The organism is Streptomyces sp. NPDC127177 (assembly GCF_042672475.1).
In the GTDB taxonomy this organism is placed as follows: Bacteria; Actinomycetota; Actinomycetes; order Streptomycetales; family Streptomycetaceae; genus Streptomyces.
In genome coordinates this window covers 55946-112134 of sequence record NZ_JBHXUW010000021.1, presented here as the reverse complement: position 1 = coordinate 112134, position 56189 = coordinate 55946, and the positions used below count along the sequence as shown (strand labels likewise).

Sequence of the window (56189 nt, the reverse complement as noted above, 5' to 3'; positions counted from 1 at the left end):
CCGCGGACGGCGGGTCGATGACCTCACCGAAGTCGCAGAAGGGCAGCCGGTTCGGGAACGGGCTGGTGTTGTCGGCGTCGAACGCCCCCCAGGCACCGTTGCGGGACTGCATGCCGACGTTCCAGCGCACCCCCCGCTCGATAGCCGCCTCGAGCCTCGCCGGGTCCGGGTGGCGGACCCGGCGCAGCGCGAGGACCACCTCGGCGGTGTCGTCGATATCCGGGTAGTTGTCGTTGTGGAACTCGAACGCCCAGCCACCCGGCGGGAGTTGGGGCCTGCGCACCGACCAGTCGCCGGGCCGGGCGATCTCCTCGTCGAGCATCCAGTCCGCAGCCTTCACGAGGGCCGGGTGGTCGGGGCTGAGCCCGGCGTCGGCGAGCGCGATGGTGGCGAGGCAGGTGTCCCAGACCGGGGACTGGCATGCCTCGATCATGCGGGCACCGTCCTCGCGCCGTACCGCGAACCGGTCCAACGATTCGAGCCCGGCCCGCATCACCGGGTGGTCGAGGTCGTAGCCCAGCAGGTGCAGGGCGATGACGGAGTAGACGGCCGGCGGCTGGATACCGCCCCAGCAGCCGTCGTTCTCCTGGCGCTCGATGATCCAGCGGGCGGCCGCGTTCATGGCGAGCCGGCGCACCCGGCGCGGGGCGATGCGGTGGTAGAGGTGCAGGGCCTTGTCGAGGCGCTGGAAGAGACCGTCCCAACTGGCGGCCGGTGCCGGGCGCCTGGGCGGGTTGGGTTCGTCCGGGTCGGTGTGCAGCTCGTCGAGCGCGAAGGGGGCGGGCCGGACCGGCCGCTTCGCCGATACGACCGTGAGCGGCACGATGGTCTGCCGGGCCCAGCAGCCGAAGTCGTAGATGTTGAGCGGAACCCACTTGGGAAAGAACATGAGTTCGGGCGGGAGTTCCGGGAGGTCGTCCCATTTCCACCAGCCGAAGAGGGCCAGCCAGATCCGGGTGAACACCCGGCTCGCCGCGATTCCGCCCTGTTCCCTGATCCATCCCGCGGCCCGGAGCATGTGCGGGTCCTGTGGCCGGTCGCCGGCCAGCCGCAGTGCAACGTACGCCTCGATGGTGGCGGAGAGGTCTCCCGGGCCACCGTGGAAGGTGGCCCACGTCCCGTCGCCGAGCTGCTCGCCCCGGATGAAGAGGCCGGCCGCGCGGACCGTGTCGGGGTCCTGGATGCCGAGGAACTGACGGAGCAGAAGGTCCTCGGCGTCCATGGTGACGTTGGTGGCGAGGTCGCCCTTCCACCAGCCCTGCTCGTCCTGTCTGCCGAGGAGATGCTCCACCGAGCGTTCCGCGGCCCGCCGCGCGGCGGCCAGTACGTCGTCCGCGGCGATGGTTGATTCGGTTGTCGGTCTACTGGCCGAGGCTGCGCGGGGATCCACAGCCCCGGTGCTTCCGTCGGTCGTCGCTGTCATGGCTTCCCCTTCGTGCAGTTTGGTCCTCTGCTGTGCTGGGGTCTCCGTCGGCCGGCGCCCGTGACGGGCACCGGCCGGCGACTGCGAGTCATATGGAGCAGATGGTGATCATCTCTTTCGTACGACGACGAAGTCAGCGAGCGCCGTGAGCTGCGCCCGCACGGTCTCGGGCATGTCGACACCGTGCAGCGCCTCGATGGCCACCGCATGCTGACGACGCGCCTCCTGAGCGGTCCATTCACGGCCGCCCGCCTCCTCGATGAGCGCCGCACGGGCGGCGAACTCCTCTTCGGAGAAGCTGTCGAAGTCGCTGCTCTTCGCGTCGGCGGCGAGCAGTTCGCCCAGACGCTCCGAGGCCGGTCCGCCGGCGGCGAGCGCGGCGACGACCGGCAGGGACTTCTTGCGCTGGCGCAGATCGCTCCACGTCTGCTTTCCGGTGGATTCCGGGTCGCCCCAGATCCCGAGCAGGTCGTCGACCGCCTGGAAGGCGAGGCCCAGGTGGTAGCCGTACGCCTCCAGGACGTCGGCGGTACGGTCGTCCGCGCCGCCGAGCACCGCGCCGATGGAACAGGCGCAGGCGAGCAGGGCGCCCGTCTTGTTGCCCTCCATCTCCAGGCACTCCTCGACGGTGACCCGCTCGCGGTGCTCGTAGGAGATGTCCTGGGCCTGCCCGTCGATGAGCTTGCGGGTGGCCGAGGTCAGCCGCCGGGCCGCCCGGCCCGCCTCGACCGTGCCGAGCTCCAGCAGGACCTCGTTGGCGAGCGCGAAGAGCGCGTCGCCGACCAGGATCGCCTGGGCCGGTCCGTGCACCTTCCACACCGTGTCGCGGTGGCGGCGCTGCTCGTCGCCGTCCATCAGGTCGTCGTGCAGCAGCGAGAAGTTGTGCACGAGTTCGACGGCCACGGCGCCGGGGACACCGGCCTCGGCGGCGGCACCGGCCGCCTCCGCGGACAGCAGGGCCAGCGCCGGTCGCACGGCCTTGCCGCCGTCGCCGTCGGAGGGCCTGCCCTGGGCATCGATCCAGCCGAAGTGGTAGGCGGCCACGGTGTCCATGGGCGGTGCGAGCCGGTCGACGGCGGCTCGGAGCACCGGCGTGGAAAGGGCCCGTCCGCGCTCCAGAAGCGCGGTGACGTCCGTGGTCTCGGCCACGGTGTCGGAAGCCGGATTCGCCGGGGTCACTGACTCTCCTCTTGTTCCGGTGGTACTGCTCATGCCGCCTCCTGCAGCGGATGTTCGTGGGAGCGGCCGAGTGCCAGGAGTGCGGCGTCCGCTGCGCCGGCACCGCTGCGAACGGCGCCCTCCATCGTGGCGGGCCAGCCGGTGGCGGTCCATGCGCCGGCCAGGAAGAGGCCGGGAGCCCTGGTACGGGTCCCCGGCCTCAGCCTGCCGACTCCGGGCGCGGGCGCGAAGGTCGCCGTCCGCTCACGGGTGACGAAGAAGTCTCTGATCCCGGCGCCGCGGGCGGCCGGGAGAAGCCGCTCGAGCTCGGGCAGGTAGCGCTCGCGCAGCTCGGCGACCGGAAGGTCGATCTCCTCGTCCGCGGCGGACTGGGAGACCGCGAGGTACTGGCCGGGGCCGGTGAGCCCGGAGGCCTCGGTACGGTCGAAGACCCACTGGACGGGCGAGCCGAGCGCGGCGAAGAACGGCTGCTTCAGCACCTTGCGGTCGTAGACCACATGCACGTTGAGGATCGGTGAGGTCCCGATCTCCAGCAGCCGCTCCGGGGCGTCGAGCGCTCCCTGCGGGAGCAGGTCGTGGGTCTCGCGCTGCGGCACGGCCAGCACGACGGTGTCCGCCTCGATGCGCTCGGTGCCGGTGTCGACGCACCAGCGCCCGTCATCGGTACGGGTGAGCGATCCGGCCTTCGTCCGCAGTTCCGTACGGACGCCCGCCGAGTCCAGCGCCTTGCGGCTGAGCGTGTCGTGCACCTCGCCGAGCGGCACGCTCGCCCAGCCGATGTCGGCGGCGCCGCGCTCGGACAGCAGGCCCGTCTTGAAGACCTTCGCCGCGAGGGCGAGCGAGGAGTTCGGTGCGGTGGCGTTGAGCGTGGCCACGCCGACGAGGTCCCAGAGGGCCTCGATGGTGCGCGGCGACTGGCCGTGCCGGGCGAGCCAGCTGCCGAAGTCGATGTCGTCCAGGGCGGGATCGTCCGGGTCGAGCCGGCCCAGGGCCAGCGCGGCGCGCCCCACGCCCGCCCGCTCGGCGAGCGAGAGGTGCGGGTACCCGGCCAGTCCGGCCGCGAGGTGGAACGGAACCGGCAGCCCGTTGCGGCGCAGCCTTCCGAGCCGGGGGCCCGAAGGCCGTCCGACGTCGAGAACGGGCACGTCCAAACGGTTTTGCAGGGGGGACAGGCGGGTGCCGTCGATCCGGTCGAGGAACCAGCGGTAGGCGGTGCAGCAACGCAGATAGACGTGCTGTCCGTTGTCGACCGTCAGCTCGCCGCGCCGGAAGGAGAAGGCCAGGCCGCCGAGCCGGGGCCGGCCTTCGAGCAGGGTCACGTCAACCCCGGCGTCGGCCAGGCGCAGGGCCGACGTGATGCCGGCGAGCCCCCCGCCGATCACCACGGCCCGGGAGGAACGCGGGCTGTCGTCCGTCACGCGTCCCCCTCTCGCCAGGTCTTCCCCGTCAGGGACGCAGCGGTACGGCCGGGGGTTGCCCGGCGTACGGACTGATCATCCATGGTGCTCATGGTGCGTGAGATGTCCGTGAGACGCATTCAGACACGCCCCCTGGCCGTCCGGCGCGAGATGTAGCGGGCGTCCAGACCCGACAGGCCGCGCACCGCCACATATGCCTTCTCGTGCCCCGGAAGGGAGACCCGGCCGCGCAGCACCGCCTCGGGGTCGCGCTCGATCCGGTCGAGGAGCCTGCGGTAGATACCGGCCATCGCCGCCACACACGCACCGCTGCGCCGGTCCAGCATCGGCAGCAGCCGGTAGCCCTCGGCGAACAGCGCGCGGGCGCGCCGGACCTCGAAGTGGACCAGACCCGCGAAGTCCGAGCCGGGCGGCGGGGTGGTGCGGTGGAAGCCCTCGGAACAGCCGAACTTGGCGAGGTCGTCGGCGGGCAGATAGGTGCGCCCGTTGCCCGCGTCCTCGCGGACGTCACGCAGGATGTTGGTCAGCTGGAGCGCGAGGCCGAGCGTGTCGGCGTACTCCGCGGCACGTTCGGCACCGGGCGCGCCCGGCTCCGTACCGAAGACGCCCAGGCTGAGGCGGCCGATCGCGCCGGCGACGCAGCGGCAGTATGTCTTGAGGTCGTCCCAGGTCTCGTAGGTCGCGCCGCGCACATCCATCAGCACACCGTCGATGAGCTCGTCGAGCCCTTCCAGCGGCAGCGGGAACCTGCGGGCGGCGTCGGCGAGCGCGACGGCCACCGGATCGGTGTCGTCCTCGTCGACCGCGCCGTCCCGGACCCGGTCCAGGAGGGCGCGGGTGTTCTCCAGGCGGACGCGCTTGGTCTCCGGCTCCAGCTCGCCGTCACCGATGTCGTCGACACGACGGGAGAAGGCGTACAGCGCCGACATGGCCTGTCGCTTCTCGGCCGGCAGCAGCCTGATGCCGTACGCGAAGTTCCGCGCCTGCTGTCCGGTGACCGCCTCGCAGTAACTGTATGCGGCCTGTACCGGTGCCGACATGTACGTCGTCTGTCCCTCCACGGTCCGGCTCACCCCTCTCTACGCGCTCTTCGCAAGACAACTCCCACCTCGCGCAGCAGGCTGGGCTTGGTGGGTTTGGGCGGTCCGGGCAGTACGTCGAACCCGGCGGCCGCGATCGCGGTGAGGGCGGCACGCCCCCCTCCCACAAATCCGGCGAGAAGCAGCTTGAGCCTGCCGTGGACGCTACCCACCAGGGGGGTGCCTTCATTCAGCAGATCCCCGGCGCGTTCCGCCTCGTACGCGACCAGCGCCCGCACCGATGCGCCCCCGGAAGGGGCAGCCAGATCGGATTCGGCCACATGGAACCTTGCCATGTCGTCGGCGGGCAGGTAGATGCGGTCCCGGCCGAGGTCCTCGGTGACGTCCTGGAGGTGCTCGACGATCTGCAGTGCGGTGCACACGGCGTCGGAGCGGCGGATCCGTTCGGGGCTCGCGGTCCCGGTGAGCTGGAGGACCAGGCGGCCCACGGGGTTGGCGGAGAGCTCGCAGTAGGCGAGGAGTTCCCCGTACGTCCCGTAGCGGCGGATCTTCTGGTCCTGCCGGTTGGCCTCGATGAGGCCGAGGAAGGGTTCGGGGGTGAGCGAGCAGCGCCGCACGGTGGGGCGCAGTGCCTGCAGGAGGGGGTGGCGCGGGGTCTCGCCGGTGGTGGCGTAGATCCGCCGCAGGTCCGTTTCGAGCGCGTCCAGCATCGCGAGCCGGTCCTCTCCCTGTGCGGGGTCGAGACCGAGATGGCGGGCGTCGGCGCCGCCGGGGGCGAGATCGCCGTCGCCGATGTCGTCGACGAGCCGGGCGAATCCGTAGACGGCCATCAGGTCGTCGCGCCAGGCGCGCGGCAGGAAGAACGGAGCCACCGGGAAATTCTCGTCGGCGGCCTTGTCAAGTGTTCCGGGTACGGCGGAATCAAGCCGCGTCCGGTCCGCACGCGTCACTGCGGACCGCCCTGCGCGGGGACGGCGTGAGCACCTCGGAGCTGGAGACAATCCGTCATAGCCGTCACATCTCCCGTTCTACACTGCTGACCCAAAACAACCCATTCCGGACACGCCGCCCGCCGTCCCCAGTGCGGAGGACCCCTAAGGCCCTTCCAGCCAGGCGGTATCGCCCCACTTGCAACGAATCAGCACCGGTACAGCTTACGTTGTACAACGCTCATCGATGCGCCGGGGTGCGGGAGGCGTATCGGGTGCGCGCCGTGCCGTGCCAACTTTCCCCGTGTGCAACTGGATTGACGTCATCCGGCGGGAGGAGATCTTGTCGGGCGGCGTACGACGAGCCGTGGACGTCAGCGTCCCGCCCACGCCCCGGACAAGGGGAACGGCCCCGGCCGGAGTGCTCCGGCAGGGGCCGCCGCTGTACGGAAGTCGGCTGGACGCTACTTGCCGGTCTCCCGCTCGTACGCCTTGAGGACCTCTTCGGTCGGACCGTCCATCAGCAGCTCGCCCTTCTCCAGCCACAGCACCCGGTCACAGGTGTCCCTGATCGACTTGTTGCTGTGGCTGACCAGGAAGACGGTGCCGGCCTCCTTGCGGAGCTCACGGATGCGCGCCTCGGAGCGGATCTGGAACTTCCGGTCACCGGTCGCCAGCGCCTCGTCGATCATGAGGACGTCGTGGTTCTTGGCGGCCGCGATCGAGAACCGGAGCCGGGCGGCCATGCCGGAGGAGTACGTCCGCATCGGAAGGGTGATGAAGTCGCCCTTCTCGTTGATGCCGGAGAAGTCGACGATGTCCTGGTACCGCTCCCGGATCTCCTCCCGGCTCATCCCCATGGCGAGTCCGCCGAGGACCACGTTGCGCTCGCCGGTCAGATCGCTCATCAGGGCCGCGTTCACCCCGAGCAGCGAGGGCTGGCCGTCGGTGTAGACCTTGCCCCGCTCGGTCGGGAGCAGACCGGCGATGGCCCGCAGCAGCGTCGACTTCCCGGAACCGTTGGTCCCGATGAGACCGATCGCCTCGCCCCGGTAGGAAGTGAAGGTCACGCCGCGCACGGCGTGCACCTTGCGGACCCCGCGCTCCTCGCCCTTGCCGCGGCGCAGCATCCGGTTCAGTGCCGCGGTGGCGCTGCCCTTGCCACCGCCGCCGTTGACGCGGTACACGATGTGCACGTCGTCGGCGATCACGGTGGGGACGCGCCCCGCGGTGTTGTCCTCAGCCACGGCCGTACCGTTCCTCTGCCTTCCAGAAGTACACGAAGCCCGCCGCGCCCACCAGGAGCGCCCAGGCGAGACCGATCACCCAGACGTGCGAGGGCAGGTTCTCCGAGCCGTATCCGTCGATCAGCGCGAACCGGACCAGGTCCATGTAGATGGCCGCCGGGTTGTACTGCAGCACGTCGCCGATCCAGGCCGGCTTGTTCGCGAGCATCACCGGGATGGAGAACATGACGCCCGACGCGTACATCCAGGTGCGCATGATGAACGGCATCAGCTGAGCCAGGTCGGGGGTCTTGGAACCGAGCCTCGCCATGATCAGCGCCAGGCCGGTGTTGAAGAAGAACTGCATCACCAGGGCGGGGACCACCAGCAGCCACGACAGCCGCGGATAGCTGCCGAAGGCCACGGTCACCGCGACCAGCACGATCAGCGAGTACAGCAGCTGCTGGAGCTGTTGCAGCGAGAAGGAGATCGGCAGCGAGGCACGGGGGAAGTGCAACGCGCGGACCAGGCCGAGGTTGCCCGAGATGGCCCGGACGCCCGCCATCACGGAGCTCTGGGTGAAGGTGAAGACGAAGACCCCGGTCACCAGGAACGGGATGAAGACGTCCTGGGGAATCCCCCGCTTCGTGCCGAGGATCAGCCCGAAGATGATGAAGTAGACCGCGGCGTTCAGGAGCGGGGTCGCCACCTGCCACAGCTGTCCCAGCTTGGCCTGGCTGTACTGCGCGGTCAGCTTCGCCCGGGAGAACGCCATGATGAAATGGCGTCGCCCGCGGAGCTGGCTCACGTACTCGAGGAGTCCGGGCCGGGCACCGCTGACTGTCAGACCGTATTTCGCGGCCAGCTCGGCCGCGCTCAGGCCGTCGTCGGCTGATGGCGGCTTGCTCAGCGCAACCGCACCATCATGGGTTGTGTCACTCACCAGATGAAACTCTCGTATTCAAAATGCGCAGCCAGTCGCGGGCGCGGCTCAGGGCGGACAGGTCCCGAAAAGAAAAATACGCCTCATGCTCCCAGAGGCGAGCCTCTCAGATGACCGGAGGGCGGCCTAGTCTGGTCAGCCGCCACACCGTACGCCACTTCATCGGACGTCGTGGTCCGCAGGCCGTCGACCAGCCTTCGCGGAAACCGGCGAACCACGCCTTCAGCGCCGGGCCGGACGGCCTGCGCAGGAGGGTCAGCAGCAGCCACACGCCGAGGTACACGGGAACCAGGGGCGCGGGCAGGTTGCGACGGGCCAGCCAGACCCGGTTGCGGGCCACCATGCGGTGGTAGACCGCGTGCCGGGAGGGGGCGGTGGTGGGGTGGTTGAGCACCATGTCCGCGCGGTAGTCGATCAGCCAGCCGGCATCCAGCGCGCGCCAGGCGAGATCGGTCTCCTCGTGCGCGTAGAAGAAGTCGCCCGGCAGCGGCCCGACCTCGGCGATGACCCGGGTGCGTACGGCGTTGGCGCCGCCGAGGAACGTCGTCACCCGCGAGGAGCGCATCGGGTCGGCGGCCCGCAGCCTCGGCACATGGCGGCGCTGGGTCTCGCCGGTGTCCGGGTCGGCGATCCGGAAGCTGATGATGCCGAGCTTGGGATCGGCCTCGAACGCCTGCCGGCACAGCTCGGCGGTGTCGGTGAGCGGGAGCAGTCCGTCGTCGTCCAGGAAGAGCAGCGCGTCCACATCGGCGCCCGAAGGCCCGAAGGCCTCGATGCCGACGTTGCGGCCGCCGGGGATGCCCAGGTTCTCGGGCAGCTCGACGGTGCGCACGCCCGCGGGGACGTCCGGCACGGGAGACCCGTTGCCGACGACGACCACCTCGATCCGGTCGCCCTTCTGCGCGGCGACCGAATCGAGCAGGGCACGCAGCTCGGCCGGACGGTTGCCCATCGTGATGATGACCGCGCCGAGTTTCATGGGGTCGCTCACTTCAGCCTGCTCGATGCCAGGACCGATACGAGGTGAAGGAGGGTCTGCAGCAGGGCGATGCCGGCCAGCACCGCGACCGCGAGGCGGCTGAAGAAGAGGTCGTCCCGGACCGCGTCCAGTACGGCCGCGACCAGGATCACCAGCGATGCCTCGACGCACAGGATCAGCCGGTGGAACTTGAGCGCACCGGCGGCCCGGCGGGCGAACGCCATGCCGGAGGAGCGCGGCTCGGACGCCGCCTCCTTGACCGGAGGCAGCCCGCCCTGGTGACGTGCCACACCGACGAGGTCGGTCTCGGCCTTGATCAGGATGGCGCCCAGGGCCGCGAGTGTGCCCAGGAAGGCCCACAGCCAGTCGATCCGCCCGCTGCCCCACAGGTCGGCGGCGCGCAGGCCGAAACCGACCAGCACGGCGGCGTCGCAGAGGTAGGCACCGACCCGGTCCAGGTAGACCCCGCCCAGCGAGAACTGCTTCTTCCAGCGGGCCAGCTCGCCGTCGACACAGTCGAGCAGCAGATAGAGCTGGACCATGAGCACGCCGAGCAGCGCGCCGGGAATCCCCGGAACGAGCAGGGCCGGAGCGGCGAGCACACCGGCGACGGTCATCAGGTAGGTCAGCTGGTTGGGCGTGACCTTGGTGTTCACCAGGTACCGGTCCACACGCAGCGAGACCTCGCGCATGTAGATCCGGCCCGCCCAGTGTTCGCCGCTGCGCCGGTCCTTGACGCCCGGGGGGTGAACGACCGGGCGAAGTTCAGCTACTGATGGTCTTGGCATAGTCGGCGTACGCGTCCCTGATCTGGTCGGTGGAGAGGCTGAGGTGTTCCAGGACCGTGAAGCGTCCCGGACGGGTCTGCGGGGCGTAGTCGACGGCCCGGACGAATTCGTCGGCGGTGAAGCCGATCTCCTCGGGCGTGACGGGCAGGCCGTGCCGGCGCAGGACCTCGGCGAAGAGACCGGACTCCTCGTGGGCGCCGCGCAGGTGCATGGCGAAGGCGGCGCCGAGGCCGACCTGCTCGCCGTGGCTCGCGGCCCGCTTGGGGAAGAGCAGGTCGAAGGCGTGGCTGATCTCGTGGCAGGCGCCGGACGAGGGGCGGGTGTCGCCGCTGATCGAGATCGCGATGCCGGAGAGCACCAGCGACTCGGCGAGAACCGTGAGGAACTCGTCGTCGGCGACGGTGCCGGGGTGGCGCAGCACGGCTTCGCCGGCGGTCCGGGCCATGGCGGCGGCCAGTCCGTCGATCTGCTCGTTGTTGACCTGGTGCGAGAGCTCCCAGTCGGCGATCGCGGAGATGTTGGAGATGGCGTCGCCGATGCCGGAGCGCACGAAACGGTCCGGGGCCGCCCGGATCACCGAGAGGTCGATGACCATGGCGATCGGCATCGGGACACCGTAGGAGCCGCGTCCGTTGTCGTTGTCCAGGGTCGCGACGGGTGAGCAGAGGCCGTCGTGGGCGAGGTTCGTGGCGACCGAGACCAGCGGCAGGCCGACCCGCGCCGCGGCGTACTTCGCCACGTCGATGATCTTTCCGCCGCCGAGGCCGACCACGGCGTCGTACCGCTTGCCCTTGATGTCGTCGGCCAGCTGGACCGCGGCGTCGATGTTGCCGCCCGCCACGCAGTACCAGTCGGCGCCGGGCAGGGCCGGTGCCAGCGTCTCGCGCAGGGCCTGTCCGGAGCCGCCGCTGATCGCGATGGCGAGCTTGCCGGAGGCGGAGATCCGCTGGTCGGCGAGGAGGCCGGCCAGGTCGTCCATGGCGCCCCGGCTGATGTCGACGAAGACCGGGGAGGGGATGAGACGGGTCAGTACTGGCACGCGATCTCCCTGCCCTTCGCGAGGTCGTCGTGGTTGTCGATCTCGACCCAGGTGACCTCCCCGATGGGGGCCACGTCGACGGTGAAGCCTCGGTTGACGAGCTCCTGGTAGCCGTCCTCGTAGTAGAGGTCGGGGTCGCGCTCGAAGGTCGCCTTCAGTGCGTCTGCGAGCTCCTCGGCGGCCTCGGCCTCGATGAGGGTGACGCCGATGTACTCGCCGGTGGCGGTTGCCGGGTCCATCAGCTTGGTGATCCGCCGGACACCCTTGCCGTCCTCGGTGATGACCTTCATCTCCTCGTCGGCGAGGTTCTTCACCGTGTCGAGGGCGAGGATGATCTTCTGTCCCTTGCCGCGGGCGTCCAGCAGGGTCCGCTCCACGGAGACCGGGTGCACGGTGTCGCCGTTGGCGAGGATCACACCGCGCTTGAGGACCTCACGGGCGCACCACAGGGAGTAGGCGTTGTTCCACTCCTCGGCCTTGTCGTTGTCGACGAGGATGATCTTCAGGCCGTACTTGGCCTCCAGCTCCTCCTTGCGGTCGTAGACGGCTTCCTTGCGGTAGCCGACGACGATCGCGACCTCGGTGAGCCCGATCTCCGCGAAGTTGGCCAGCGTGAGATCGAGGACGGTCTTCTCGCCGTCCACCGGCACGAGGGCCTTGGGAAGCGTGTCGGTGTAGGGGCGCAGGCGCCGTCCTGCGCCGGCTGCCAGTACGAGGCCGATCATGCGGGTTCTCCTTCGTCGTGAACGGCGGGTGCCCCGGAGGACACCCAGAAGCGGATGGACTCCACCAGCACGACCAGCGCGACGGCCACTGCGAGAGCGGTGAGTGCCACGGTGAAGCCGGAGTCACCGGTGAGTACGGCGGCGAGTACGGCCACCACCAGGGTCCGGCCCTCGTGCCCGCCGATCGTGCGCACGAGCCACTGGGGCGGTGCGCCGGTGCCGCCTCGGATGCGGTACACCGTGTCGTAGTGATGGTAGGCGACGGCCGATACGAGGCCGAAGGCCGCGGGAAGCGCTCCGTCGATGTCACTGCGGGCCGCCAGGGCGAGAACCGTGCAGTACTCGGCGGCGCGGAAGACCGGGGGTACGAGCCAGTCGAGGGCGCCCTTGAGGGGGCGGGCGACGGCTACGCCGGAGCAGGCCGCGTAGAAGACCGCGGCGATGATCATCTGCCGGCTGCCGAAGGGCTGCTGCAGGGCGGCGGCGACCAGTGCTCCGGCGCCGACGACCGCTACCGCGGGGGCGGTCCAGGCGCCCGGGATCCGGGGGCCGCGGGCCGCGACGAGCTGGGCGATCGGGCCGGAGTCGGCGAGGTCCGCCAGGGCCTGGGCGGCGCGGTCGGTGCGGCTGGCCTTTCGGGTCAGGGAGCGCAGCAGCCGGCCGGCGGTGGTGTAGCAGGCGGCGAAGGCACAGCCGACGAGGAGCGCGTAGAAGACGATCCGGGGGGTGGTGACCGCGGTCAGTACGGCGATCATCGCCCAGCGCTCACCGATCGGGAGCACGATCATCCGGCGGAGCCAGACGGTCCAGCCGACGCTGTCGAGCTTGTCGGAGAGGGCAGCGGTCGGACTGGAGTTCGCCACCGCGTCGTGGTTCGCCTCGTTGAACGAGAAGTCGATGACGTGACGGCAGGACTGGAGCACCATCGCCCCGAGCGCGAGCGCCCACACGTCGTCGCCGCCGCGGGCGGCGCCGAGGGCCAGGCCGGCGTAGTAGGCGTACTCCTTGGCGCGGTCGAAGGTGGCGTCGAGCCAGGCGCCCATCGTGGAGTACTGCAGCGAGTAGCGGGCGAGCTGCCCGTCGGTGCAGTCCAGGACGAAGGAGAACAGCAGCAGCAGTCCGGCGGCGACGTATCCGCCCCGGGTGCCGGTGGCCGCGCAGCCGGCCGCGATCAGTGCGGTCAGCAGTGACGCGGTGGTGACCTGGTTCGGGGTGAACCCGCGGCGCGCGCACCAGCGGGCGATGTAGCGCGAGTACGGGCTGATGCAGTACGTGGTGAAGAAGCCGTCGCGGGCCTTCACCGCGCTGCGCAGCCTGACCGCCTCGTCGTCGACGGCGGCGACGTCGGAGAGCGCGATGCCGCGTGCGGTCCCGTCCGCCGGTACGGCCGCGACGAGCGAGCCGAGTTCCGGGCGCTGGACCTCGGTGCCCTCGGCCTCCATCGTGGCGGCGAGCCGGCCCGGCACGGTGCGGTCGGCGACCGCGACAGTGCTTTCGGCCGGGCCGGTGGGCACGTTCGCGCCGACCGCCTCGGTGGTGGTGCGCAGCGCGCGGGCCAGTGCCGGACGCGCCTCGGGCTGCGCGGTGAGCGCACCGGGCACGGCGGCGGCGGGGAAACGGGGGTCGGTCAGCCCGAGCCGCAGGGCGTGGACATGGCCGACGAAACGGGGGTCGACGAGCGCGACCCGGCGGTCGGCGGGGACGGCGGACAGCAGCCGTGCGGCCTCGCCGGCATCGGCGGCGGCCTGTACGTCGAAGCCCAGTGAGCGCAGATCGGCCTCGACGGACGATCCGGGCTCAGGAGCACCTATGAGAATGGCGGTCGACAGACGAACTCACTCCTTGGTGCTGACACGGGTCGGCGCGCGACGGCACGGCCCCGATGCGGGCCGGCGGCATGTCGGCAGAGGCTATCGGATGAACGGAAGCGGGAGTTCACCGCCCGTTTATGCTCCGTTCCGGGCGGACCGGGATCATGCGGCGCCGTCCGCGATCATCATCGTCGATGGCCGCCTCGCCTGACAAAACGCGGCGGGAATGACCCTTAGGGTGACCCGCATGACATGGCTGATCACAGGCGGAGCGGGATATATCGGGTCACATGTGGTGCGGGCCATGGAGGGGGCCGGTGAGCGCGTGGTCGTTCTCGACGACCTCTCGACCGGCAACCCGGACCGGCTGCCCGCACAGGTCACGCTGGTCCGGGGCTCGGTGGGCGACCGCGCGCTGGTGGACCGGGTGCTGGCGGAGCACGCGGTGACCGGTGTGGTCCATCTCGCAGCGAAGAAGCAGGTCGGCGAATCCGTCGAGAAGCCGCTTCTGTACTACCGGGAGAACATCGGCGGGCTGACCGTGCTCCTGGAGGCCGTGGTGGCCGCCGGTGTGCGGAGCTTCCTGTTCTCCTCGTCGGCTGCCGTGTACGGCGTACCGGAGGCGGAGCTGATCTCCGAGGAGACCCCCTGCCACCCGATCAACCCGTACGGGGAGACAAAGCTCGCCGGCGAGTGGCTGGTGCGGGCGGCCGGGCAGGCGCACGGACTGTCCACCGGCTGTCTGCGCTACTTCAACGTGGCCGGCGCGGCCGGGCCGGAACTGTCGGACACCGGTGTGTTCAACGTGATTCCGATGTTCTTCGACCGGCTGACCCGCGGCGAGGCCCCGCGGATCTTCGGTGACGACTACGACACCCCTGACGGCACCTGCATCCGTGACTACGTCCACGTGGCCGACCTGGCCGACGCGCACGTGGCCGTCGCCGGGCGGCTGGCCGAGCAGGACGGGCCCGGGGACCTGACCGTGAACATCGGCCGCGGCGAGGGCGTCTCGGTCCGCGAGCTGGCCGCCCTGGTGGCGGAGGTCACCGGCCTCGACCGGAAGCCCGAGTTCGAGGCCCGCAGGGCCGGGGACGCCTCGAAGGCGGTCGCGTCCTGCGACCGGATCACCGGGGAGCTGGGCTGGAGGGCCCGTCGCGGGTCGCGCGAGATGGTCACGTCCGCCTGGCAGGGCTGGCTGCTGCACCACCCCGAGGCAGCCACCGTATGAGCCCCCGGGCCGGTCGGCGCACTGCTCTGACCTGCGGCCATTTCCGCAGGTCAGAGCAGTTGACAACGGTGTTCACTGCCGTGTTGCCCGATACCCCCCGCCCGTAGTTCACTGGCATTGCTCGGGCCGCAATAGCCCGAGTCCGCGAGACGACCGGGAGGCGTCCCCATGGGGGCTGGGCACGATCACGGACATACGCACGGCGGCCCCGCGCCCACCGGCACGGCGGCCGCCGCGTACAAGGGCCGGCTGCGGATCGCGCTGGGCATCACGCTCACCGTGACGGTCATGGAGGTCGTCGGCGGGCTCCTCTCCGGCTCGCTGGCCCTGATCGCCGACGCGGCCCATATGGCGACGGACGCGCTGGGGCTCGGCATGGCCCTGCTGGCGATCCACTTCGCCAACAGGCCGGCCGGGCCGAACCGGACCTTCGGCTACGCCCGCGCCGAGATCCTCGCCGCACTGGCGAACTGTCTGCTGCTGCTCGGGGTCGGCGGCTATCTCCTCTTCGAGGCGGTGGAGCGGTTCGTCAGCCCGGCCGAGACCCGGGGCGGGCTCACGATCGCCTTCGCCCTCGTCGGCCTGGTGGCGAACATGGTGTCGCTGTCGCTGCTGATGCGCGGGCAGAAGGACAGCCTCAACGTGCGGGGTGCCTATCTGGAGGTGCTCGCGGACACGCTCGGTTCGGTGACCGTTCTGGTCTCGGCCGGCATCATCCTGGCCACCGGCTGGCAGGCCGCGGACCCGATCGCCTCGCTGGCCATCGGCCTCATGATCGTTCCCCGTACCGTGAAGCTGCTGAGGGAGACGTTGAACGTCCTGCTGGAGTCCGCGCCCAAGGGCGTCGACATGGGCGAGGTGCGCGATCACATCACTGCCCTGCCCGGGGTGCTGGACGTCCATGACCTCCACGCCTGGACGATCACCTCCGGCATGCCGGTGCTCTCCGCCCATGTGGTGGTGCACCAGGAGCTGCTGGACTCGATCGGCCACGAGAAGCTCCTCCACGAGCTGCAGGGCTGCCTCGGCGACCACTTCGACGTCGAGCACTGCACCTTCCAGCTGGAGCCGAGCGGGCACGCCGAGCACGAGGCGAAGCTCTGCCACTGACGTCCGCCGCCGGCGGGCAGGGCGGAAGGACGGCGGTGTAGGGTTTTCGCAGATACGTACGAACCGCTGCCCGCGTGAGAGCCGTGTCCGAGAGAGGAGTTGGGGTTGATGACCGCCGTGACGGCGCCTGCCCGGCGCAACCTCCGGTCCCGACGCAACTCCAGGGTCACCGGCTAGCACTCCGGCTCCCACCGAGTCGGTACGTCGGCCGGGACCCGCTCACCCAAGGGTTTCCCACGTTGACCGACAACGATCACTCCCGGCACGACGAACCGTCCGTTTCCCCTCAGGACCGCGCACCCGAGCGGCCCCGGCCCGGCGACGGCACCCACTGGACAACCCGCCCCGAAACTGCCGCGGACACCCGTGCGGTGTACGCGGTCAACGCAGCGGCGTTCCCGACGGACGCGGAGGCCGCGCTCGTCGACGCGTTGCGCGGCGACCCGGCCGCCTGGCTGCCCGGACTCTCCTACGTCGCCGAGGCGCCGGACGGATCCGTTGCCGCCCACGCCCTGCTGACCCGCTGCCTGGTCGCAGGCACCCCGGCGCTGGCGCTGGCCCCGGTGGCCACGGCACCGGAGCACCAGCGCCGGGGCGCGGGCCGGGCCGTGGTGCGGGCGCTGCTCGACGCGGCGCGGCTGCGCGGGGAACCGCTGGTCCTGGTGCTCGGCCACCCCGAGTACTACCCGAGGTTCGGCTTCGTGCCCGCGTCACGGTACGGAATCCGGCCGGGCTTCGAGGTGCCCGACGAGGCGATGATGGCACTGGTCCTCGATGACTCCGGGCCGGTTCCGCAGGGCACGATTCAGTACCCGGCGGCGTTCGGGGTCTGATGCGTGTGTCAGGTGCCGCCGCGCCCGCGTGGCGCGGCGGCACCTGACATGCCAGGACCCGAAGTGCGGACAAGCGGCTTTTGTACGGCAGACTTGAGCAGACTCGACGGGACCGGCGCACGGGGCCGGGACCACAGCGAAGGATGGGTATGCCGACCACACCAGCCACCGCGGCGAACAGCTCGTCGAACGGCGCAGCAGAAGAGATCATGCTCGAACTGGTCGACGAGAACGGCAATACCATCGGCACGGCGGAGAAGCTCGCCGCCCATCAGCCACCCGGCCAACTGCACCGGGCCTTCTCGGTGTTCCTCTTCGACGAGCAGGGTCGGCTGCTGTTGCAGCAGCGCGCCCTGGGCAAGTACCACTCCCCCGGTGTCTGGTCCAACACCTGCTGTGGGCACCCGTATCCGGGCGAGGCGCCCTTCGCCGCCGCAGCCCGGAGGACACACGAGGAGCTGGGCGTCTCCCCCTCGCTGCTGGCCGAGGCGGGCACGGTCCGCTACAACCACCCGGACCCGGCCTCGGGGCTGGTGGAGCAGGAGTTCAACCACCTCTTCGTGGGCATGGTGCAGGCGCGGCTGCGGCCGGATCCGCAGGAGGTGGGCGAGACGGCCTTCGTATCGGCCGGCGAGCTGGCCGAACGGCATGCCGCCGCGCCGTTCTCCGCCTGGTTCATGACGGTGCTGGACGCCGCCCGCCCCGCGATCCGTGAGCTGACGGGACCGGCCGCCGGCTGGTAGGAGCAGGCTCGCCGGGCGCGGGCTCGCGGGTCGTGTGCGGAGGGCCTGCGGGCCGTCCGGACGGCTCGCGGGTCAGAGGCCGGTGCTGAGGGGCAACGCCGCCCAGATCACCTTTCCGCCGCCGGCGGTGTGCTCCACGTCGCAGGCGCCGCCCGCCTCGCGGGTGATCTCCCGGACCAGCAGCAGCCCGCGCCCGCCCGTCTGCGCGTAGTCGGTCTCCAGCGCCGTCGGGCGGTACGGGTGGTTGTCCTCGACGGACACCCTGACCCACTCGGCGCCCACGGCCACCTCCACGGCGAGCTCGGGGGAGAGCAGCGCCGCGTGCTTCACGGCGTTGGTGACCAGCTCGGACACGATGAGCAGCAGCCCCTGGGCGATGTCCTCGTCCAGGGGTACGGCCTGGCGCTTCAGCAGATCGCGTACGGCGTGCCGGGCCTGGGGTACGGAGACGTCCGTGGCCGGGGCGGTGAACCGCCAGACCCCTTCGTACGACACGGGCCTGGCGGGGACACTCCCGCGGCTCTCCATAGACCGGTACCCGCTCTCCACTCGATGGTGACTGCACGTCGAGTACAGGGTGCGGGGCGTAGTCGGTGCGGTCCGTACCACTGAGCAGAAGTCGACCTCTATCGACGGAACTTGACCGGATAGCTGTGGGTACGTCAGCTGTGGGACCGCTTTTGCCCGCCTCCTGAAGGCGGATCCTGCTGTCCCCGGCCCTGCCCGCCCTGGTCCGGGCGGTCCGCGGAGGTCATCCGGTCGGAGACCATGGAGACGATCCGGCGGCCTCCCACACCGATGGCGATGAGCCCGAGTCCGTCGAAGAGCAGGGCGAGCGAGAAGAAGCAGCCCAGTACGTAGAGACTGCTGTGCGGCCAGTCGAAGAGGACCAGCAGGCCGAGCAGCAGTCCGAAGGCGCCCTGCAGGAGCGTCCAGCCGAACTGCGGACCGCGCACCACGACGCTGCCGACGAGGCGGAACACCCCGCCGGTCAGGAAGAGCAGCGCGGCGAACATGGTCAGCGCCTCGGCCGTGCCGTGCGGGTGGCGGATGACGACGACACCCGCGGCGATGTTCAGCGCGGCGACCACCACGCCCAGCCAGAAGAAGTTGGTGCCGCGCGACTGGATCGCGTGGAGCAGCCCGACCAGGCCGCCCACCAGCAGCAGCCAGCCGAAGAGGATCATCGAGGTGAGGGTCGCGACGCCGGTGTAGACCAGACCGACCAGACCGGCCACGACGAGCAGTGTGCCCAGCAGGGCGAGGCCGCCGAAACCGCGGCTGAGCTTCCTGCCCTCTTGTTCGGGATCGGCCACCGGTTGCTCCTCGGGGTGCGTTCCTGCTCGCGGCCCCTTCTTGATCATAGGTTCGAACGGTACGGATAGCATCCGGCACATGGACCGTACGGAACCCCGGCTGGAGCACACCGTCGCGGACGGCGTCGCCACCGTCGTCATCAGCAACCCCGCCAAGCGCAACGCCATGACGGCCGCCATGTGGGAGTCGCTGCCCGTGCTGCTGGAGGGGCTGGCCGCCGACGCCTCGGTGCGCGCGCTGGTACTCACAGGCGCCGGGGACACCTTCTGCGCCGGCGCGGACATCTCCTCGCTCCGCGACCCCTCGGGCGCCCCGCAGGGGCTCGCGGTCGCGGCGGAGGAGGCGCTGGCCGCATTCCCGCGGCCGACGCTCGCCTCGGTGCGCGGGTACTGCGTGGGCGGCGGCAGTCAGCTCGCGGCCGCCTGCGATCTGCGCTTCGCCGAGGACGGGGCGTCGTTCGGTGTCACGCCCGCCAAGCTCGGGATCGTCTACGCCGCGTCGTCGACCCGCCGGCTGGTCGCGCTGACGGGCCCGGCGACGGCGAAGCACCTGTTGTTCTCCGGCGAGCTGATCGGTACGGACCGGGCCCTGCGGACCGGGCTGGTCGACGAGGTGCTGCCGGCCGGTGAGCTGGACAAGCGGGTCGACGCCTATGTACGGGTGCTGGTGTCGCGTTCTCAGCTGACCCAGGCGGCCGCGAAGGAGTTCGCCGCGGGACGCGAGGACCGGGACGCCCACTGGGCCGACCAGGCGCGCCGCAGCGGCGACACCGCCGAGGGCGTCGCCGCTTTCTTGGAGCGGCGCGCACCCCGTTTCACCTGGCCGTCCGGGGCGTGAGTGCTCCCCCGCCGCCGCGGGACCGGCCGCTTCGCGGATGACCGCTACCGCAGGACGAACCGGCTCCTGCCGCGCCACTCCTCGACCAGTTCGGCCGGGGCCTTCTCCGGGGACCCGGCGTCGTAGGGCGGCCGGGGGTCGTACTCGGTGAGCAGCTGCACGGCCTGGGCGTGCCGGTCGCCCGCGATCCGGCCCAGCAGGGTGAGGCCCATGTCGATGCCGGCGGAGACGCCCGCGGCGGTGACGTACTTGCCATCGGTGACGACACGTTCGCCGGTCGGCTCGGCGCCGTGGTCCTTCAGGCTCTCCAGCGCCAGCCAGTGCGAGGTGGCCCGCCGTCCCTTCAGGAGTCCGGCGGCGGCGAGCAGCAGTGAGCCGGTGCAGACCGACGTCGTCCAGGTGCTGGTGGCGTCGGCGTCGCGCAGCCAGCCGAGCAGGGTCTCGTTCTCCATCTGGTGGTGCTGCCCCGGGCCGCCGGGAACGATCAGGAGATCGGGCGCCGGGACGTCGCCGAGCGTCCGTTCGGCGACCAGGGAGAGGCTGCCGCTGTCGTTGGTCACGGGGCCCGTCCGCTCGGCGACGAAGACGGTCTCGGCGCCCGGCGCCCGGGACAGGATCTCGTACGGGCCGACGGCGTCGAGCGCGGTGAACCGGTCGAAGAGGACGATGGCGATCCGCATGGGTGGCGCCTGCTTTCGGTCAGTGGGTGAGGGTGACTGCATCGGTGGAACGGGGCAGGCCTGCGGGGCCGCCCGTCCGCCGGTGGGTGAATCGCCTGCGGTATTCGGCGGGCGCCGCGCCCAGGGCCTTGACGAACGCGCGGCGCATCGCCTCGGGAGTGCCGTAGCCGCAGGCCCGCGAGATGCCGGCGACGCCGTCGGTGGTGTCCTCCAGGAGCCGGCGGGCGTGTTCGAGGCGGACCAGCTCCACGTACCGGCCGGGCGTCATGCCGGTCTCCGTCCGGAAGGCGCGGGCGAAGTGACGCGGCGAGAGCCGGGCGCGGGCGGCCAGCGACTCGACGGACAGATCCTCGCCGGGGTGTTCGGTGATCCAGTGCTGGAGCTCGCGCAACGGCTCACGGCGGGCCGTCTGCGCGGTGAGCTGGGCACTGAACTGGGCCTGGTTCCCCGGCCTGCGCAGGAAGACCACCAGATGGCGGGCCACGGAGAGCGCCACGTCCCGGCCGTGGTCCTCCTCCACGAGTGCCAGCGCGAGATCGATGCCCGCGGTGACCCCGGCCGAGGTGGCGAGCCGGCCGTCGCGTACGAAGATCGGTTCCGGGTCGACCTCGACGTCCGGATAGGTGCGGGCCAGGTGGTCACAGACGTACCAGTGGGTGGTCACGCGGTGGCCGTCCAGCTGCCCCGCGGCGGCGAGCAGCAGGGCGCCGGTGCAGACGGAGACGAGCCGTTCGGCGTGCGGGGCGTGCTCCCGCAGCCAGTCGACCAGGGCGGGGTCGGGGGCCCGGGTGCCCTGGCCGCCGGGGACGACGAGCGTATGGGCGGGTGCGGTGTCGGTGAGCGCGTGGTCGGGGACGAGCGTGAGGCCGCTCGACGACCGGACCGGGGCGCCGTCCAGCGAGGCGGTGCGCAGATCGTACGAGACGCCGGGGGACCGGGAGGCGCCGGCGAATACCTCCATGGGGCCGGTGACATCCAGGCTCTGGATGCCGTCGAAGAGGACGACCAATACGGTTCGCTGCTTCATGTCAGCCATCCTGGGCGGCCCTCAGGATGGCCGCAATGACGAGTTCCCCACCCTTCCTGCCATCGAGGGCTGCGATACAGGTCACCGGCGCCCCGGGGTTCCGATCCGTACTGACCAGTCGGTAACGTGCGGGTATGAGTACTCTGCCGCCCCGTGCCGGACGCCGCTGCCACAACGCCGTCAATCCGCTCCACTCCGCGCTCTACTTCTCCCCCGACCTGGGCAAGGAGCTCGGCGCCATCGGGATCGACGATCCCGCAGCCGTGTACTTCGCCTCCCGCGCGGCCGCTCTGGGCGCGGTCGGACCGGGGACGGTCACCGCGACCTTCTACAACTTCAACCACGAGCTCGTGGCCAGGCATGTGCCCGCCGTCTGGGACATCGCCACACCCCGTGAGGTCCTGGCGGCGCGGCTGCGCGCCGCCGACTCGACACTGCGCAGGCTGCTCGGCGAGGAGATCGTCGCCTCCCCCGAGATGGCGGAGGCCGCACAGCTGGCTCTGCGTGCCGCCGAGGCCTGTACGCGACACGCCCGGCCGCTCTACGCCGCCCATGCCGATCTCCCGGTGCCGGAGCAGCCGCACCTGGCGTACTGGCACGCCGCGACCCTGCTGCGGGAACACCGCGGTGACGCCCATCTCGCCGCGCTCATCGCCGCCGGCCTCGACCCGGTGGAGGCCCTGGTCAGCCACACCGCCACCGGCAAGGGCATGGCTCCGCGCTGGGTCCTGGCCACCCGCGGCTGGCGGCGCACCGACTGGGACGACGCGTCGGCGCGACTGCGCGAGCGTGGACTGCTCACCGCTGAGGGCGAGTTGACGGACGAGGGCACCGCGCTGCGGGCCGGTCTGGAGGAGACCACCGACCGGATGGACCTGGCGCCCTACGAACACCTCGGTGGCCCCGGGGTCGCCCGCCTGACCGAGATCGGGCGCCAGTTCCTCGGCACGGCGTTCGCCGCCGGCGCGTTCCCCTCGGAGGCGACCGGCTGACCGTAGGGGGAACGGGCGGCCGGGATGTGGGGTGGTCGGGCGACACGGCGCCCGGCCACCCGGCAGAATGCAGGCGAGCGGCCCGGAGCCCGTCCGAACGACGGACGGCCGGGCCCGACCAGCACAGCCAGTACGAGAAGGCGAGTCGGTAAAACCGTGACGACGTCCATCGAAGGCAGGATCGCCGAGGAGCTCGGCGTACGCGAGCGACAGGTGAAGGCGGCCGTCGAGCTGCTCGACGGCGGATCGACCGTGCCGTTCATCGCGCGCTACCGCAAGGAAGCGACCGAGATGCTCGACGATGCGCAGCTGCGCACGCTCGAGGAGCGGTTGCGGTATCTGCGGGAGCTGGAGGACCGCCGGGCGGCGATCCTCGAATCCGTACGGGAGCAGGGCAAGCTCGACAGCGCGCTGGAGGCGCAGATCCGGGCCGCGGACACGAAGGCGCGCCTCGAGGACATCTATCTGCCGTTCAAGCCGAAGCGCCGGACGAAGGCGCAGATCGCCCGGGAGGCCGGGCTCGAACCACTGGCCTCGGGGCTGCTGGACGACCCGTCGGTCGACCCGCTCGTCGCGGCCTCGGCCTTCGTCGACGCGGACAAGGGCGTGGCGGACACGGCGGCGGCACTCGATGGCGCCCGCGCCATCCTCGCGGAGCGGTTCTCGGAGGACGCCGATCTGACCGGCGAGCTGCGTGAGCGCATGTGGACGCGGGGCCGGCTGGTGGCCAAGGTGCGGGACGGCAAGGAGGAGGCGGGCGCCAAGTTCGCGGACTACTTCGACTTCACCGAGCCGTTCACCGCGCTGCCCTCGCACCGGGTGCTCGCGATGCTCCGGGGCGAGAAGGAGGACGTACTCGACCTCGTCCTGGAGCCGGAGGAGCCGTCCGGGGAGCCGGGCCCCTCGTCGTACGAGAACATGGTCGCCCGGCGCTTCGGGGTGAACGACCGCGGCAGGCCCGGGGACAAGTGGCTGGCCGACACCGTGCGCTGGGCCTGGCGCACCCGGCTCCTGGTCCACCTCGGCATCGACCTGCGGCTGCGGCTGCGCACGGCGGCGGAGGACGAGGCGGTACGCGTCTTCGCGTCGAACCTGCGTGATCTGCTGCTCGCGGCACCGGCCGGGACGCGGGCCACACTGGGGCTGGACCCCGGGTTCCGGACCGGCGTGAAGGTGGCTGTCGTGGACGCGACCGGCAAGGTCGTGGCGACCGATGTCATCCACCCGCACGTGCCTGCCAACAAGTGGGACCAGTCGCTGGCGAAGCTGGAGCAGCTGGCCAAGGCGCACGACGTCGACCTGATCGCGATCGGCAACGGCACGGCGTCCCGCGAGACGGACAAGCTCGCCGGTGAACTGTGCGAGAAGCACCCGGAGTTGAAGCTCACCAAGGTGATGGTGTCGGAGGCCGGCGCCTCCGTGTACTCGGCGTCCGCCTTCGCCTCGCAGGAACTCCCGGACATGGACGTGTCGTTGCGCGGCGCCGTGTCGATCGCGCGCCGCCTCCAGGACCCCCTGGCGGAGCTGGTGAAGATCGACCCGAAGTCGATCGGGGTCGGGCAGTACCAGCACGACCTGTCCGAGGTGAAACTGTCGCGCTCGCTGGACGCGGTCGTCGAGGACTGTGTGAACGGGGTGGGGGTCGACGTCAACACCGCGTCGGCGCCGCTGCTTTCGCGGGTCTCCGGCATCGGCTCGGGCCTCGCGGAGAACATCGTCGCGCACCGCGACACCAATGGCCCCTTCCGTTCCCGCAAGGGGCTGAAGGACGTGGCCAGGCTGGGCCCGAAGGCGTACGAGCAGTGCGCGGGCTTCCTGCGCATCCGGGGTGACGACCCGCTGGACGCCTCCAGCGTGCACCCCGAGGCGTACCCCGTGGTCCGGGCGATGGTGAAGCGGACCGGCGGTGACGTCGCCTCACTGGTCGGCAACACGGGCGTGCTGCGCTCGCTCCGCCCGGACGACTTCGTGGACGAGAAGTTCGGGCTGCCGACCGTGACCGACATCCTCAGGGAGCTGGAGAAGCCGGGGCGCGACCCGCGGCCGGCGTTCAAGACGGCCACCTTCAAGGAGGGCGTCGAGAAGATCGGCGATCTCGCCTCCGGGATGGTGCTGGAGGGCGTCGTGACGAACGTGGCGGCGTTCGGCGCGTTCGTGGACGTCGGGGTGCACCAGGACGGTCTGGTCCATGTGTCGGCGATGTCCAGGACGTTCGTGAAGGATCCCCGGGATGTCGTGAAGCCGGGCGACATCGTGAAGGTGAAGGTCATGGAGGTCGACATTCCGCGGAAGCGGATCTCCTTGACGCTGCGACTGGACGACGAGGCGGGGGCGGGCCCCGGCTCCGGCTCCGCTTCCGGGTCCGGTGCGCCGGGCGGCGAGCGGGGCGGGCGTCCGCCGCGTCAGCGGCAGGGGCAGGGCGGTGCGGCGCCGCGTGGCGGTCAGGGCGGCGGCCAGGGCGGCCAGGGCGGCCAGGGGCGTGAGCGGCGCGGTGGGGGCGGCAACGGCGGCGGTGGCGGTGGCCGCCAGGCTCCGGCCGCGGCGCCGGCGAACGGGGCGATGGCCGACGCGCTCCGGCGGGCCGGGTTGCTGGACTCCAAGCAGGGTGGCAAGAAGCGGTAGTCGTAGTCGAAGCCCGGTCCGGAAGGGGCGGGGTGGGGAGAGCTTCGCCTGCGGCGGGCCGTCTCCCCACCCCGCCCCTTCCCGTAACCGGGGCCCGCTCCCCTCCCCCGCCCCTCGGACGCCGGACGGGCCGAAACGTGCGCCGAGCACCGGCGGGAAAACCGGTGGAACGGCGCCGATGCGCTCCGCTACCGTGCTGCCCGGCCGTGTCGTCTGAGCAAGGGCGTTCCGTTGTACACCGTTTGAGGCTTCCCACCTGCTGATCTGTCGCGCGTCGCGCCTGTGCGCCGCGCTGCTTTTTGCTGCGGACTTCTCACTGGAACCGGTGTACTTCGTGCTCAACGACTGGTTTGTCATGCCCACTTGCCTGCCCCTCGTTCTCAGACGCTGCCACAGCTGCGCGTCCGGGACCTTCCGGGCGAACGGAAAATTCCGTGTCAACGCCAACCACAAGCTCCTCGACGCCTGGCTCCTCGCCCTCTGCACCGCCTGCGGGGACACCACGAAGGTCACGGTCCTGGAGCGCACGCATGTGCGCTCCGTACGGCCCGAGTTGCTGAACCGGATGCACGACAACGACCCCGGCCTGGCAGCCGAGCTGCTCCAGGACCCCGTCGTACGGCGCCGCAATCGCATCGCCCTCGACTGGGACGACGCCTGGCGCCTCGACACCGGCGGATCGGATCACCTGGACCGCGAGGTGATCGACATCTCGGTGCGCTTCGCGGCGCGGATCCCGGTCCGGCCTGCCCGGCTGATCGCCGAGGGCTGCCGTCTTTCGCGGGCCGAGGTCGAGAGGCTGGTCGCGGAGGGGAAACTCGTTTCGGCCGTCCGGCTTGCCGGCAGGCTCTCCGGCGACTTCACCTTCACGCTCAAGCGCTGAGCCCCGCCCGGCCCAGGGGCCTGTCCGGCGAGAGTCGCCGGGCAGGCCCCTGGGCCGGATGGTCGAACAGCCCCCGGCCGCCGAGCTGTTCGCCTCGCCCAAGCACCCGTACGCACAGGCCCTGCTTCCGGCGGCGGTCCGACCGCGGCGGCCCGGCCCGACCACGACGCCGGAGCCCGTCCACCACCCGGTGGGCGGGCTCCGGCATGTGCGGGGACGGCGTCAGCCGACGAGTTCCAGACCGTCGGCGACGACGCGGCCGGCGTGCAGGACCGTGCGGTCGTCGCTGCGGTCCATGACCGCGGACGCAACCGTCTCGCCCTCGACCAGCAGCAGATCGGCGGCGTCACCGACGGCGAGCCCGGGGCGGTCGGACACGGACGACAGGCGCGGCAGCTCGGCGTGGAGGATCGAGGCACCACCGCGGCTCGCGACGGCGACGCAGTGCTCGATCAGCTCGTCGGCCCGGTAGCGGTTGGTGAAGGCGAGCTGCCAGGTGCGGTCCAGCATGTCGCCGTTGCCGTACGGCGACCAGAAGTCACGCTGGCCGTCCTCGCCCAGGCCGACCCGCACACCGGCGGCGGTGAGCTGTGCCATCGGCAGGGCGTTCTGCTGCTGGGCCGGTGCGACGGTCGCCATCGCGATGTCCAGTTCGGCGAACTCCTCGATGAGGCGGCGGGTGGTCGCCTCATCCACGGTGCCGAGTTCGTAGGCGTGCGAGAGGGTCACCTGACCGGCCATGTCCAGGGCGCGCACCCGCTCCAGAATGAGGTCGACGCTGAAGACGCCGAGTGCGCCGGGCTCGTGGAGGTGGATGTCGACCGGCGCCCGATGGCGCTCGGCGAGGTCGAAGACGATGTCGAGGTGGCGAACCGGGTCGCGGTCCAGGGTGCACGGGTCGATGCCGCCGACCACGGCCGCGCCCGCGGACATCGCCTGGTCCATCAGTTCCGGCACGCCCTTCTCCTTGAGCAGACCGGCCTGCGGGAAGGCCATGATCTCGACCTCGCACCGGCCCGCGTGCGCCTCCTTCGCCGCGAGGACTCCCTCCAGCCGCTCGAGACCGCAGTCCGCGTCGATCTGGGCGTAGCTGCGCACATGCGTCGTGCCGCGCTCGATCATGCGGCCCAGGGTGTACGTGGCGCGTTCGGCGACGCTCCACTCGTCCTCGCGCCAGTGCGCGCGGTCGTTCATCGTCATGCCCCAGACACCGGGGGCGCCGGTGTGCGGGCGGAAGGGCAGCCCCATGCGGGTGGAGTCGAGGTGGCAGTGGACGTCGGCGAGCGACGGCAGCGCCAGCCGTCCCCGTCCGGCCACGGTGTCCTCGCCGGCGCGGCTCGGGTCGTGCGGGCCGAGCGCGGCTATCACGCCGTCCTTGATCTCGATGTCGCAGGGCTCGCCGCCCCAGGGACGGACGTTCGTGACGAGCATGTGGTGCCTTTCCTTGTCCGGCCGCGCGGTCGGAAGGTGGCGCGCGGTACGAAGTCGTCGGTCATTCCGGCGGCAGCACCTCGGCGAGGGCCGCCAGGGAGGGGCCGCGGCCCCTCTCGATGTGCGCGTAGGCGAGGGCGTCGGCCAGATCGGGTTTGCCCGCGTGGATCGCATCGCAGATGTCCTGGTGCTCGGTGCACTGGACGCGCGGGTCGCGGCCGCCGGTCAGGGTGAAGAGCCACTGCACCAGGCCGAGGGAGGGCGCCAGGGCGTCCTGGAGCAGCCGGTTCCCGGTCATGGCGACGATCTCCGCGTGCAGGGCGGTGTTCGCGGCGGGAATCCCGTGGGCGTCGCCGCGCCGGGTGGCGTCCTCGGCCGCCTCCATGAGTTCACGCAGCCGTTCGCCACCGCGGCCTCCCGCGCAGGCCTCGGCGGCCCTGCGGGCGGCGAACACCTCGAGGCTCAGCCTGAGGTCGAACAGCTCGGCCACATCGCGCAGCGAGAGGTTGCGCACGGACGCGCCCCGCCGCGGGGAGATCACCACGAGCCCCTCCCCGGTCAGCCTGGTGAGCGCCTCCCGTACCGGGATGCGGGAGAAGCCCAGGGCCTCGGAGAGCTCGCGCTCCCGCAGACGCGCCCCGGGCGGGTACTCACCCGACAGGATGCGGGCGCGGATCGTCCGTTCGGCGTGATCGACGTGGGAGGCACCGGAGTCGGGTGAATCGGTCATCGTTGGGTCTCCTCATAGGACGGGAACGCCGGCGGGAACAGCCCGCCGGCACCTCGGCGGTGCAGGCAGCGCTCGCCGTGGGCCGCGCGCACTGCCTCGAACAGGGCCTGGGCCCGGCGCCGCAGGTCCGCCAGGTCGATGCCCGGTATGCGGCCGTCGACGACCTTCGCGAGGCGCACGCCGGCGTCCATGCCGCGGATCAGGTCCGCGTCTCGCCTCGTTCCAGTTCCTCGTCCACCGGGCCGTCGTACCCGGTGCCGACGTACGTGACCGTGTCGTCCTCGCCCACGATCTCGCCGTCGCGCAGCAGCGTGTGCCCGCCGTCGTGGTGGGCGAGGGCGTGCGTGGCGCGCCGGCGGGTTCGCACGGTGGCCTCCTGCGGCTGCGGTGTACCGGACCGCTCCGGCCGGGCTGCGGTCCTCGCGTCGGAGCACAGCGACAGTAACACTTGGCATACCAAGTGCCTACGTCTTCAGGAGTTATGGGTTCTAAGTCGCAATTATTCCGGTGCCGTATACGCGACGACGGAAGGTTCCGAACTACCTGGCATACCAGCGGGGCGATGGGATGGGCCGAGGAGCCCGCGCCCGGCCCTCCTCAGCTCTCGGTGAGCCTTCCGCCCGCCACCTCGACACGGCGCGTCGTGCGGACCGCCTCCAGCATCCTGCGGTCGTGCGTGACCAGCAGCAGGGTCCCCGTGTACGAGTCGAGCGCCGACTCCAGCTGCTCGATCGCGGGCAGGTCCAGATGGTTGGTGGGCTCGTCCAGGACGAGGAGGTTGACGCCGCGGCCCTGGAGCAGGGCGAGGGCAGCCCTGGTCCGTTCGCCCGGGGAGAGGGTGGTCGCGGGACGCATCACGTGATCGGCGCGCAGGCCGAATTTGGCGAGCAGGGTGCGGACCTCGGCCGGTTCCGTGTCGGGAACGGCGGCGCAGAACGCCTCCAGCAGCAGCTCCGTACCGTGGAACAGCTTCCGGGCCTGGTCCACCTCCCCGACGACCACGCCCGAGCCCAGGCTCGCATGCCCCGAGTCCAGCGGGAGACGGCCCAGCAGGGCGGCGAGCAGGGTCGACTTGCCCGCGCCGTTGGCCCCGGTGACGGCGATCCGGTCCGCCCAGTCGATCTGGAGCGAGGCCGGGCCGAACTCGAAGTCCCCGAGGACGACCCGCGCCTCCCGCAGCGTCGCCACGACCGAGCCGGAGCGCGGCGCGGAGGCGATCTCCATCCGCAGTTCCCACTCCTTGCGCGGCTCCTCCACGACATCGAGGCGCTCGATCATGCGCTGGGTCTGGCGGGCCTTCGCGGCCTGCTTCTCGCTCGACTCGCTCCGGAACTTGCGGGCCATCTTGTCGGAGTCGCCCGCCTTGCGGCGCGCGTTGCGGACGCCCTTGTCCATCCAGGAGCGCTGCATCAAGGCGCGGCCCTCCAGCGCGGAGCGCTTGTCGGAGAACTCCTCGAACTCCTCGCGGGCGTGCCTGCGGGCCCGCTCCCGCTCCTCCAGGTAGGCGGCGTAGCCGCCTCCGTACAGGTTGATCTGCTGCTGCGCGAGGTCGAGTTCGAGCACCTTGGTGACCGTGCGCATCAGGAACTCGCGGTCGTGGCTGATGACGACCGTGCCGGCGCGCAGCCCGGAGACGTACCGCTCCAGCCGTTCCAGGCCGTCCAGGTCGAGGTCGTTGGTGGGTTCGTCGAGCAGGAAGACGTCGTAGCGGGAGAGCAGCAGCGAGGCGAGACCGGCGCGGGCCGCCTGACCGCCGGAGAGGGCGGTCATCGGCAGGTCGAGCCCGACGGTCAGCCCGAGGTCGGCGGCGACCTCCTCGGCCCGTTCGTCCAGGTCGGCGCCGCCGAGTGCGAGCCAGCGCTCCAGCGATTCGGAGTACGCGTCGTCGGCACCCGGTGCCCCGTCGACGAGGGCCTGGGTGGCGGTGTCCATCGTCGCCTGGGCCTCGGCGACACCCGTCCGGCGGGCCAGGAACTCCCGTACGGTCTCTTCGGGCCGCCGCTCCGGCTCCTGCGGCAGGTGGCCGACGGTGGCGGTGGGCGGGGAGAGCCGCAGCTCGCCCTCCTCCGGCTGGTCGAGTCCGGCGAGCAGCCGCAGGAGCGACGATTTTCCGGCGCCGTTGACTCCGACGAGACCGATCACGTCACCGGGAGCGACCACAAGGTCGAGTTCGGCGAAGAGAGTGCGGTCGCCGTGTCCGGCGGCGAGGTCCTTGGCGACGAGGGTGGCAGTCATCAGGAGGTCGATCCTAATCGGCGCCCGGAGCCCCCGGCTCCCCGCGCGGGACGCACCGCCCGCCCTGGCCATCGTGCCCAGGGCGCCGCTCGACTAGGGTCTTCCCCCTGGATCGGGATGCGGGCTGAGACGAGCGGCGGTGCGGTGGTGTCCGAAGTGATCGTGGTGGGCGGTGGGGTCAGCGGCCTCACCACCGCGGTGGTGCTGGCCGGGCGTGGTCACCGGGTGAGGGTCTGGTCCCGGCAGCCGGCGGAGACCACGACGTCGGCGGTGGCGGGCGCCCTGTGGTGGCCGTACCGGATCGAGCCACTGGACCGGGTCGGCGACTGGTCGCTGGCTTCGCTGCGGTGGTACGAGGAACTGGCCGCCCGTCCGCAGGAGACCGGAGTGCGGCTCGTCGACGGTGTGCACCGGGGCGAGCGGCTCGCGGCGCTCGGGGCGTGGGCCGGGGAGCTGGAGAACGCGGTGGAGACCGCCGAGGGTCTGCGGTGCCGGCTGCCGCTGATCGACATGCCGGTCCATCTGGAGTGGCTGGAGGAACGGGTCCGGGCGGCCGGGGGCTCCGTCGAGCGGCGTACGGTCACCTCGTTCGACGAGGCGGCCGCGGAGGCGGCGACGGTCGTCAACTGCACGGGCCTGGGCGCGCGTGAGCTGGTCCCCGACCCCGGGGTGCGGCCGGTGCGCGGTCAGCTGGTCCTGGTGGAGAACCCGGGGATCGAGGAGTGGTTCACCGAGGCGGACCCCGCGTCGAGCGCGACGACGTACTTCTTCCCGCAGCCGGGCCGGCTGGTGCTCGGCGGCACCGCGGCGGCGGACCACTGGAGCACCGTGCCCGATCCCCGCACGGCGCAGGAGATCGTGGCGCGGTGTGCCGGGGTCCGGCCGGAGATCGCCGGCGCGCGGATCATCGGGCACCGGGTGGGGCTGCGGCCGGCCCGGGACGCGGGGGTCCGCATCGAGGCCGAGCCGCTGCCCGGCGGCGGACGCCTCGTGCACAACTACGGGCACGGTGGCGCGGGAGTGACCGTGGCCCTGGGCTGCGCGGAGGCGGCGGCCCGGCTGGTGGGCTGAACCGCCGCGCGGGCGACGCGGGGCGCGGGCGTATCCCAGCGGGCCACGGGCTGTCCGTCCGCCGGGCGGTGCTCACCGGCCGTCGGGGCCCTCCGTCGGCCGCGGGCTCGAACCGCCCGGCTTGTCACGCTCGGTGGTGATCTGGCTGCCGCCGGGGCCGATCCGGATCTCGAAGTCGCCGTCGTACTTGGCATGGCCCTCGATGACCGCCGACTCGACGGCCTCCACCCCGAACTCGCGGCGCACGATGAGCGGGTCCTCGCGCAGGTCCCGCATCAGGGCCACACACATGCCGACCATGACGATCGTGAAGGGCGCCGCCACCAGGATCGTCAGGTTCTGCAGGCCGGCCAGCGCATCGCCCTTGCCGTTGCCGATGAGCAGCATGACCGCCGCCACCGCTCCGGTGACGACGCCCCAGAAGACGACGACCCACTTGGCCGGTTCGAGAATGCCCTTCTGGGAGAGCGTGCCCATGACGATGGACGCGGCGTCCGCGCCGGAGACGAAGAAGATGCCGACCAGGACCATGACGAGCACGCTCATCACCGTGGCGATGGGGTACTGCTGGAGCACCCCGAAGAGCTGGGCCTCCTGGGTGTCCGCACCGTTCAGCTTGCCGGCCTCCTGGAGCTTGATCGCGGTGCCGCCGAATACCGCGAACCAGACCAGGCTGACCGTGCTGGGCACCAGGATGACGCCGCCGATGAACTGACGGATCGTCCGGCCCCGGCTGATCCTGGCGATGAACATCCCGACGAAGGGCGTCCAGGAGATCCACCAGGCCCAGTAGAAGACCGTCCAGCTCCCGAGCCACTCGGCGACCTTGCCCTTGCCGGTGGCCTCGGTGCGTCCGATGAGCTGCGGCAGGTCACCGAGGTAGGCGGCGACCGAGGTGGGCAGCAGGTCGAGCACGATGATGGTGGGCCCCGCGATGAACACGAAGACGGCGAGGATCAGGGCGAGCACCATGTTGATGTTCGACAGCCACTGGATGCCCTTCTCGACGCCGGAGATCGCCGACGCGACGAAGGCCACGGTCAGCACGGCGATGATCAGGACGAGGAGACCGGTACCGGTCTTCTCCTTCCAGTTCAGCTCGTGGAAGCCGCTCCCGATCTGGAGCGCTCCGAGGCCGAGGGACGCGGCCGAGCCGAAGAGGGTGGCGAAGATCGCGAGGATGTCGATGAACCTGCCGAGACCGCCGTGGGCGTGGCGGGGGCCGATGAGCGGTTCGAAGACGGCGCTGATCGTCTGCCGCCTGCGGCGCCGGAAGGTGCTGTACGCGATGGCCAGGCCGACCACCGCGTAGATCGCCCAGGGATGGAGCGTCCAGTGGAACAGGGTGGTGGCCATCGCCGTCTGCATCGCCTCGGCGGCGTCGGCGGGGTGGGTGCCGGGCGGCGGGTCGGTGAAGTGGGCCAGCGGTTCACTGACTCCGTAGAACATCAGACCGATACCCATACCGGCGCTGAACATCATCGCGACCCAGGAGACCGTCCGGAATTCCGGCTCCTCGCCCTCCTGGCCGAGCACGATCCGTCCGTATCGGCTGATGGCGAGCCAGAGGGCGAAGACCACGAAACCGGAGGCGGCCAGCATGAAGGCCCAACCGCCGTTGTGGATGAGCCCCCTGAGCAGGGTGCTGGAGACGTCCTCCAGCGAGTCGGTGGCGGTGGCGCCCCAGACGACGAAGGCGAGGGTGAGGACAGCGGTGACGCCGAACACCACCCGGTCGGTCGTGGGGCGCCGGCCCTGGGTCGGGTCGCCGGGCAGGTCCGCCGTCACCGACAGACCCCCCTTGCCGCCCGTTCTCTGATCGTCCTGCGACACGAATGGCACCTTTCAGGGAAGCGGGTAAATCGCTCTCCGTAGGCAGTACCACACGTGACGTACTTCTTTCGGGATCAACAAGCGGTATCGGCTTGACCGTTTGTGAGGTGATATGTCGCACGGCTGTCCAGCAGGAGCGGGACCAGCTTCCGGGCGGACTGCGCCAGCGGTACGTACACACCGTCACCGTCGGGGCGGGAGACGACCCCGTGCAGGGCGAGTTCGTCCCCGACCCCGGCGAACTGGGCCGCCGTGAGCCGGTAGCCGCAGGGCGGGTGCGTGAGGGTCTCGCCCGGCCCCGCCGTCTCGTTGTCGGCCCCGCCCAGGAGGACCGGGCCCCGGTCGGTGAACCCCGCTGCCCGGGAGCGGGCCGCGGCTGCGGCGATCTCCTCGCGCCGCTCATCGGCGTAGGCGAACAGCCCCTTCAGCGCGGCCAGTTGCGAGTGCACCCGGCGGCGGCTGCCGAGCGCGGGGTCGGCCCGCTCGGCGCCGTCGCGCGGGTCCGCCCGGGACTCGACGAGCAGGGCCACCGCGTGCTTGATACCGGCCGTGTTGCGCAGGATGCGTTCCTGCCCGTCGCCCGCGGTCTGCTTGACCGGCGCCCCGGTGTCCGGATCGGTCCAGATGCCGTAGAGACCGCTGTCGTGACCGGCGTCCCGGGCGGCCGGACGCACGTACCGTTCGGCCAGGAGCTCCGATTCCCCGCGCACCCGGTCGTGCACGTTGGCGTTGCGCGGCCACAGGACGGTCAGGTCCTTGTCGTAGTACGGCGCGGTCGCGCCGTACTCGTGCAGGTCGTAGATCACCTCGGGCCTGTGGTCCCGGAGGACCGCGGCGACGGCGCGGCCCTCGGCGGTCCGCAGTGCGATGTGGTCCCGGTTGATGTCCACGTCGTCGGAGTTGCCCCGGGTACCGGCGGCCCGGCCGTCGGGGTTGGCGGTGGGGATGACGAGGACCTCGGTGCGGGAGAGGAAGTCCCGGGTCGCCCGGTCCTCGGCGTACCCGAGGTCGCGGATCGTCGTCAGGCAGGCCTCACGGCCCGCGGGCTCGTCCCCGTGCTGGCTGCACACGAGCAGGACGGTGAGCGCGCCCGGACGCCGGCTGCCGATCCGGACGAGCCGCAGCGCACGCCCCTGCTCGGTCGTTCCGATCCGTTCCACGGACACCAGGCCGCTGTGCCGGTCGACGGCGGCGAGCAGGGAGCGCTCCTCGGCGGGCCCCGTCCAGCGTGCGCCGTCCGCGGATTCGAATCCCGTACGCGGCGGGGTGCGCGCGGCCTCGGCGGACACCGTGACCAGCGCGACGGCCAGGGCGGTGGCGAGAGCCGTGAGCGCGAGGTTGCGTACCCGCCGACGGCCGGTGCGGCGCTCGCGGCCGTCCCGGGGTCTCATCGGTCGCCTGCTCCCGAGGCGCACGGAGCACCGGCCGGGGCCGGGAGGGGCGGTCTGTACGTCGAGCGGGCACCCCGCGCACGTGTCGGCATGGGCGGAAGGTACCCCGGCCGGCGGCCGCACGACAGGTGCCCCGGGCCCCCTCTCCGCGGCGGCGGCTAGGGTGTCGGGGTTCGTGCTGTTCGGCCGGGCCCGGCCGTTTCCGGCCCCGCCCGCGTCTCCGAGGAGCGTCCCTTGCCCCGTCCGACCCCCGATGCCTCTCGCGACGCCCGCCCCACACTGGAGGCGGTGGCGGCCCGCGCCGGGGTGTCCCGGGCGACGGCCTCCCGGGTGGTCAACGGTGGCGCCGGAGTGCGTCAGCCACTGGTGGAGCAGGTCCGCAAGGCGGTCGAGGAGCTCGGCTACATACCGAATCACGCCGCCCGGACGCTGGTGACCCGCCGCAACGGCGCGGTCGCCGTGATCATCGACGAGCCCGAGATACGGATCTTCTCCGACCCCTTCTTCTCCCAGCACATCCGCGGCATCAGCCGTGAACTCAACACGTACGACGCCCAGCTGGTACTGCTCCTGGTGGAGGGGAGCGGAGACTTCGACCGGGTCACCCGTTATCTGGCGGGTGGCCATGTGGACGGGGTTCTGGCCTTCTCGCTGCACACGGACGACGAACTGCCGGCGGTCATCCGCCGGTTCCGGGTCCCGACGATCTACGGCGGGCGCCCCGGGCGTCCCGGCGCCGCGTCCGAGCTCGCGGTCCCCTACGTCGACTGCGACAACCGCGGCGGCGCCCGCGAGGCCGTGCGCCATCTGGTCTCGCTCGGCCGTCGGCATGTCGCGCACATCGCGGGCCCCCGCGACCAGACGTCGGCGCTCGACCGGCTCGACGGCTACTTCGACGTGCTGCCGGACGGCGATCCGGCACTGGTCGCGGACGGCGACTTCACCGCGGAGGGCGGTGCCCGCGCCATGACCGCGCTGCTGGCGGAGCGGCCGGACCTGGACGCCGTCTTCGCCGCCAACGACCTGATGGCCTCGGGCGCCCTGCGGGTGCTGCGCGAGCACGGCCGTCAGGTGCCGCAGGACGTGGCGCTGGTGGGCTTCGACGACATGGAGTCGGTGGCCGAGGCGACCGATCCTCCACTGACCACGGTCCGTCAGGACGTGGTGGGAATGGGCAGGTTGATGGTCAGACTGCTGATGGAGCGGTTGAACGACGGGGCCACCGAACCGGATTCGGTGATCACACCGACGGAGCTCGTCCACCGCGCGTCCGCGTAACACCCGAACCGGCCCCCGGCACCGGCCCGCCAATCCGTGCCCGCGGTGTTGACGCGCCTCGTGAAACAAGTCGATAGTATTTGTAACATTGACTCTCTGTTCGATGTGTCCGTCAGATCACCTCCGGTGCGGGCGAGTCGGGCCGGGGGTGGCGCCGCACGCACCACCCGACAGGAGGGCGCACCATGGGCCGCTACAGCCGCCTGCGTGAGATACGCCGGATGGATCCCGTCCGCGACTGCGCCGAGATCCTCCGGCTGATCTCGCAGTACGAGTTCCCCTGGGACTACCGGCAGGGGGTGAGCGTCGCGTTCCTGCGCGACTACGGGGTTCCTCGCATCTCGGTACTCCTGGACCGCACCCAGGAGTTCGAACGCTCGGGACAGAAGCGCTACGACGACACGGTGCTCATCGGGTACGAGATGGCCGCCGACGGCTTCGACTCGGAGCGCGGGCGCGCGGCGGCGCGTCATCTCAACCGCATCCACGGCAAGTACCGGATCCCCAACGAGGACTTCCTGTACGTCCTGGCCACCACGGTCGTCGGGCCGAAGCGCTGGATCGACCGGTTCGGCTGGCGTCCCCTGTGCCCGGTGGAGACCGAGGCGCTCACCGAGGTGGGCCGGAAGATGGCGGCCATGATGGACATCGAGGGCGCGCCGGACACCTACGCGGGGTTCGAGCGGCTGCTGGACTCCTACGAGGAGCGGATGTTCGCGTACGACCCGGCCAACCGGCGGGTCGCGAACGCCACGTTCCGGATCATGGCGAGCTGGTACCCGCGCCCGCTGCGTCCGGTGGTCGCACGGTTCTCGCTCGCCCTGCTGGACGAGCCGCTGCTGCGGGCCCTCGGTTTCCGGCCGCAGCCCGGCTGGGCCCGGTCGGCGGCCGCCGGAACGCTGCGGGCCCGCGCGCGCTGTGTACGTCTGCTGCCCGCCCGGCCCCGGTGGCTGCCCTCACGCCCCCAGCCGCGTTCCTACCCCTTCGGCTGGCGGCTCGACGACCTGGGGCCGCACTGGGCCGGGAGCCGCCCCCTGGAGCCGCTGCCCGACGAGCGCCGGCCCGCGCCCGCTTCCCTGCCGGCCCCGAAAGCCGTTGTGGAACGGAGGCAGGAACAGGGCCGGGGTCAGCACACCTAGGAAGCAGCGATCAGCGGTACCAGGTAGCTGCGGGCGAAGGCCCGCAGCTGCTCGTCGTCGTCGAGTTCGAAGCAGCTGACGGGGTTGAGGAGGAAGGAGACGGTGATCCGCACCATCAGCTCCGCGACGGGTGTCGGATCGGTCTCCGGCCGTCCCTCCGCGCGCCTGGCCTCGCGCAGCCGGCCGGCCACATAGCCGCGGATGGCCAGGAGGGCCGGTCCGCTCTCCACCGTCAGGAACGGCAGCATGATCTCCGGTTCGAGCCGCAACAACCCGCCCACCAGAGGGTGTTCACGGATGTGCCCGAGGACGGCCACGAACCCCTCGACGATCCGGTCCTCGGTGGTGGGCAGCGGCGCGACCGCCTCGTCCACCTCGACGACGAAGCGCCGGTACTCCCGCAACAGACAGGCCGAGACGAGCCCGTCCTTGTTGCCGATCCGCCGGTACACGGTCACGCGCGAGACCCCGGCCCGTTTCGCGACGTCGTCGACGGTGGAGCGGCGCAGCCCGAAAGTCATGAACTGCTCACGCGCGGCGTCGAGGATCTGCTCGGTCAGCGGGTCGGAGGGTGGCGTCTCGCCGAGCGCCCGCGTCAGCAGTGTGTCGTCCGTACTCCGTGCGGCCATCGGCCCCTCCCCGCTCTGCGCCGGTCCGGGTCCACCTTAGCGGCGCCGCTACAGAGAGACTCCGTCCGTAGCTCTGTGACTCACGCCGTCACTCCGCGGCCTCCGCTTCGGTCGGAGTCGTGCACCGTCACACCGGTCCCCGGCTCGGCAGCCGCCGCTCCAGCCGGGGTCCGACGCGTGACCACGGGCCGGCCGCCGGTCCGCAGCCGATGCGCGGCGTGTGCACGGTGGCACCCCGCTCGACCGCCCGCTCGGCCACCTCGCCCCAGGGCCGTGCCGATCGCCTGGTACCGCACCGGCACCCCCTGCCGCCTGTGCGCACCCCCGCCCGCCCGCCGTGTTCGACATCGGCCGGGCACTTTCACAACAGTGGTGAGACAGCAATACTGTTGCACCTATTGGCACATCCACCCAGCAGTTCATCCGCAGGGCCGGACACGAGGAGCAGAGATGGCGACCGGGACCGAGGAGCCGAAGCTCACCGTGGACGAGCTGGCGGCTCGCGCCGGGGTGACGGTGCGCACGGTGCGTTTCTACAGCACCAGGGGGCTGCTGCCGCCGCCGGTGATCGGGCCGCGCCGGGTCGGGCACTACGGGCACGAGCACCTCTCCCGGCTCGCGCTGATCGAGGAGCTCCAGCACCAGGGCATGACCCTGGCCGCGATCGAACGCTATCTGGAGCAGCTGCCGCCGGATCTGAGCGCCCAGGACCTGGCGATCCACCGGGCGCTGGTGGCCTCCTGGGCACCGGACTCGGCGGAGGACGCGACACGGGCGGAACTGGAGCGCCGCGCCGGGCGGGCGCTGACCGAGCAGGACATCGACCGGCTGGCCGCGATGGGTGTGCTGGAGCGGGCCGACCCGGGCGACGCCCCCTACCGGGTGGACCCGGGGCTGCTGCGGCTCGGGGTGGAGCTGCTCGACGTACCGATCGCGCACGAGACGATCCTCGCCGCCCGGACCGTACTGCTGGAGCACACCCGCGCGGCCGCCCACGAGCTGACGCGGCTGTTCCGGGACGAGGTGTGGAATCCGTACCGGGAGCGGGAGTCCGATCCGGAGCACGTCAAGGCGATGAAGTCGCTGTCCGCGCACATGCAGCCGATGGTGCTCCAGGCGCTGGTGACCGCCTTCCAGCGGTCGCTGAAGGAGGAGCTGCGGGCCGCGTTCACGGCCGAGTGACGGCACGGTGGACGCGGCCCGCTGGGATGTCCTGTCGAGCCGTCAGTCGTGGAAGGTCTCGCCCTTCTCCGCCTTCGCCACGAGCAGCGCGGGCGGCAGGAAGCGGTCGCCGTAGCGCTCGGCGAGTTCCCGGGCACGGGCCACGAAGCCGGGCAGACCGCCCTCGTAGCCGTTGACGTACTGGAGCACACCGCCGGTCCACGGCGGGAAGCCGATGCCCATGATGGAGCCGATGTTGGCGTCCGCGACCGTGATCAGGACGTTCTCCTCCAGGCAGCGGACGCTGTCCAGGGCCTCGGAGAAGAGCATCCTCTCCTGCATGTCGGTGAACGAGATGTCGGTGTCCGGCTTGGTGAAGTGTTCACGCAGACCGGGCCAGAGGCGGGTGCGCTTCCCGTCCCCGTCGTACTCGTAGAAGCCCGCGCCGCCACTGCGTCCCGGGCGCCCGAACTCGTCGACCATCCGGTCGATGACCGCGTCCGACGGGTGGCCGGCCCAGCTGCCGCCCGCCTCCTCGACGGCCTTGCGGGTCTCGTTGCGGATCTTGCGTGGCAGGGTGAGGGTCAGCTCGTCCATCAGGGAGAGCACCTTGGCCGGGTAGCCCGCCTGGGCGGCGGCCTGCTCGACGGACGCCGGCTCGACGCCCTCGCCGACCATGGCGACGCCCTCGTTGATGAACTGGCCGATGACGCGCGAGGTGAAGAAGCCCCGCGAGTCGTTCACGACGATCGGCGTCTTCTTGATCCGGCGCACGAGGTCGAAGGCTCGGGCCAGCGCCTCGTCGCCGGTCTTCTCGCCCTTGATGATCTCGACGAGCGGCATCTTGTCGACGGGCGAGAAGAAGTGCAGCCCGATGAAGTCGGCGGGGCGCGACACGCCTTCGGCGAGTGCCGTGATGGGCAGCGTGGAGGTGTTGGAGCAGAGCAGCGCGTCCGGCTCGATGATGTCCTGGATCTCCTGGAACACCTTGTGCTTGAGCGCGGTGTCCTCGAAGACGGCCTCGATGACGGCGTCGCAGCCGGCGAGGTCCGCCGGATCGCCGGTCGGCGTGATGCGGGCGAGCAGCTCGTCGCGCTTCGCCTCGGTCGTACGGCCCCGGGAGAGCGCCTTGTCGAGCAGCTTCTCGCTGTACGCCTTGCCCTTGGCGGCGGCCTCCGTGGAGACGTCCTTGAGGACGACGTCGATCCCGGCCCGCGCGCAGGAGTAGGCGATGCCGGCGCCCATCATGCCCGCACCGAGCACGGCGACCTTGCGGACCTGCCGCTCCTCGACGCCCTTGGGGCGGCTGGCACCGGAGTTGACGGCCTGGAGGTCGAAGAAGAACGCCTGGATCATGTTCTTCGAGACCTGGCCGGTGACCAGCTCGGTGAAGTAGCGGGCCTCGATGGTGAGCGCGGTCTCGAAGTCGACCTGCGAGCCCTCGACCGCGGCGGCCAGGATGTTGCGCGGAGCGGGCATCGGCGCGCCGGCCAGCTGCTTCTTCAGGTTGGCGGGGAAGGCCGGCAGGTTGGCGGCGAACTTCGGGTTCGACGGGGTGCCGCCGGGGATCCGGTAGCCCTTGACGTCCCAGGGCTGCTGGGATTCGGGGTTCGCGTCGATGAAGGCGCGCGCCTTGTCGAGCATCTCTTCGGGCGTCGCGGCGACCTCGTGGACCAGGCCGTTCTCCAGGGCGCGCCGCGGGGTGTACTGGGTGCCCTGGAGCAGCACCTTCAGCAGCGCGTCGGCGATGCCCATGAGGCGTACGGTCCGGGTGACGCCGCCGCCCGCGGGCAGCAGGCCGAGGGTGACCTCGGGCAGGCCGATCCGGGAGCCGGGCGAGTCGAGGGCGACGCGGTGGTGGGAGGCCAGCGCGATCTCGTAACCGCCCCCGAGGGCAGCGCCGTTGATGGCGGCGACCACCGGCTTGCCTAGGGTCTCGATGCGGCGCAGTGAGCTCTTGATCGCGGTGCCGGTGTCGAACGCGGCCTGGGCGTTCTCGGGGCCGACCTTGATCATGTCCTTGAGGTCGCCACCGGCGAAGAAGGTCTTCTTGGCGGAGGTGTAGATGATGCCGCGGATGGAGTCCTTCTCGGCCTCGGCCCGCTCGGCGATGGCCGCGATGGAGTCCTTGAAGGCCTGGTTCATCGTGTTGGCCGACTGGTTGGGGTCGTCGAGTACGAGGGTGACGACGCCGGTCTCGTCCTGTTCCCAGCGGATGGTCGTGCTCTCGGTCATTCTCTTCTTCTCCGTAAGCAGGGGGTTGCCGGGGGACGGTCAGAGGCGCTCGACGACGGTGGCGACGCCCATGCCGCCGCCGACGCACAGGGTGGCGAGGCCGTAGCGCTTGTCCCGGCGCTCCAGCTCGTCGATGAGCGTGCCGAGGATCATCGCGCCGGTGGCGCCGAGCGGGTGGCCGAGCGCGATGGCACCGCCGTTGACGTTGATCTTGTCGAGGGGGAGCCCCATGTCCCGGGCGAAGCGCAGGACGACGCCGGCGAAGGCCTCGTTGATCTCGACCAGGTCGATGTCGTCGATCGTCAGCCCGGCCTTGGCGAGCGCCTTGCGGGTGGCGGGTGCGGGGCCGGTCAGCATGATGGTGGGCTCGGAGCCGGAGACGGCGGCGGAGACGATCCGGGCGCGCGGGGTGAGGCCGTACCGTTCGCCGATCTCCTTCGAACCGATCGCGACCAGGGCCGCTCCGTCCACGATGCCGGAGGAGTTTCCGGCGTGGTGGACGTGGTCGATCTCCTCCACCCAGTGGTACTTCTGCAGCGCCACCGCGTCGAAGCCGCCCATCTCGCCGATCGCCGCGAACGACGGCTTGAGCGCGGCGAGGGAGTCCGCCGTGGTGCCGGGACGCATGTGCTCGTCGTGGTCCAGGACGACGAGGCCGTTGCGGTCCTTGACGGGGACGACGGAGCGCGCGAAGCGGTTGTCCTTCCACGCCTCGGCGGCCCGCTCCTGTGACAGTGCGGCGAACTCGTCGACGTCGCGGCGGGTGAAGCCCTCGATGGTCGCGATGAGGTCGGCGCCGATGCCCTGCGGGGCGAAGCCGGTCTCGTAGTTGGTCATCGGGTCCATCGCCCAGGCCCCGCCGTCCGAACCCATCGGCACCCGGGACATCGACTCGACGCCACCCGCGAGGATGAGGTCCTCCCACCCCGAACGCACCTTGGCTGCGGCGAGGTTGACGGCTTCCAGGCCGGATGCACAGAAGCGGTTCTCCTGGACACCCGCGACGGTGTCGGGCAGGCCCGCCGCGATGGCGGCGATGCGGGCGATGTCGGATCCCTGGTCGCCCAGCGGGCTGACGACGCCGAGCACGATGTCGTCGATGGCCGCCGGGTCGAGGCCAGGGAAGCGGCTGCGGATCTCGTGGATCAGGCCGACGACCAGGTCGATCGGCTTCGTGCCGTGCAGGGCGCCATTGGCCTTGCCGCGGCCGCGCGGGGTGCGGATCGCGTCGTAGACGAATGCTTCGGTACTCAAGACAGCTGCCTTTCGAGGGTGGTTGTCAGCCCGGTGCGGGGGCTCAGGCGAGCAGCGAGCGGCCGATGATCTCCTTCATGATCTCGGTCGTTCCGCCGTAGATGGTCTGGATGCGGCCGTCGGTGAACGCCCTGGCCACGGGGTACTCCGCCATGTAGCCGTAGCCGCCGTGGAGTTGGAGGCAACGGTCGGCGACGCGCTTTTGCAGCTCGGTGGCCCACCACTTGGCCATCGAGGCGTGCACGGCGTCGAGCGTTCCCTCCGAGTGGTCGACGATGCACCGGTCGAGGAAGGCGCGGGTGACGGCGCACTCGGTGGCCATCTCCGCGATCTCGAACCGGATGTGCTGGAGCTTGGAGAGTGGCCGCCCGAAGGCCTCGCGCTCCTTGACGTACTCGGTGGTGATCTCCAGGAGGTGTTCGGCCGCGGCGATCCCGGCGACCGCTATCCCCATGCGCTCCTGGGCCAGGTTGGTCATCAGGTGGATGAAGGCGCCGTCCAGCTCCCCGAGGAGGTTCTCCTTGGGAACGCGTACGTCGTTGAAGAACAACTCGGCGGTGTCCTGGGACTTCTGGCCGATCTTGTCGAGGTTGCGGCCGCGTTCGAAACCCTCGGCACCGCGCTCGACGACTATGAGCGAGAGCCCCTTCGCGCCGCCGTCCGGGGTGGTCTTCGCCACGACGACGACCAGGTCGGCGAGGATGCCGTTGGAGATGAACGTCTTGGAGCCGTTGAGCAGCCAGTGGTCGCCCCGGTCCTCGGCGGTGGTGCGGATGCCCTGGAGGTCCGAGCCGGCACCGGGCTCGGTCATCGCGATGGCGGTGATGGTCTCGCCGCTGCAGAAGCCGGGCAGCCAGCGCCGCTTCTGCTCATCGGTGCCGAGGCCCGTGAGGTAGGGACCGATGATGTCGTTGTGCAGTCCGAGCGCGAGCCCGGGGGCGCCCGCCCGGGTGAACTCCTCGGCGAGCACGGCGCTGTAGCGGAAGTCGGCGTTGCCGCCGCCCCCGTACTCCTCGGGTACGGCGAGGCCGAGGAGACCCTGCCGTCCGGCCGCGAGCCAGGCCTCGCGCGAGACGATGCCGTCCTTCTCCCACTGTTCGTAGTGCGGGAGGACCTCCTTGGCCAGGAAGGTGCGGACCGTGGCACGGAACGCGTCGTGCTCGTCGGTGAAGATCTGCCGCTGCATCAGTCGGTGGTGTCCTTCCGGGTGGTCCGCAGTGCCGGTACGTCCCAGTCGGCGGCGACGTCCTCGGTGTCCGCGCCCGGCAGGGCCGGGCCGCTGTGCACCGAGGCGGGCGTGGCCGAGAACCGGGGCGCGGGCGCGGGCTGGGTGAGGCCGCCGTGCTCGACGAAGGTGGCGCGGGCGGCGAGGTGCGGGTGGTGCGGGGCCTCGCGGAGCGAGAGGACGGGTGCCACACAGGCGTCCGAGCCGTCGAAGACCTCGGTCCACTCGGCGCGCGTACGGGTACGGAACCGGTCCGCGACGACCGCGCGCAGTTCCTCCCAGCGGGACAGGTCGCCCCGGTCGGGGGCGGTCTCCCCGATGCCGAGGAGTCCGGTGAACTCTGCGTAGAACCGCTGCTCCAGCGGGCCGACCGCCATGTACTCGCCGTCGGCGGTCTCGTAGGAGCCGTAGAACGGGCAGCCGCCGTCCAGGAGGTTGGAGCCGCGCCGGTCCTGCCAGCCGCCGGCCGCCAGCATCCCGTGGATCATCATGGCGAGGTGGGAGGCGCCGTCGACGATCGCCGCGTCCACGACCTGGCCCGCGCCTTCGGGCGTGCGGGCGTGCTGGAGTGCGGCGAGGACACCGACCACGAGGTAGAGCGAGCCGCCCGCGTAGTCGCCCAGCAGGTTCGCCGGGACGGTGGGCGGCTCGCCCGGCTTCCCGATCATGGAGAGGGTGCCGGTGACGGCGATGTAGGCGATGTCGTGTCCGGCCCGGTCGGCGAGCGGCCCGTCCTGTCCCCAGCCGGTCATCCGCCCGTAGACGAGACGCGGATTACGGGCCAGGCAGGCGTCGGGGCCGACCCCCAGGCGTTCGGCGACGCCCGGCCGGTACCCCTCGATGAGGATGTCGGCCCGCTCGACCAGGTCCAGCACCTTTTCCGGGCCGTCCCCGGCCTTGAGGTCGACGAGGACGGAACGCTTGTTGCGGTTGGTGAGGTCACGGGCCGGATCGATGCCGAGTCCGGCGCCGCCGGGACGGTCGACCCGCACCACGTCCGCGCCCAGATCCGCCAGGAGCATCGCGGCGAACGGGCCGGGACCGATGCCCGCCAGCTCGACCACCCGTACTCCGGCGAGCGGGCCCCGTGGGTCCTGCGCACCGTTCCCTGCTGCTGCCATCGAGCCCCCAGCGGTATGACACAACTGATGTAACACCGATGATGCTAAGAACGTACCGCGCTCGGCACAACCCTTTGGGCCGAGCAAGCGCTTAGTTCCTTGTCGGCGATCCTCCCCCACGAAGCCCTCCCGGTCGCACACCGCCACGTCCGCCTCCGCTAACCTCTGCCTGCTACATCGGCGCCGGCCCCTGCGGAGGCACTCGTGAACAGGCAGAACGGGGCACAACGCCCCTATGACATAGTCCTCTTCGGCGCCACCGGATTCGTGGGCGTCCTCACCGCCGAATATCTGGCGTCACAGGCACCGGACGGCTGCCGCTGGGCCCTGGCCGGGCGCAACCGCGCCAAGCTGGAACAGCTGCGCGACCATCTGGCCACCGTCGATCCGCGCTGCGCGGAACTCCCGCTGCTGCACGCCGACGCGGACGACGCCGGATCGCTGCGCGAACTGGCCGAATCCGCCCATGTGGTGGCAACGACGGTCGGCCCCTACGTCTGGTACGGGGAACGGCTGGTCGCCGCCTGCGCCGAGGCCGGAACCGACTACGCGGACCTGTCCGGCGAGCCGGAGTTCGCCGACCGGATGTATCTGGAACACGACGCACGGGCACGCGAGACGGGCGCCCGCATCGTGCACGCCTGCGGATTCGACTCCGTACCGCACGATCTCGGGGTCTACTTCACGATCCAGCAGCTGCCCGAGGACGTCCCGCTGCGCATCGACGGTTTCGTCCGCAGCAACGCCGTCTTCTCGGGCGGTACGTTCGCCTCCGCGCTCACCACGATGGGCCGTGGACCCCAGATGCTGCGGGCCGCGAAGGAGCGCCGGCTGCACGAACCGCGGCTGGTCGGCCGACGCGCCAGGGCCCCTCTCGGCGCGCCGCGCTTCAGTGCGGAGACCGGCACCTGGGCGCTTCCGCTGCCCACCCTCGACGCGCAGATCGTGGAGCGCTCCGCACGTGCGCTGCCCCGGTACGGCCCGGACTTCCGCTACCGGCACTACGCCTCCGTCAAGCACCTGCCGGTGGCGCTGGGCGGCACGGCCGCACTCGGAGCCCTGCTGGGGGCGGCACAGGTGCCGGCCGCACGGGCGTGGCTGATGGACCGCTACGAGCCCGGCTCCGGCCCGGACGCGGAGCGCCGGCGGCGCAGCTGGTTCACCGTCCGGTTCGTCGGCGAGGGCGGTGGCCGCCGGGTGTTCACCGAGGTGTCGGGCGGCGATCCGGGCTACGGCGAGACGGCGAAGATGCTGGCGGAGTCCGCGCTGTGTCTGGCGCTGGACGAGCTGCCGGCGGTGGCGGGGCAGGTCACGACGGCCGTCGCGATGGGCGACGCGCTGGGTGGACGGCTGCGGGCGGCCGGGCTGGGCTTCCGGGTGGCGGCCGTGCGCTGACGCGGCCCTACAGGACCCACGAGGCCAGGGTGTACAGCATCGCCCCGGCCCAGACGAACGCCACCGCACCCCCGATCAGCATGCCCACGGCCGCGCGGCGCTGGGCAGGAGGAAGGGGTGCGGTTCGGGCGGACGTACGAGAGTCGTTCATGTGTCCAGAGTGCCGACCATGATCGGCCGACGCTATCCGTACGGGTACTCAGACGCATGGACACGGAGTCCCAGCCCTGCCCGCGGCACCCTCAGGCGGTCGCCTCGCGCAGGGCCCGCCGGCAGAGCGCGTCCGCCCGGCGGGTGGTCTCGGGCTGACGGAAGTCCCGGGCCAGCAGCAGGGTGTGCGCGCAGGCGTTGTCCAGCCCGGCGCGGTGGCCGACGGAGACGAAGACCGGCTTGGTGCCGTCCTGGGTGCGCAGCGCCCGGCCCACCTCCTCGTCCCCGTCGAGCAGCGGGGACCAATCGCCACGACGCGGGCCGGGCTGTTCGTACGAGAAGGTGAACGGGTTCTTCGCGACGCCGACGACCGGCAGTCCGGTGAGCACCCCGAGGTGGCTCGCGAGCCCGAAGCGGCGCGGGTGCGCCCGTCCGTACCCGTCGCAGACGACGAGGCCGGGGTCGGCCGGCAGCGACTCCAGCGCGGCCAGCACGGTGGGGATCTCGCGGAAGGCGAGCAGCCCGGGGACGTACGGGAAGGTGACCCGGCCGACGGCAGTGGCCTCGGCCACCACCTCCAGGGTCTTCGCATCGAGCACGACCGCCGCCGCCACGACCACATCGCGCTCGTCGTCGTAGGCGACGTCCACACCGGTCACCCGGCCGGTTCCCGGCGGCGGACCCGGCTCATCGAGGACCACCTGGGTGCGCAGCGAGTCCTGGACGGCGCGGGCTTCGGCCTCGCCGGAGGGCATCCGGAGTGTTGTCATGGTGCCGCCAGCCTAAGGGCTGTCCCGCAATCGGTTCCCTCGGTGGAGTCGGCACGGTCCGTGAGGGGCACACCCTGCACGGTGCACTCCCCCACCGGGAGACGCGGCGTGGTGGGGTCGCTGTTCTCGTCCAGCGGTGACCGGGTGCCCGCAGTTGTGACCACGCACCGTCAGAAGCGGTTCAGCCGGGCCGCGCGCCCCTGTTCGCCGGCGGCCCAGCAGGCCCCGTCCGCGGTGCAGTCGATCGTGTCGTAGGAGCCGGTGTCGACCGTGCGCCAGGTGCGCCCGCCGTCCGTGGTGAGGTCGGTGCCGGTGGGGCCGACCGCGAGTGCGGCCGATCCGCTGTGCGGCAGCCAGGCGACCCCCGACCGGTATGCCGCGGGTGCGGTTGCCGACTGGTGCCAGCGGCGGCCGCCGGTGTCCGTGACGGCTGAGGCGCGCGGCGATGCCTGCTCCGGGCGGTAGTCGCCGCCGACCGCGATGCCGTGGGTCCTGTCACGGAAGGCCAGAGCGAAGACGCCGCGGGCCGGGTCGCCGGCCGGGAGGGTCGATTCGGCCGCCGTCCAGGTCAGCCCGCGGTCGCCCGAGTGCAGGACGCGGGCGGTGCCCGGCCCGCCGGTCGCCAGCCAGACGTCCCTCGGACCCGAGCTGACCAGGCACTGGCCGCTGGCCGCGAAGCCCGCCTCGCCTTCCTGGGCCGGAGGCATGCCCGCGGCCGGCAGCACGTTCCAGCTGCGGCCGCCGTCGGCCGTGGACAGGATGCGGAACCGCCCGTCCACCGGATCGCTCATGGCCAGCCCGTGCCGGCTGTCGAAGAAGGTGAGGCAGTCGTAGAAGGCGCGGGCGTCGGTGTTGCGGAAGCTCTCGGTCCACGTCGCTCCCCCGTCATCGGTGCGCAGCACCCGGGACGCATCCCCTTCGCCGATGGCCAGCACCACCGCCCGCCGGGCGTCGAACGCCTCGATGTCGCGGAACTCCAGCTCCGCGTCGGCGGCGCCGGGCGGGGAGACGTCGCGCCAGTGCCGGCCGCCGTCGGACGTGCGCAGCACGGTGCCCTTCGTACCGGCGAGCCAGGCGGTACGGCGGTTCACGGCTGCGAGGCCGCGGAAGCGGGCGTCGGTGCCGGTGGCGGTGGGCGTCCAGACGGCGCGGTGGTGTCCGCCGTCGCCCGGCCGCGCGTGCGCCGCCGGCGCGGCGAGTGCTGCGGCCAGCGCCGCCCCGCACAGTCCCAGTGACATCAGTCGTCGCGTTGCCCGCTTGGCCGTCATGGCGCTGGAAGGTAACCGACGAATCGCGAGCCGTCCAGGGTGCGCAGCCCGGGAGCGGGCACATGGTCAGGCAGCGGGGCGCAGGGGGCGGTGACGCAGCTCACTCTGTCCCCGGGTGCACGGATCGGCGACTTCCGTCGTCTGTATCAGTGCCGGGAACCCATTCATCCGGTCGCGAAAGGGAGCAGGTCGTGTCCACCGTAATCGAACAGTCCGTTCAGGCCCGCATGGTCGCATCCGCGCCGCAGATGGAGACGCTTCCCGCCGTCCTGCAGTACGACCGCGCCGATCCCTTCGCCATCCGCATGGCGTTCCCCGCTCCGGCGACGCTGGAGGGTGCCGCCGTGTCCTGGGAGTTCTCCCGGGAACTGCTCGCGGCGGGCATGGAGACGCCGGCGGGCATGGGTGACGTACGGATCAGGCCCTTCGGGTACGACCGCACGGTACTGGAGTTCCACGCCGCAGAGGGCGTCGCGATGGTGCACGTCCGCACCTGCGACCTGCGCCGTTTCCTCCGGCGGACGCATCAGTCGGTGCCCGTCGGTGCCGAGCACCGGTTCCTGGACCTGGACCGGAGTCTGACGGACCTGCTCGGCGGCTCCTGCTGATCCTGCCGGTGCCCGCCCCCTTCTCCCGTTAATTCGTTTGCCCCGCTGCCGGGCCGGGCGTAGCGTTTTCGATGTCCTTGCAGTCGTCGATCGGAGTAGGACGTTGCTCGTCTGAGGTCTTGAGACACCGTGTCGCACGCCGTGCCATGTCATCTCCGTACATGCCCGCGTGCCCGAGTGTGACCTCAGCTCCTTGAGCCGTCCTCCGTGACCAGGGCCTTCCTCCACACCTCCGGAATCCTTCCGTGGAACGCCAGTGGCCGGTGTCTCGTCCCGTTGCCCCTTTCCTTCCTCGCAGCCGGGAGATTCCCTCATGTCAGCTCCGCTCGCACACATCACCTGCTCGTCGCTCTCCTTCGCCTGGCCCGACGGCAGCGAGGTCTTCGACGACTTCCACCTCACGGTGGCGCCCGGCCGTACGGGCCTCATCGGCATCAACGGTGCCGGCAAATCGACCCTGCTGCGGCTGATCGCCGGCGAACTCGCCCCGGCCGCGGGTCATATCAGGACCGCGGGCGAGGTCGGCTACCTGCCGCAGAACCTGGTCCTGGACACCGGCCTGCGGGTCGATGCCGCCCTGGGTATCGCCGCGACCCGGGAGGCACTGCACGCCATCGAGTCGGGCGATGTCGGCGAGGAGCGGTTCGCGGCCGTCGGTGACGACTGGGACGTGGAGGAGCGGGCCCGCGCCACGCTGGACCAGCTCGGCCTCGGACACATCGGGCTCGACCGCACCATCGGCGAGATGTCCGGCGGGGAGTGCGTGCTGCTGCGGCTGGCCGCGCTGCTGCTGGCCGGGCCGCAGGTACTCCTGCTCGACGAGCCGACGAACAACCTGGACCTGTACGCGCGTGAACGGCTGTACTCCGCGGTCGACGCGTGGACCGGGGTCCTGGTCGTCGTCAGTCACGACCGGGAGCTCCTTGAGCGCGTCGATCAGATCGCCGATCTGCGGGATTCCACGGTCACCTGGTACGGCGGGAACCTCTCGGCGTACGAGGACGCGCTCGCCGTGGAACAGGAGGCCGCCGAGCGCATGGTGCGGGTCGCCGAGGCCGATGTGCACCGGCAGAAGCGCGAACTCGCCGACGCCCACGTCAAGCTGGCCCGGCGCAAGCGCTACGGACAGAAGATGCAGGACAGCAAGCGCGAACCGAAGATCGTCATGGGTGCGCGCAAACGCGCCGCGCAGGAGTCCGCGGGCAAGCACCGCATCATGCACACGGACAGGCTCGCCGAGGCGAAGGAGCGCCTGGAAGACGCCGTCGAGGCGGTGCGCGACGACGACGAGATCCGGGTCGAGCTGCCGCACACCAAGGTCCACCCCGGCCTCGGCGTGCTGGTGCTGCGCGATCTGGAACTGGCTTACGGGGCACGGGTCCAGGGCTCGTTCGAGGTGCGCGGTCCGGAGCGCATCGCGCTGGTGGGACGTAACGGGGCGGGCAAGACCACCCTGCTGCGGACACTCGTCGGTGAGCTGGCCCCGGTGTCCGGAGAGGCTGCCGTACAGCTGCCTGCCCGCTTTCTGCCGCAGCGGCTGGACGTGCTCGACGACGGGCTGAGCGTGGTGGAGAACGTGGCGCGGTTCGCACCGGATGCCACGGACAACGCGATCAGGGCGAGGCTGGCGCGTTTTCTGTTCAGGGGAGCGCGGGCGGACCGGCCCGCGGGCACCCTGTCGGGCGGGGAGCGGTTCCGTGCGGCTCTGGCCGCGCTGCTGCTGGCCGAACCGGCGCCCCAGCTGCTGATGCTGGACGAGCCGACGAACAACCTGGACCTGGCGAGCGTGCGCCGGCTGACGGCGGCACTGGACGCTTACGAGGGAGCGCTCATCGTGGCCAGCCACGACCTGGCGTTCCTGGAGTCGCTCGGAATCACCCGCTGGCTGCTGCTCGACGGCGAGCTCCGGGCCACCTCGGCCGAGGAGGTACGGGCAGGGATGTGAGTCTGCGGGGCGGCAGGGGGCCGGGCCCGGGATCTCCTCGTCCTGAGACCGTCCCGAGGCCCCGTTCCACAGTCGACCTGACCCCCTGAATACACCGTCGACCTGCACGTATGACGGAAAGTAACCGATGATTGCCCGGACGGGCTTGGCTCCGGCCTTACTGCCGCTTTAACCTACGGTCTCGTAACCTACGAAGCCGTAGGTAATTCTCCCGTCCCCAGGAGCCCCCGTGACGATCACCTCTCCCCACCTCGGCAGTTCACAGGCGTGGACTGACGCCCAACTGCTGTACGCGCTGGAAGAGGTGGTGGAGAAGGAACTCAACCGCCATCTCAAGGTCGCCAAGGACTGGATGCCCCACGAGTACGTGCCGTTCTCCGACGGCCGGAACTTCCCCGGCATCTTCGAGGACGGCGAGGCCTGGCAGTCCGAGCAGTCCAAGGTCACCGACATCGGCAAGATCGCTCTGGTCGTGAACCTCCTCACCGAGGACAACCTCCCCAGCTACCACCACGAGATCGCCTCGCTCTTCGGCCGCGACGGCGCCTGGGGCACCTGGGTGCACCGCTGGACGGCCGAGGAGGGCAGGCACGGCATCGTGATGCGCGACTACCTGCTCACGTCGCGCGCCGTGGACCCGGACAAGCTGGAGCAGTTCCGGATGGCGCACATGGCGGAGGGCTTCGAGTCCGACAACCGCCACTCGATGCTGCACTCGGTGGCGTACGTCGCCTTCCAGGAACTGGCGACCCGGGTGTCGCACCGCAACACCGGTCACCAGTCGGGCGACCCGGTCTGCGACCGGATGCTGGCGCGGATCGCGACCGACGAGAACCTGCACATGGTGTTCTACCGCAACCTCCTCGGCGCGGCCTTCGAGCTCGCCCCCGACCTGACCATGCAGTCCGTGCGTGACGTCGTGGTGGACTTCCGCATGCCCGGCCACGGCATGCCCGGCTTCGAGCGGGCCGCCGCCCAAATGGCGATCGGCGAGATCTACAACATGCGGATCCACCACGACGACGTCATCCAGCCCGTGCTGCGCTACCTCAAGGTGCTGGACATCGACGGTCTGGGCCCGGAGGGTCTCAAGGCGCAGGAGGAGCTCGGTCTGTACATGAACGGGCTGGACAGCGAGGCCTCGAAGTTCGACGAGAAGCTCGCCGCCCGCAAGGCGCGGATGGCGGCCCGCGCCCAGGCCTGACGGCCTATCGCATGAGCCCCCGCGGAGGGTGGGCCATCTTCGGCCCGCCCCCGCGGATCCGCTGGGCTGGCTCCTCGGCGCGGGCGTGTGGACCGTACTCTGTGCCGGTGAAGCCTGTGACCCGTTTCGTTCTCTTCGCCGCGCCGATAGCCATCGCCGCCTCCATCCTCTTCAACAGTGGCGGCGGCGACCCCGAACTGCCGGGCGACTCCCCCGCGGCGGCGGACCCGGCCGATTCGTCCGTGGGCCCCGATCCGTACGCCGCGGCGAACGACGAGGAGCGCCGTCAGCTGGACGAGCGCGTCGCGGCACTGCCGGCCGGACTGGCCGCGCCGAAGATGCGCGAGGTCGCCTGGAAGCTGCTGGCAAGCTCAGAGGGGTCGACGCTGGACTGGCGCAGCCAGTACGCCATGATCGACGACAACGGTGACGGCACCGGCTACACGGCCGGCATCATCGGCTTCTGCTCCGGTACGCACGACATGCTCACGTTCGTCGAGGCGTTCACCAAGGACCATCCGGACAGTCCGCTGAAGCCGTTCCTCCCGGCGCTGCGCAAGGTGGACGGCACGGGCTCGCACCAGGGGCTCGACCCCGGCTTCACCGCCGCGTGGAAGAAGTCGGCCACCGACCCGGCGTTCCGCTCCGCGCAGGACCGGGTCAGGGACCAGCAGTACTTCGAACCGGCCGTGCGGCTGGCCAAACTCGACGGGCTCGGCACCCTGGGCCAGTTCATCTACTTCGACGCCATGGTGCTGCAGGGCTCCGGGACCGAGCCGGACGCCTTCTACGGAATCCGCAAGGCGGCCCTGGCCGAGGCGGACACGGTCGACGAGGGCGGCGACGAGACGGTCTATCTGGACGCGTTCCTGGACGCCGCGCGGGCCGTGATGAAGTCGAAGAAGAACCAGCACGACACCTCGCGCATCGACACCACTCAGCGGGAGTTCCTGTACGACGGCAATCTGGCGCTGAAGCCGCCGCTGACCTGGAAGATGTACGGCGAGACGTTCCGCATCCCGGCCTGAAGCGGGCTCCCCGGCCGGGCGGGTTCAGGCCTGGTCGCGCCCGGCTCTGCGCAGGCTGTCCCGCTCCTTCTCGGACAGGCCGCCCCACACGCCGAAGCGCTCGTCGTTGTCGAGTGCGTACGCGAGGCAGGCCTGACGCCCTTCGCAGGCGTTGCAGAGCTGCTTGGCCTCCCGGGTGGAGCTGCCGGGGGCGGGGAAGAAGAACTCGGGCCCCGCTTGCGCGCACAGCGCTGTCTCCTGCCAGGCGAGAGCGGGGTCGGACGGGGTGTTGATCAGCATGGGGCACACAGTGCCCTGCCGCGATAAACGACTGATCAACGGATTTGGCAAACACCGGCTCAGCCGGCGGGTGCCCCGGCGCTCTTGATCACGGCGAACGCGGCGCCGCAGGGATCGGTGAGGTTGGCGAATTTGCCCACGCCGTCCATCTCCAGCGGTTCCAGCGTGAGCTTCCCGCCCAGCCGTTCGGCCTCCGTCACCGTGGCGTCGCAGTCGTCGACCTCGATGTACGGCAGCCAGTGCGGGCCCGTGACCGCCCGTACCGGCACGGCGTCGAGCGGAACCAGCCCGCCGAAGGCGGCCTCGTCACCGCCGCCCGACGTCCGGATCATGGTGTACGAACCCCCGCCGCCCGGATAGGGCGTCCGGGCGCTCTCCCACCCGAAGACGGCACCGTAGAACGCTGCGGCCGCCGGCACGTCCGGCGTGTACAGCTCGGCCCAGCACAGGCTGCCGGGCTCCCCTACGGCCCCGAGTCCCGGGTTCCGCTTCGGCTGCCAGACACCGAAGAACGCCCCGGCCCGGTCGGTGAACCCGCCCATCCGGCCGTGCTCCAGCACGTCCATCGGTACGAACGGCACCGTCCCGCCGGCCTTCCGTACGAGCTGGGCGGTGGCGTCGGCGTCCCGCGACTGGAAGTAGACCGACCACGAGGGCCTGCCCTGCTCCTCGCCGACCGTCATCGCACCCCCGACCGTCCTGCCGTCGAGCGTGAACATCCCGTAGCCACCGGTCTCCGGGCCCCCTGCCTCGAACTCCCAACCGAAGAGAGCGGCGTAGAAGGCCGTGGCCCCGTCGAGATCCGGGGTGCCGAGATCCATCCAGTCGGGGGCTCCGTCGACAAAACGGGTGGTGAGCATGGTGCGCTCCTTCGGGGTCCCGTTCTCGGGCACATCAGGATTCTTCCCTCTGTGTCCGAGTCTCGCACCGGGCACTGACAGGCGCAGTCCGTACGGACCGGTGTCAGCGTGAGACACCCAGCGCCGGTAGCACCGTCTCCGCCACCCGGTAGGCCTCCTCCAGCAGCGGGTTGCCGGAGAGGATGAAGGTGTCGACGCCCAGATCCTCGAACTCCTTGAGCCGTTCGACGACCTGCGCGGCGGAGCCCACCACGGCCGTTCCCGGGCCGGGGCGGAAGAGACTCATGCCCGGCCACATGTTCGGATGGACCTCCAGCTCACGGGCGTGCGCGGGGACCTTTCCGCCGTGCTGGCGGAACTGCCGTTGCCAGCCCACACCGTCCTCGCCCGCCCGGTCGCCGAGCTGACGGGCGTATGTGGCGTCGCTGGTGACATCCAGGAGCCGGTCCGCGGCGGCCCATGCCTCGTCCTCGGTGTCCCGCACGATGAGGTGCAGCCGAAGCCCGATCCGGAGCGTGCGGCCGTGGGCGGCGGCCCTCGCCCGGACCTTCGCCAGCTTCTCCTTCAGCAGGTGCGGGGGTTCGCCCCAGGTCAGGAAGACATCGACGTGCTCGGCCGCCATCTCGATCCCGGGGTCGGACGAGCCGCCGAACCAGAGGGGGATGTGCCCGTCCTGGACCGGCTTCAGCTCGCGGAAGGAGGCCCCGGCGTTCCGCAGGTCGTAGAAGCGGCCCTTGTGGTCGAAGACCTCTCCGGCCGTCAGCCGCTTCACGATCGACCAGTACTCCGCGCTCAGCTCGTAGCGCTCGTCGTGCTCCACGTGGAGGCCGTACTCCTGGAGCGACCTGGTTGATCCGTTGACCACGTTGAAGCGCAGCCGGCCGCCGAAGAGGGTGTCGAAGCTGAGCGCCATCTTGGCCAGCAGCGTGGGCGAGATCAGCCCGGGGTGTACGGCGAGCAGCGGCTTGAAGCGGGTGCTGGTGGAGGCCGCGAGCGCGCTGCCGAGCGGCCAGACGTCGTACAGATCGGTGGCGAGCAGCGCACCGCTGTAACCGAGCCGTTCGACGGTTCCGGCCAGCTGCCCGAGGTAGCCGAGGTCGACCGGGCGGCGTCCCGCGGGCTCCCAGGGGTAGGCGCCCTCGCGCGGGATGATGTACCAGAGGACTTCGGTCGCCATGTCGTCATACCGCCTTTTCCGCGGCCGTACGGGCACGGGCGTGGCCGACGGTGACCGGGCGTTCGATGAAGCCGGTGCGGTGGAAGATGTCGGCGGCCTCCTGCTGCTCCGCGATGAACGCGTCGGTGACCGGCTCGATCGTCCAGGGCAGGGACGCGAGCGCGGTCTCCCAGTCGTCCGCGGATCCGCCCAGGTCCGCGGAGGCGATCTCGGCCGCCTGCCGGGGGTGGGCCGCGGCCCACTCGTCGGCGCGGCGGAGCGCCCGGGTCAGCGCCTCGATGACCTCGGGCCGGGATTCGGCCAGGTCGCGGCGGGTGAAGAAGACCGAACGGTCGCTGATGACGTCACCGGTGCGGATCAGGGTGCGCAGTCGGCCGGTGCGCCGGGCGGCGGCCAGTTCGGCGCCCTGGGCGACCCAGGCGGCGATCTCCCCGGTACGCACCAGTTGTTCGCTGTCGTCGGTGCTGCGGACGGCGGTGATGTCGTCGGCGTAGGAGAGCCCGGCGTCGTCGAGGGCCTTGGCGATCAGATGCGTCTGCCAGGAGCCGATCGCGAGGTGCACGGTCAGGCCCTTGAGATCGGCGATCGTGCGCACCGGGCTGTCCTCGGCGACGAGGAGCGCGCCGTGTCCGGGGCGTGGGGCGGAGACCGCGGTGTAGACGATGTCGTGGCCGGCGGCCTGGGCGGTGATCGGCGGGGTCGATCCGGTGCCGCCGAAGTCGATGACGCCCCGGGACAGGAGCTCGCCGGTGCGTACGCCGTTGGTGTACGGGAAGAAGACGACGCTCTCGCCCAGCGGGGCCAGCTCCTCCCGGGCCAGGCCGAGGCGGGACAGGTGGTAGAGGTGGTAGAGGGACGGGTTGCTGCTGTGGACACCGATGGTCAGGGTCATTCAGATCACTCCGGCTTCGGCACGGTCGAGGGATGGGGCGGGTTCCGGGGCCGGTCGGACCCCGAGGTCGTCGAGCAGACGTCGGCGCAGCGCCGCGAACGCGGG

53 protein-coding genes (2 of these 53 running past the window's edge) are annotated in these 56189 nt (G+C 71.2%); 17 read left to right on the top strand and 36 right to left on the bottom strand.

Features of this window, described 5'->3' with window-relative positions; all coding sequences use genetic code 11:
* The 12 genes from shc to ACFVJX_RS15725 all read right to left on the bottom strand — a co-directional run.
* Window positions 1-1423 carry the 5' portion of a squalene--hopene cyclase gene (gene shc / locus ACFVJX_RS15780; RefSeq protein WP_384127264.1) on the bottom strand. 581 nt of this gene lie to the left of the window's left edge, so only the first 1423 of its 2004 coding nucleotides appear in the window; its start codon is at window positions 1421-1423; its stop codon lies off the left edge, out of view.
* A 108-nt stretch (window positions 1424-1531) separates the two neighbouring features.
* On the bottom strand, window positions 1532-2635 hold the full coding sequence (locus ACFVJX_RS15775) for a polyprenyl synthetase family protein (RefSeq protein ID WP_384127266.1): 1104 nt from the start codon (window positions 2633-2635) through the stop codon (window positions 1532-1534).
* Window positions 2632-4020, bottom strand: coding sequence for a hydroxysqualene dehydroxylase HpnE (hpnE, locus tag ACFVJX_RS15770; RefSeq protein WP_384127267.1), 1389 nt, complete (start codon window positions 4018-4020; stop codon window positions 2632-2634). Before hpnE ends, ACFVJX_RS15775 begins: the two co-directional genes overlap by 4 nt.
* Window positions 4021-4139: 119 nt before the next feature.
* Window positions 4140-5060, bottom strand: a complete 921-nt coding sequence (gene hpnD, locus ACFVJX_RS15765) for a presqualene diphosphate synthase HpnD (protein ID WP_384127269.1) — start codon at window positions 5058-5060, stop codon at window positions 4140-4142.
* 29 nt (window positions 5061-5089) lie between these two features.
* The gene (gene hpnC / locus ACFVJX_RS15760) at window positions 5090-6010 is read right to left on the bottom strand and encodes a squalene synthase HpnC (RefSeq protein ID WP_384127271.1); all 921 of its coding nucleotides are present in this window, start codon (window positions 6008-6010) and stop codon (window positions 5090-5092) included.
* Window positions 6011-6453: 443 nt separating this feature from the next.
* Window positions 6454-7236: an ABC transporter ATP-binding protein gene (locus tag ACFVJX_RS15755; protein WP_384127273.1), complete on the bottom strand. Its 783-nt coding sequence runs from the start codon at window positions 7234-7236 to the stop codon at window positions 6454-6456.
* Window positions 7229-8158: an ABC transporter permease gene (locus tag ACFVJX_RS15750; RefSeq protein ID WP_384127275.1), complete on the bottom strand. Its 930-nt coding sequence runs from the start codon at window positions 8156-8158 to the stop codon at window positions 7229-7231. Before ACFVJX_RS15750 ends, ACFVJX_RS15755 begins: the two co-directional genes overlap by 8 nt.
* A 106-nt stretch (window positions 8159-8264) precedes the next feature.
* Window positions 8265-9137 carry a glycosyltransferase family 2 protein gene (locus ACFVJX_RS15745; RefSeq protein ID WP_384127407.1) on the bottom strand — a complete coding sequence of 291 codons (873 nt, stop codon included), beginning with the start codon at window positions 9135-9137 and terminating at the stop codon, window positions 8265-8267.
* Between the two features lie 8 nt (window positions 9138-9145).
* A complete protein-coding gene (locus tag ACFVJX_RS15740) occupies window positions 9146-9925 on the bottom strand; it encodes a CDP-alcohol phosphatidyltransferase family protein (protein ID WP_384127276.1) in 780 nt (259 codons plus the stop codon).
* Window positions 9903-10964: an iron-containing alcohol dehydrogenase family protein gene (locus ACFVJX_RS15735; protein ID WP_384127278.1), complete on the bottom strand. Its 1062-nt coding sequence runs from the start codon at window positions 10962-10964 to the stop codon at window positions 9903-9905. Before ACFVJX_RS15735 ends, ACFVJX_RS15740 begins: the two co-directional genes overlap by 23 nt.
* Window positions 10952-11689, bottom strand: a complete 738-nt coding sequence (locus tag ACFVJX_RS15730) for a sugar phosphate nucleotidyltransferase (RefSeq protein WP_384127279.1) — start codon at window positions 11687-11689, stop codon at window positions 10952-10954. Before ACFVJX_RS15730 ends, ACFVJX_RS15735 begins: the two co-directional genes overlap by 13 nt.
* Window positions 11686-13290, bottom strand: a complete 1605-nt coding sequence (locus ACFVJX_RS15725; RefSeq protein WP_384127281.1) for a DUF5941 domain-containing protein — start codon at window positions 13288-13290, stop codon at window positions 11686-11688. Before ACFVJX_RS15725 ends, ACFVJX_RS15730 begins: the two co-directional genes overlap by 4 nt.
* Before the next feature lie 457 nt (window positions 13291-13747).
* Between ACFVJX_RS15725 and galE the strand changes: the two genes are divergently transcribed.
* From galE to idi, 4 genes are all read left to right on the top strand, one after another.
* Window positions 13748-14731, top strand: coding sequence for a UDP-glucose 4-epimerase GalE (gene galE, locus ACFVJX_RS15720; RefSeq protein WP_384127283.1), 984 nt, complete (start codon window positions 13748-13750; stop codon window positions 14729-14731).
* 168 nt (window positions 14732-14899) lie between these two features.
* Window positions 14900-15841: a cation diffusion facilitator family transporter gene (locus ACFVJX_RS15715; protein WP_384127285.1), complete on the top strand. Its 942-nt coding sequence runs from the start codon at window positions 14900-14902 to the stop codon at window positions 15839-15841.
* A gap of 239 nt (window positions 15842-16080) precedes the next feature.
* A complete protein-coding gene (locus ACFVJX_RS15710) occupies window positions 16081-16674 on the top strand; it encodes a GNAT family N-acetyltransferase (protein WP_384127287.1) in 594 nt (197 codons plus the stop codon).
* Window positions 16675-16823: 149 nt separating this feature from the next.
* Complete coding sequence (gene idi, locus ACFVJX_RS15705) at window positions 16824-17417, top strand: isopentenyl-diphosphate Delta-isomerase (RefSeq protein WP_384127289.1); 594 nt, start codon at window positions 16824-16826, stop codon at window positions 17415-17417.
* A gap of 72 nt (window positions 17418-17489) precedes the next feature.
* Here idi and ACFVJX_RS15700 read toward each other — a convergent pair whose 3' ends face one another.
* Window positions 17490-17945, bottom strand: a complete 456-nt coding sequence (locus tag ACFVJX_RS15700) for an ATP-binding protein (RefSeq protein ID WP_384127291.1) — start codon at window positions 17943-17945, stop codon at window positions 17490-17492.
* Between the two features lie 134 nt (window positions 17946-18079).
* Window positions 18080-18733, bottom strand: a complete 654-nt coding sequence (locus ACFVJX_RS15695) for an HdeD family acid-resistance protein (protein ID WP_384127293.1) — start codon at window positions 18731-18733, stop codon at window positions 18080-18082.
* 79 nt (window positions 18734-18812) lie between these two features.
* Here ACFVJX_RS15695 and ACFVJX_RS15690 point away from each other — a divergent pair, with 79 nt between their 5' ends.
* Window positions 18813-19571 (top strand): enoyl-CoA hydratase/isomerase family protein, encoded by a 759-nt coding sequence (locus ACFVJX_RS15690; protein ID WP_384127295.1) that lies wholly within the window; start codon window positions 18813-18815, stop codon window positions 19569-19571.
* A gap of 44 nt (window positions 19572-19615) precedes the next feature.
* Here the strand turns inward: ACFVJX_RS15690 and ACFVJX_RS15685 are convergent, their stop codons facing one another.
* Together ACFVJX_RS15685 and ACFVJX_RS15680 are read right to left on the bottom strand one after the other, a co-directional pair.
* A complete protein-coding gene (locus tag ACFVJX_RS15685) occupies window positions 19616-20251 on the bottom strand; it encodes a DJ-1/PfpI family protein (RefSeq protein ID WP_384127297.1) in 636 nt (211 codons plus the stop codon).
* A gap of 19 nt (window positions 20252-20270) precedes the next feature.
* Window positions 20271-21278, bottom strand: coding sequence for a GlxA family transcriptional regulator (locus ACFVJX_RS15680; protein ID WP_384127299.1), 1008 nt, complete (start codon window positions 21276-21278; stop codon window positions 20271-20273).
* 134 nt (window positions 21279-21412) lie between these two features.
* On the opposite strand from ACFVJX_RS15680, the gene ACFVJX_RS15675 reads away from it, so the two are divergent.
* The 3 genes from ACFVJX_RS15675 (at window position 21413) to ACFVJX_RS15665 (ending at window position 25775) form a co-directional block, all read left to right on the top strand.
* Window positions 21413-22270 carry a hypothetical protein gene (locus ACFVJX_RS15675; RefSeq protein ID WP_384127301.1) on the top strand — a complete coding sequence of 286 codons (858 nt, stop codon included), beginning with the start codon at window positions 21413-21415 and terminating at the stop codon, window positions 22268-22270.
* Between the two features lie 156 nt (window positions 22271-22426).
* Window positions 22427-24892, top strand: a complete 2466-nt coding sequence (locus ACFVJX_RS15670; RefSeq protein WP_384127302.1) for a Tex family protein — start codon at window positions 22427-22429, stop codon at window positions 24890-24892.
* A gap of 334 nt (window positions 24893-25226) precedes the next feature.
* Window positions 25227-25775 carry a DUF1062 domain-containing protein gene (locus ACFVJX_RS15665; RefSeq protein WP_384127409.1) on the top strand — a complete coding sequence of 183 codons (549 nt, stop codon included), beginning with the start codon at window positions 25227-25229 and terminating at the stop codon, window positions 25773-25775.
* 222 nt (window positions 25776-25997) lie between these two features.
* Here the strand turns inward: ACFVJX_RS15665 and ACFVJX_RS15660 are convergent, their stop codons facing one another.
* The 5 genes from ACFVJX_RS15660 to ACFVJX_RS15640 all read right to left on the bottom strand — a co-directional run bounded on the left by ACFVJX_RS15660 (window position 25998) and on the right by ACFVJX_RS15640 (window position 30171).
* Window positions 25998-27206 (bottom strand): amidohydrolase, encoded by a 1209-nt coding sequence (locus tag ACFVJX_RS15660; RefSeq protein ID WP_384127304.1) that lies wholly within the window; start codon window positions 27204-27206, stop codon window positions 25998-26000.
* A gap of 61 nt (window positions 27207-27267) precedes the next feature.
* Window positions 27268-27936 carry a GntR family transcriptional regulator gene (locus ACFVJX_RS15655; RefSeq protein WP_384127305.1) on the bottom strand — a complete coding sequence of 223 codons (669 nt, stop codon included), beginning with the start codon at window positions 27934-27936 and terminating at the stop codon, window positions 27268-27270.
* The gene (locus tag ACFVJX_RS15650; protein ID WP_384127306.1) at window positions 27933-28127 is read right to left on the bottom strand and encodes a hypothetical protein; all 195 of its coding nucleotides are present in this window, start codon (window positions 28125-28127) and stop codon (window positions 27933-27935) included. Before ACFVJX_RS15650 ends, ACFVJX_RS15655 begins: the two co-directional genes overlap by 4 nt.
* 8 nt (window positions 28128-28135) lie before the next feature.
* Window positions 28136-28303 (bottom strand): hypothetical protein, encoded by a 168-nt coding sequence (locus ACFVJX_RS15645; RefSeq protein WP_384127307.1) that lies wholly within the window; start codon window positions 28301-28303, stop codon window positions 28136-28138.
* A 230-nt stretch (window positions 28304-28533) separates the two neighbouring features.
* A complete protein-coding gene (locus tag ACFVJX_RS15640; protein WP_384127309.1) occupies window positions 28534-30171 on the bottom strand; it encodes an ABC-F family ATP-binding cassette domain-containing protein in 1638 nt (545 codons plus the stop codon).
* Between the two features lie 117 nt (window positions 30172-30288).
* On the opposite strand from ACFVJX_RS15640, the gene ACFVJX_RS15635 reads away from it, so the two are divergent.
* On the top strand, window positions 30289-31242 hold the full coding sequence (locus ACFVJX_RS15635) for an FAD-dependent oxidoreductase (protein ID WP_384127310.1): 954 nt from the start codon (window positions 30289-30291) through the stop codon (window positions 31240-31242).
* 72 nt (window positions 31243-31314) lie between these two features.
* Here the strand turns inward: ACFVJX_RS15635 and ACFVJX_RS15630 are convergent, their stop codons facing one another.
* A complete protein-coding gene (locus tag ACFVJX_RS15630) occupies window positions 31315-33075 on the bottom strand; it encodes a BCCT family transporter (RefSeq protein WP_384127311.1) in 1761 nt (586 codons plus the stop codon).
* A gap of 74 nt (window positions 33076-33149) precedes the next feature.
* Window positions 33150-34466: a M14 family metallocarboxypeptidase gene (locus tag ACFVJX_RS15625; RefSeq protein WP_384127312.1), complete on the bottom strand. Its 1317-nt coding sequence runs from the start codon at window positions 34464-34466 to the stop codon at window positions 33150-33152.
* Window positions 34467-34700: 234 nt separating this feature from the next.
* Here ACFVJX_RS15625 and ACFVJX_RS15620 point away from each other — a divergent pair, with 234 nt between their 5' ends.
* Together ACFVJX_RS15620 and ACFVJX_RS15615 are read left to right on the top strand one after the other, a co-directional pair.
* Window positions 34701-35744 carry a LacI family DNA-binding transcriptional regulator gene (locus ACFVJX_RS15620; RefSeq protein WP_384127314.1) on the top strand — a complete coding sequence of 348 codons (1044 nt, stop codon included), beginning with the start codon at window positions 34701-34703 and terminating at the stop codon, window positions 35742-35744.
* Window positions 35745-35929: 185 nt separating this feature from the next.
* A complete protein-coding gene (locus ACFVJX_RS15615) occupies window positions 35930-36883 on the top strand; it encodes an oxygenase MpaB family protein (protein WP_384127315.1) in 954 nt (317 codons plus the stop codon).
* Here the strand turns inward: ACFVJX_RS15615 and ACFVJX_RS15610 are convergent.
* Complete coding sequence (locus ACFVJX_RS15610; RefSeq protein ID WP_384127316.1) at window positions 36880-37512, bottom strand: TetR/AcrR family transcriptional regulator; 633 nt, start codon at window positions 37510-37512, stop codon at window positions 36880-36882. The genes ACFVJX_RS15615 and ACFVJX_RS15610 overlap by 4 nt on opposite strands.
* 450 nt (window positions 37513-37962) lie before the next feature.
* Here ACFVJX_RS15610 and ACFVJX_RS15605 point away from each other — a divergent pair, with 450 nt between their 5' ends.
* Window positions 37963-38694, top strand: a complete 732-nt coding sequence (locus ACFVJX_RS15605; RefSeq protein WP_384127318.1) for a MerR family transcriptional regulator — start codon at window positions 37963-37965, stop codon at window positions 38692-38694.
* Between the two features lie 42 nt (window positions 38695-38736).
* Here ACFVJX_RS15605 and ACFVJX_RS15600 read toward each other — a convergent pair whose 3' ends face one another.
* Genes ACFVJX_RS15600 through ACFVJX_RS15585 form a run of 4 tightly spaced genes read right to left on the bottom strand, consistent with a single transcriptional unit; the run spans window position 38737 to window position 44508 of the window.
* Window positions 38737-40908, bottom strand: coding sequence for a 3-hydroxyacyl-CoA dehydrogenase NAD-binding domain-containing protein (locus ACFVJX_RS15600; RefSeq protein WP_384127319.1), 2172 nt, complete (start codon window positions 40906-40908; stop codon window positions 38737-38739).
* A 39-nt stretch (window positions 40909-40947) separates the two neighbouring features.
* Entirely contained in the window at window positions 40948-42162 is a 1215-nt protein-coding gene (locus tag ACFVJX_RS15595; RefSeq protein WP_384127320.1) for an acetyl-CoA C-acetyltransferase, read from the bottom strand.
* Between the two features lie 43 nt (window positions 42163-42205).
* Entirely contained in the window at window positions 42206-43348 is a 1143-nt protein-coding gene (locus ACFVJX_RS15590; protein WP_384127322.1) for an acyl-CoA dehydrogenase family protein, read from the bottom strand.
* Entirely contained in the window at window positions 43348-44508 is a 1161-nt protein-coding gene (locus ACFVJX_RS15585; protein WP_384127323.1) for a CaiB/BaiF CoA transferase family protein, read from the bottom strand. Before ACFVJX_RS15585 ends, ACFVJX_RS15590 begins: the two co-directional genes overlap by 1 nt.
* A 204-nt stretch (window positions 44509-44712) precedes the next feature.
* Between ACFVJX_RS15585 and ACFVJX_RS15580 the strand changes: the two genes are divergently transcribed.
* Window positions 44713-45903: a saccharopine dehydrogenase family protein gene (locus tag ACFVJX_RS15580; protein WP_384127324.1), complete on the top strand. Its 1191-nt coding sequence runs from the start codon at window positions 44713-44715 to the stop codon at window positions 45901-45903.
* Window positions 45904-45910: 7 nt separating this feature from the next.
* Here ACFVJX_RS15580 and mmpA read toward each other — a convergent pair whose 3' ends face one another.
* From mmpA to ACFVJX_RS15565, 3 genes are all read right to left on the bottom strand, one after another.
* Window positions 45911-46054 (bottom strand): morphogenic membrane protein MmpA, encoded by a 144-nt coding sequence (gene mmpA, locus ACFVJX_RS15575; RefSeq protein WP_384127325.1) that lies wholly within the window; start codon window positions 46052-46054, stop codon window positions 45911-45913.
* A gap of 91 nt (window positions 46055-46145) precedes the next feature.
* Window positions 46146-46823 (bottom strand): endonuclease V, encoded by a 678-nt coding sequence (locus ACFVJX_RS15570; RefSeq protein ID WP_384127327.1) that lies wholly within the window; start codon window positions 46821-46823, stop codon window positions 46146-46148.
* A gap of 170 nt (window positions 46824-46993) precedes the next feature.
* Window positions 46994-48091, bottom strand: a complete 1098-nt coding sequence (locus ACFVJX_RS15565) for a WD40/YVTN/BNR-like repeat-containing protein (RefSeq protein ID WP_384127328.1) — start codon at window positions 48089-48091, stop codon at window positions 46994-46996.
* Between the two features lie 191 nt (window positions 48092-48282).
* Here ACFVJX_RS15565 and ACFVJX_RS15560 point away from each other — a divergent pair, with 191 nt between their 5' ends.
* The 4 genes from ACFVJX_RS15560 (at window position 48283) to ACFVJX_RS15545 (ending at window position 52876) form a co-directional block, all read left to right on the top strand.
* The gene (locus ACFVJX_RS15560; protein ID WP_384127330.1) at window positions 48283-48699 is read left to right on the top strand and encodes an SsgA family sporulation/cell division regulator; all 417 of its coding nucleotides are present in this window, start codon (window positions 48283-48285) and stop codon (window positions 48697-48699) included.
* A gap of 313 nt (window positions 48700-49012) precedes the next feature.
* Complete coding sequence (locus ACFVJX_RS15555; RefSeq protein ID WP_384127331.1) at window positions 49013-50644, top strand: ABC-F family ATP-binding cassette domain-containing protein; 1632 nt, start codon at window positions 49013-49015, stop codon at window positions 50642-50644.
* 229 nt (window positions 50645-50873) lie between these two features.
* Window positions 50874-51848: an acyl-ACP desaturase gene (locus ACFVJX_RS15550; RefSeq protein WP_384127332.1), complete on the top strand. Its 975-nt coding sequence runs from the start codon at window positions 50874-50876 to the stop codon at window positions 51846-51848.
* Between the two features lie 116 nt (window positions 51849-51964).
* Window positions 51965-52876 (top strand): chitosanase, encoded by a 912-nt coding sequence (locus ACFVJX_RS15545; protein ID WP_384127410.1) that lies wholly within the window; start codon window positions 51965-51967, stop codon window positions 52874-52876.
* Between the two features lie 24 nt (window positions 52877-52900).
* Here the strand turns inward: ACFVJX_RS15545 and ACFVJX_RS15540 are convergent, their stop codons facing one another.
* The 5 genes from ACFVJX_RS15540 to ACFVJX_RS15520 form a co-directional block, all read right to left on the bottom strand.
* Window positions 52901-53155: a WhiB family transcriptional regulator gene (locus ACFVJX_RS15540; protein ID WP_384127334.1), complete on the bottom strand. Its 255-nt coding sequence runs from the start codon at window positions 53153-53155 to the stop codon at window positions 52901-52903.
* A gap of 59 nt (window positions 53156-53214) precedes the next feature.
* On the bottom strand, window positions 53215-54015 hold the full coding sequence (locus ACFVJX_RS15535; protein WP_384127335.1) for a VOC family protein: 801 nt from the start codon (window positions 54013-54015) through the stop codon (window positions 53215-53217).
* Window positions 54016-54118: 103 nt separating this feature from the next.
* Window positions 54119-55192 carry an LLM class flavin-dependent oxidoreductase gene (locus ACFVJX_RS15530; protein WP_384127336.1) on the bottom strand — a complete coding sequence of 358 codons (1074 nt, stop codon included), beginning with the start codon at window positions 55190-55192 and terminating at the stop codon, window positions 54119-54121.
* A gap of 4 nt (window positions 55193-55196) precedes the next feature.
* Window positions 55197-56084 (bottom strand): ABC transporter substrate-binding protein, encoded by an 888-nt coding sequence (locus ACFVJX_RS15525; protein WP_384127337.1) that lies wholly within the window; start codon window positions 56082-56084, stop codon window positions 55197-55199.
* Window positions 56085-56189, bottom strand: partial view of an ABC transporter ATP-binding protein gene (locus ACFVJX_RS15520; RefSeq protein ID WP_384127339.1) — the 3' end only. 654 nt of this gene lie beyond the right edge of the window; 105 of the gene's 759 nt are visible here — the last part of the coding sequence; its start codon lies beyond the right edge, outside the window; its stop codon occupies window positions 56085-56087.

Excerpts from the sequence above, each read along its gene's own strand:
- ACFVJX_RS15775 (WP_384127266.1), bottom strand. The coding sequence starts at position 2,635 with ATGAGCAGTACCACCGGAACAAGAGGAGAGTCAGTGACCCCGGCGAAT.
- hpnD (WP_384127269.1), bottom strand. The coding sequence starts at position 5,060 with ATGTCGGCACCGGTACAGGCCGCATACAGTTACTGCGAGGCGGTCACC.
- ACFVJX_RS15745 (WP_384127407.1), bottom strand. The coding sequence starts at position 9,137 with ATGAAACTCGGCGCGGTCATCATCACGATGGGCAACCGTCCGGCCGAG.
- ACFVJX_RS15740 (WP_384127276.1), bottom strand. The coding sequence starts at position 9,925 with ATGCCAAGACCATCAGTAGCTGAACTTCGCCCGGTCGTTCACCCCCCG.
- ACFVJX_RS15730 (WP_384127279.1), bottom strand. The coding sequence starts at position 11,689 with ATGATCGGCCTCGTACTGGCAGCCGGCGCAGGACGGCGCCTGCGCCCC.
- galE (WP_384127283.1), top strand. The coding sequence starts at position 13,748 with ATGACATGGCTGATCACAGGCGGAGCGGGATATATCGGGTCACATGTG.
- ACFVJX_RS15715 (WP_384127285.1), top strand. The coding sequence starts at position 14,900 with ATGGGGGCTGGGCACGATCACGGACATACGCACGGCGGCCCCGCGCCC.
- idi (WP_384127289.1), top strand. The coding sequence starts at position 16,824 with ATGCCGACCACACCAGCCACCGCGGCGAACAGCTCGTCGAACGGCGCA.
- ACFVJX_RS15700 (WP_384127291.1), bottom strand. The coding sequence starts at position 17,945 with ATGGAGAGCCGCGGGAGTGTCCCCGCCAGGCCCGTGTCGTACGAAGGG.
- ACFVJX_RS15690 (WP_384127295.1), top strand. The coding sequence starts at position 18,813 with ATGGACCGTACGGAACCCCGGCTGGAGCACACCGTCGCGGACGGCGTC.
- ACFVJX_RS15685 (WP_384127297.1), bottom strand. The coding sequence starts at position 20,251 with ATGCGGATCGCCATCGTCCTCTTCGACCGGTTCACCGCGCTCGACGCC.
- ACFVJX_RS15680 (WP_384127299.1), bottom strand. The coding sequence starts at position 21,278 with ATGAAGCAGCGAACCGTATTGGTCGTCCTCTTCGACGGCATCCAGAGC.
- ACFVJX_RS15675 (WP_384127301.1), top strand. The coding sequence starts at position 21,413 with ATGAGTACTCTGCCGCCCCGTGCCGGACGCCGCTGCCACAACGCCGTC.
- ACFVJX_RS15660 (WP_384127304.1), bottom strand. The coding sequence starts at position 27,206 with ATGCTCGTCACGAACGTCCGTCCCTGGGGCGGCGAGCCCTGCGACATC.
- ACFVJX_RS15655 (WP_384127305.1), bottom strand. The coding sequence starts at position 27,936 with ATGACCGATTCACCCGACTCCGGTGCCTCCCACGTCGATCACGCCGAA.
- ACFVJX_RS15650 (WP_384127306.1), bottom strand. The coding sequence starts at position 28,127 with ATGGACGCCGGCGTGCGCCTCGCGAAGGTCGTCGACGGCCGCATACCG.
- ACFVJX_RS15640 (WP_384127309.1), bottom strand. The coding sequence starts at position 30,171 with ATGACTGCCACCCTCGTCGCCAAGGACCTCGCCGCCGGACACGGCGAC.
- ACFVJX_RS15635 (WP_384127310.1), top strand. The coding sequence starts at position 30,289 with ATGCGGGCTGAGACGAGCGGCGGTGCGGTGGTGTCCGAAGTGATCGTG.
- ACFVJX_RS15625 (WP_384127312.1), bottom strand. The coding sequence starts at position 34,466 with ATGAGACCCCGGGACGGCCGCGAGCGCCGCACCGGCCGTCGGCGGGTA.
- ACFVJX_RS15615 (WP_384127315.1), top strand. The coding sequence starts at position 35,930 with ATGGGCCGCTACAGCCGCCTGCGTGAGATACGCCGGATGGATCCCGTC.
- ACFVJX_RS15610 (WP_384127316.1), bottom strand. The coding sequence starts at position 37,512 with ATGGCCGCACGGAGTACGGACGACACACTGCTGACGCGGGCGCTCGGC.
- ACFVJX_RS15605 (WP_384127318.1), top strand. The coding sequence starts at position 37,963 with ATGGCGACCGGGACCGAGGAGCCGAAGCTCACCGTGGACGAGCTGGCG.
- ACFVJX_RS15600 (WP_384127319.1), bottom strand. The coding sequence starts at position 40,908 with ATGACCGAGAGCACGACCATCCGCTGGGAACAGGACGAGACCGGCGTC.
- ACFVJX_RS15590 (WP_384127322.1), bottom strand. The coding sequence starts at position 43,348 with ATGCAGCGGCAGATCTTCACCGACGAGCACGACGCGTTCCGTGCCACG.
- ACFVJX_RS15585 (WP_384127323.1), bottom strand. The coding sequence starts at position 44,508 with ATGGCAGCAGCAGGGAACGGTGCGCAGGACCCACGGGGCCCGCTCGCC.
- mmpA (WP_384127325.1), bottom strand. The coding sequence starts at position 46,054 with ATGAACGACTCTCGTACGTCCGCCCGAACCGCACCCCTTCCTCCTGCC.
- ACFVJX_RS15570 (WP_384127327.1), bottom strand. The coding sequence starts at position 46,823 with ATGACAACACTCCGGATGCCCTCCGGCGAGGCCGAAGCCCGCGCCGTC.
- ACFVJX_RS15565 (WP_384127328.1), bottom strand. The coding sequence starts at position 48,091 with ATGACGGCCAAGCGGGCAACGCGACGACTGATGTCACTGGGACTGTGC.
- ACFVJX_RS15555 (WP_384127331.1), top strand. The coding sequence starts at position 49,013 with ATGTCAGCTCCGCTCGCACACATCACCTGCTCGTCGCTCTCCTTCGCC.
- ACFVJX_RS15540 (WP_384127334.1), bottom strand. The coding sequence starts at position 53,155 with ATGCTGATCAACACCCCGTCCGACCCCGCTCTCGCCTGGCAGGAGACA.
- ACFVJX_RS15535 (WP_384127335.1), bottom strand. The coding sequence starts at position 54,015 with ATGCTCACCACCCGTTTTGTCGACGGAGCCCCCGACTGGATGGATCTC.
- ACFVJX_RS15530 (WP_384127336.1), bottom strand. The coding sequence starts at position 55,192 with ATGGCGACCGAAGTCCTCTGGTACATCATCCCGCGCGAGGGCGCCTAC.
- ACFVJX_RS15525 (WP_384127337.1), bottom strand. The coding sequence starts at position 56,084 with ATGACCCTGACCATCGGTGTCCACAGCAGCAACCCGTCCCTCTACCAC.